55 protein-coding genes, 2 tRNA genes and 1 pseudogene (1 of these 58 cut by a window edge) are annotated in these 56,586 nt (G+C 65.2%); 21 read left to right on the top strand and 37 right to left on the bottom strand.

All coding sequences use genetic code 11. From position 1 onward, the window contains the following. Positions 1–23: 23 nt before the first annotated feature. The 8 genes from prfA to argS all read right to left on the bottom strand — a co-directional run bounded on the left by prfA (position 24) and on the right by argS (position 11,321). Positions 24–1,094, bottom strand: a complete 1,071-nt coding sequence (gene prfA / locus ACIBI6_RS22670; RefSeq protein WP_364355038.1) for a peptide chain release factor 1 — start codon at positions 1,092–1,094, stop codon at positions 24–26. A gap of 84 nt (positions 1,095–1,178) precedes the next feature. Next, entirely contained in the window at positions 1,179–1,409 is a 231-nt protein-coding gene (gene rpmE / locus ACIBI6_RS22665; protein ID WP_364355041.1) for a 50S ribosomal protein L31, read from the bottom strand. A gap of 772 nt (positions 1,410–2,181) precedes the next feature. Continuing rightward, entirely contained in the window at positions 2,182–4,311 is a 2,130-nt protein-coding gene (gene rho, locus ACIBI6_RS22660; protein WP_396957598.1) for a transcription termination factor Rho, read from the bottom strand. 344 nt (positions 4,312–4,655) lie between these two features. Beyond that, positions 4,656–5,600, bottom strand: a complete 945-nt coding sequence (thrB, locus tag ACIBI6_RS22655) for a homoserine kinase (protein ID WP_396957597.1) — start codon at positions 5,598–5,600, stop codon at positions 4,656–4,658. A 25-nt stretch (positions 5,601–5,625) separates the two neighbouring features. Further along, positions 5,626–6,687, bottom strand: a complete 1,062-nt coding sequence (gene thrC / locus ACIBI6_RS22650; RefSeq protein ID WP_364355339.1) for a threonine synthase — start codon at positions 6,685–6,687, stop codon at positions 5,626–5,628. Positions 6,688–6,758: 71 nt separating this feature from the next. Then, positions 6,759–8,168 carry a homoserine dehydrogenase gene (locus ACIBI6_RS22645; protein ID WP_396957595.1) on the bottom strand — a complete coding sequence of 470 codons (1,410 nt, stop codon included), beginning with the start codon at positions 8,166–8,168 and terminating at the stop codon, positions 6,759–6,761. After that, the gene (gene lysA / locus ACIBI6_RS22640) at positions 8,165–9,583 is read right to left on the bottom strand and encodes a diaminopimelate decarboxylase (RefSeq protein ID WP_396957593.1); all 1,419 of its coding nucleotides are present in this window, start codon (positions 9,581–9,583) and stop codon (positions 8,165–8,167) included. Before lysA ends, ACIBI6_RS22645 begins: the two co-directional genes overlap by 4 nt. Positions 9,584–9,662: 79 nt before the next feature. Beyond that, positions 9,663–11,321: an arginine--tRNA ligase gene (gene argS, locus ACIBI6_RS22635; protein ID WP_396957591.1), complete on the bottom strand. Its 1,659-nt coding sequence runs from the start codon at positions 11,319–11,321 to the stop codon at positions 9,663–9,665. A 112-nt stretch (positions 11,322–11,433) separates the two neighbouring features. Between argS and ACIBI6_RS22630 the strand changes: the two genes are divergently transcribed. The 3 genes from ACIBI6_RS22630 (at position 11,434) to ACIBI6_RS22620 (ending at position 13,268) form a co-directional block, all read left to right on the top strand. After that, entirely contained in the window at positions 11,434–12,342 is a 909-nt protein-coding gene (locus tag ACIBI6_RS22630; protein WP_364355059.1) for a DUF3105 domain-containing protein, read from the top strand. Then, positions 12,342–13,067 carry a DUF305 domain-containing protein gene (locus ACIBI6_RS22625; protein WP_364355062.1) on the top strand — a complete coding sequence of 242 codons (726 nt, stop codon included), beginning with the start codon at positions 12,342–12,344 and terminating at the stop codon, positions 13,065–13,067. Before ACIBI6_RS22630 ends, ACIBI6_RS22625 begins: the two co-directional genes overlap by 1 nt. A gap of 128 nt (positions 13,068–13,195) precedes the next feature. After that, positions 13,196–13,268: transfer RNA gene (locus ACIBI6_RS22620), tRNA-Arg, on the top strand. Positions 13,269–13,726: 458 nt separating this feature from the next. Here the strand turns inward: ACIBI6_RS22620 and ACIBI6_RS22615 are convergent. Both ACIBI6_RS22615 and ACIBI6_RS22610 read right to left on the bottom strand, forming a co-directional pair. After that, positions 13,727–14,437: a hypothetical protein gene (locus ACIBI6_RS22615; protein WP_396957589.1), complete on the bottom strand. Its 711-nt coding sequence runs from the start codon at positions 14,435–14,437 to the stop codon at positions 13,727–13,729. A gap of 242 nt (positions 14,438–14,679) precedes the next feature. Next, positions 14,680–14,808: pseudogene (locus ACIBI6_RS22610) on the bottom strand (transposase); the annotation flags it as partial. A gap of 223 nt (positions 14,809–15,031) precedes the next feature. Here ACIBI6_RS22610 and ACIBI6_RS22605 point away from each other — a divergent pair. From ACIBI6_RS22605 to ACIBI6_RS22580, 6 genes are all read left to right on the top strand, one after another. Beyond that, positions 15,032–15,334: an SDR family NAD(P)-dependent oxidoreductase gene (locus ACIBI6_RS22605; protein WP_396957588.1), complete on the top strand. Its 303-nt coding sequence runs from the start codon at positions 15,032–15,034 to the stop codon at positions 15,332–15,334. Next, complete coding sequence (locus ACIBI6_RS22600; protein ID WP_396957587.1) at positions 15,331–16,026, top strand: hypothetical protein; 696 nt, start codon at positions 15,331–15,333, stop codon at positions 16,024–16,026. Before ACIBI6_RS22605 ends, ACIBI6_RS22600 begins: the two co-directional genes overlap by 4 nt. A 14-nt stretch (positions 16,027–16,040) precedes the next feature. After that, positions 16,041–17,441, top strand: coding sequence for a metallophosphoesterase (locus tag ACIBI6_RS22595; protein ID WP_364355074.1), 1,401 nt, complete (start codon positions 16,041–16,043; stop codon positions 17,439–17,441). A 113-nt stretch (positions 17,442–17,554) separates the two neighbouring features. Beyond that, on the top strand, positions 17,555–18,574 hold the full coding sequence (locus tag ACIBI6_RS22590) for an iron ABC transporter substrate-binding protein (RefSeq protein ID WP_396957585.1): 1,020 nt from the start codon (positions 17,555–17,557) through the stop codon (positions 18,572–18,574). 2 nt (positions 18,575–18,576) lie between these two features. Beyond that, positions 18,577–20,130 carry an iron ABC transporter permease gene (locus ACIBI6_RS22585; RefSeq protein ID WP_364355080.1) on the top strand — a complete coding sequence of 518 codons (1,554 nt, stop codon included), beginning with the start codon at positions 18,577–18,579 and terminating at the stop codon, positions 20,128–20,130. Beyond that, positions 20,127–21,176: an ABC transporter ATP-binding protein gene (locus ACIBI6_RS22580; protein ID WP_364355083.1), complete on the top strand. Its 1,050-nt coding sequence runs from the start codon at positions 20,127–20,129 to the stop codon at positions 21,174–21,176. Before ACIBI6_RS22585 ends, ACIBI6_RS22580 begins: the two co-directional genes overlap by 4 nt. 102 nt (positions 21,177–21,278) lie before the next feature. Here ACIBI6_RS22580 and ACIBI6_RS22575 read toward each other — a convergent pair. After that, positions 21,279–21,353: transfer RNA gene (locus ACIBI6_RS22575), tRNA-Cys, on the bottom strand. A gap of 53 nt (positions 21,354–21,406) precedes the next feature. Here ACIBI6_RS22575 and ACIBI6_RS22570 point away from each other — a divergent pair. From ACIBI6_RS22570 to ACIBI6_RS22560, 3 genes are all read left to right on the top strand, one after another. Then, positions 21,407–21,550, top strand: coding sequence for a hypothetical protein (locus tag ACIBI6_RS22570; RefSeq protein WP_396957583.1), 144 nt, complete (start codon positions 21,407–21,409; stop codon positions 21,548–21,550). Then, positions 21,522–22,070: a MarR family transcriptional regulator gene (locus ACIBI6_RS22565; protein WP_364355086.1), complete on the top strand. Its 549-nt coding sequence runs from the start codon at positions 21,522–21,524 to the stop codon at positions 22,068–22,070. Before ACIBI6_RS22570 ends, ACIBI6_RS22565 begins: the two co-directional genes overlap by 29 nt. Before the next feature lie 119 nt (positions 22,071–22,189). After that, positions 22,190–23,257, top strand: coding sequence for an Hsp70 family protein (locus ACIBI6_RS22560; RefSeq protein WP_396957581.1), 1,068 nt, complete (start codon positions 22,190–22,192; stop codon positions 23,255–23,257). A gap of 136 nt (positions 23,258–23,393) precedes the next feature. On the opposite strand, the gene ACIBI6_RS22555 is transcribed toward ACIBI6_RS22560, so the two are convergent. The 5 genes from ACIBI6_RS22555 to ACIBI6_RS22535 are packed head-to-tail and all read right to left on the bottom strand — an operon-like array spanning position 23,394 to position 28,857. After that, positions 23,394–24,221 carry an enoyl-CoA hydratase gene (locus ACIBI6_RS22555; RefSeq protein WP_396957579.1) on the bottom strand — a complete coding sequence of 276 codons (828 nt, stop codon included), beginning with the start codon at positions 24,219–24,221 and terminating at the stop codon, positions 23,394–23,396. Between the two features lie 2 nt (positions 24,222–24,223). Next, positions 24,224–25,120, bottom strand: a complete 897-nt coding sequence (mmsB, locus tag ACIBI6_RS22550) for a 3-hydroxyisobutyrate dehydrogenase (RefSeq protein WP_396957578.1) — start codon at positions 25,118–25,120, stop codon at positions 24,224–24,226. Beyond that, positions 25,117–26,193 carry an enoyl-CoA hydratase/isomerase family protein gene (locus tag ACIBI6_RS22545; RefSeq protein WP_364355098.1) on the bottom strand — a complete coding sequence of 359 codons (1,077 nt, stop codon included), beginning with the start codon at positions 26,191–26,193 and terminating at the stop codon, positions 25,117–25,119. The genes mmsB and ACIBI6_RS22545 overlap by 4 nt, the downstream gene beginning before the upstream one ends. After that, on the bottom strand, positions 26,190–27,329 hold the full coding sequence (locus ACIBI6_RS22540) for an acyl-CoA dehydrogenase family protein (RefSeq protein ID WP_396957576.1): 1,140 nt from the start codon (positions 27,327–27,329) through the stop codon (positions 26,190–26,192). Before ACIBI6_RS22540 ends, ACIBI6_RS22545 begins: the two co-directional genes overlap by 4 nt. Before the next feature lie 28 nt (positions 27,330–27,357). Next, complete coding sequence (locus ACIBI6_RS22535) at positions 27,358–28,857, bottom strand: CoA-acylating methylmalonate-semialdehyde dehydrogenase (protein ID WP_396957574.1); 1,500 nt, start codon at positions 28,855–28,857, stop codon at positions 27,358–27,360. Between the two features lie 246 nt (positions 28,858–29,103). Here ACIBI6_RS22535 and icmF point away from each other — a divergent pair, with 246 nt between their 5' ends. Beyond that, complete coding sequence (gene icmF, locus ACIBI6_RS22530; protein ID WP_396957572.1) at positions 29,104–32,322, top strand: fused isobutyryl-CoA mutase/GTPase IcmF; 3,219 nt, start codon at positions 29,104–29,106, stop codon at positions 32,320–32,322. A gap of 14 nt (positions 32,323–32,336) precedes the next feature. Here icmF and ACIBI6_RS22525 read toward each other — a convergent pair whose 3' ends face one another. Next, positions 32,337–32,738 (bottom strand): Dabb family protein, encoded by a 402-nt coding sequence (locus ACIBI6_RS22525; RefSeq protein WP_364355110.1) that lies wholly within the window; start codon positions 32,736–32,738, stop codon positions 32,337–32,339. A gap of 101 nt (positions 32,739–32,839) precedes the next feature. Here ACIBI6_RS22525 and ACIBI6_RS22520 point away from each other — a divergent pair, with 101 nt between their 5' ends. Further along, positions 32,840–33,469 (top strand): TetR/AcrR family transcriptional regulator, encoded by a 630-nt coding sequence (locus ACIBI6_RS22520; protein ID WP_396957570.1) that lies wholly within the window; start codon positions 32,840–32,842, stop codon positions 33,467–33,469. Positions 33,470–33,541: 72 nt separating this feature from the next. Then, complete coding sequence (locus ACIBI6_RS22515; protein WP_396957569.1) at positions 33,542–34,615, top strand: amidohydrolase family protein; 1,074 nt, start codon at positions 33,542–33,544, stop codon at positions 34,613–34,615. A 122-nt stretch (positions 34,616–34,737) separates the two neighbouring features. Here the strand turns inward: ACIBI6_RS22515 and ACIBI6_RS22510 are convergent, their stop codons facing one another. From ACIBI6_RS22510 to ACIBI6_RS22490, 5 genes are read right to left on the bottom strand one after another with little or no spacing between them, the layout of a single operon-like run. Continuing rightward, entirely contained in the window at positions 34,738–35,499 is a 762-nt protein-coding gene (locus tag ACIBI6_RS22510) for a helical backbone metal receptor (RefSeq protein ID WP_396957568.1), read from the bottom strand. Between the two features lie 42 nt (positions 35,500–35,541). Then, entirely contained in the window at positions 35,542–36,309 is a 768-nt protein-coding gene (locus ACIBI6_RS22505; RefSeq protein WP_396957567.1) for an SWIM zinc finger family protein, read from the bottom strand. Continuing rightward, a complete protein-coding gene (locus tag ACIBI6_RS22500; RefSeq protein WP_396957566.1) occupies positions 36,306–39,113 on the bottom strand; it encodes a DEAD/DEAH box helicase in 2,808 nt (935 codons plus the stop codon). Before ACIBI6_RS22500 ends, ACIBI6_RS22505 begins: the two co-directional genes overlap by 4 nt. A gap of 56 nt (positions 39,114–39,169) precedes the next feature. Then, on the bottom strand, positions 39,170–39,577 hold the full coding sequence (locus tag ACIBI6_RS22495) for a DUF3224 domain-containing protein (RefSeq protein WP_396957565.1): 408 nt from the start codon (positions 39,575–39,577) through the stop codon (positions 39,170–39,172). Positions 39,578–39,611: 34 nt separating this feature from the next. Continuing rightward, positions 39,612–40,829, bottom strand: a complete 1,218-nt coding sequence (locus ACIBI6_RS22490; RefSeq protein WP_396957564.1) for a benzoate/H(+) symporter BenE family transporter — start codon at positions 40,827–40,829, stop codon at positions 39,612–39,614. A gap of 248 nt (positions 40,830–41,077) precedes the next feature. On the opposite strand from ACIBI6_RS22490, the gene ACIBI6_RS22485 reads away from it, so the two are divergent. Beyond that, positions 41,078–41,896: a sulfurtransferase gene (locus tag ACIBI6_RS22485; protein WP_396957563.1), complete on the top strand. Its 819-nt coding sequence runs from the start codon at positions 41,078–41,080 to the stop codon at positions 41,894–41,896. 6 nt (positions 41,897–41,902) lie between these two features. Here ACIBI6_RS22485 and ACIBI6_RS22480 read toward each other — a convergent pair whose 3' ends face one another. Both ACIBI6_RS22480 and ACIBI6_RS22475 read right to left on the bottom strand, forming a co-directional pair. Beyond that, a complete protein-coding gene (locus ACIBI6_RS22480) occupies positions 41,903–42,652 on the bottom strand; it encodes an HNH endonuclease family protein (RefSeq protein ID WP_396957562.1) in 750 nt (249 codons plus the stop codon). Between the two features lie 40 nt (positions 42,653–42,692). After that, the gene (locus tag ACIBI6_RS22475) at positions 42,693–43,055 is read right to left on the bottom strand and encodes a hypothetical protein (RefSeq protein WP_062982690.1); all 363 of its coding nucleotides are present in this window, start codon (positions 43,053–43,055) and stop codon (positions 42,693–42,695) included. Between the two features lie 272 nt (positions 43,056–43,327). Between ACIBI6_RS22475 and ACIBI6_RS22470 the strand changes: the two genes are divergently transcribed. Then, entirely contained in the window at positions 43,328–44,011 is a 684-nt protein-coding gene (locus ACIBI6_RS22470) for a DUF899 domain-containing protein (RefSeq protein ID WP_396957561.1), read from the top strand. Here the strand turns inward: ACIBI6_RS22470 and ACIBI6_RS22465 are convergent, their stop codons facing one another. From ACIBI6_RS22465 to pdhA, 3 genes are read right to left on the bottom strand one after another with little or no spacing between them, the layout of a single operon-like run. Beyond that, entirely contained in the window at positions 44,012–45,349 is a 1,338-nt protein-coding gene (locus tag ACIBI6_RS22465; protein WP_396957560.1) for a dihydrolipoamide acetyltransferase family protein, read from the bottom strand. Between the two features lie 19 nt (positions 45,350–45,368). Next, complete coding sequence (locus ACIBI6_RS22460) at positions 45,369–46,340, bottom strand: alpha-ketoacid dehydrogenase subunit beta (RefSeq protein ID WP_396957559.1); 972 nt, start codon at positions 46,338–46,340, stop codon at positions 45,369–45,371. Further along, positions 46,337–47,449 (bottom strand): pyruvate dehydrogenase (acetyl-transferring) E1 component subunit alpha, encoded by a 1,113-nt coding sequence (gene pdhA, locus ACIBI6_RS22455; RefSeq protein WP_396957558.1) that lies wholly within the window; start codon positions 47,447–47,449, stop codon positions 46,337–46,339. Before pdhA ends, ACIBI6_RS22460 begins: the two co-directional genes overlap by 4 nt. A gap of 146 nt (positions 47,450–47,595) precedes the next feature. Between pdhA and ACIBI6_RS22450 the strand changes: the two genes are divergently transcribed. Next, entirely contained in the window at positions 47,596–48,108 is a 513-nt protein-coding gene (locus ACIBI6_RS22450) for an Lrp/AsnC family transcriptional regulator (protein ID WP_364355151.1), read from the top strand. 42 nt (positions 48,109–48,150) lie between these two features. Here the strand turns inward: ACIBI6_RS22450 and ACIBI6_RS22445 are convergent, their stop codons facing one another. From ACIBI6_RS22445 to ACIBI6_RS22430, 4 genes are all read right to left on the bottom strand, one after another. Continuing rightward, a complete protein-coding gene (locus ACIBI6_RS22445; protein WP_364355154.1) occupies positions 48,151–48,333 on the bottom strand; it encodes a type II toxin-antitoxin system HicA family toxin in 183 nt (60 codons plus the stop codon). Positions 48,334–48,367: 34 nt separating this feature from the next. Beyond that, positions 48,368–48,589: a type II toxin-antitoxin system HicB family antitoxin gene (locus ACIBI6_RS22440; RefSeq protein WP_364355157.1), complete on the bottom strand. Its 222-nt coding sequence runs from the start codon at positions 48,587–48,589 to the stop codon at positions 48,368–48,370. Between the two features lie 100 nt (positions 48,590–48,689). Continuing rightward, complete coding sequence (locus tag ACIBI6_RS22435) at positions 48,690–48,926, bottom strand: ribosomal protein L7/L12 (protein WP_364355160.1); 237 nt, start codon at positions 48,924–48,926, stop codon at positions 48,690–48,692. Positions 48,927–48,944: 18 nt separating this feature from the next. Further along, complete coding sequence (locus ACIBI6_RS22430; RefSeq protein WP_364355163.1) at positions 48,945–49,484, bottom strand: TetR/AcrR family transcriptional regulator; 540 nt, start codon at positions 49,482–49,484, stop codon at positions 48,945–48,947. A gap of 86 nt (positions 49,485–49,570) precedes the next feature. On the opposite strand from ACIBI6_RS22430, the gene ACIBI6_RS22425 reads away from it, so the two are divergent. Next, positions 49,571–50,506, top strand: coding sequence for a TIGR03620 family F420-dependent LLM class oxidoreductase (locus ACIBI6_RS22425; protein ID WP_396957557.1), 936 nt, complete (start codon positions 49,571–49,573; stop codon positions 50,504–50,506). Here ACIBI6_RS22425 and ACIBI6_RS22420 read toward each other — a convergent pair. Together ACIBI6_RS22420 and ACIBI6_RS22415 are read right to left on the bottom strand one after the other, a co-directional pair. Next, positions 50,496–51,779 carry an MFS transporter gene (locus tag ACIBI6_RS22420; protein WP_396957556.1) on the bottom strand — a complete coding sequence of 428 codons (1,284 nt, stop codon included), beginning with the start codon at positions 51,777–51,779 and terminating at the stop codon, positions 50,496–50,498. The two genes, ACIBI6_RS22425 and ACIBI6_RS22420, sit on opposite strands and share 11 nt — an antisense overlap. A gap of 141 nt (positions 51,780–51,920) precedes the next feature. Then, the gene (locus tag ACIBI6_RS22415) at positions 51,921–52,769 is read right to left on the bottom strand and encodes an NAD(P)H-binding protein (RefSeq protein ID WP_364355172.1); all 849 of its coding nucleotides are present in this window, start codon (positions 52,767–52,769) and stop codon (positions 51,921–51,923) included. An 80-nt stretch (positions 52,770–52,849) separates the two neighbouring features. On the opposite strand from ACIBI6_RS22415, the gene ACIBI6_RS22410 reads away from it, so the two are divergent. Further along, positions 52,850–53,809 carry an AraC family transcriptional regulator gene (locus ACIBI6_RS22410; protein ID WP_396957555.1) on the top strand — a complete coding sequence of 320 codons (960 nt, stop codon included), beginning with the start codon at positions 52,850–52,852 and terminating at the stop codon, positions 53,807–53,809. Between the two features lie 26 nt (positions 53,810–53,835). Further along, a complete protein-coding gene (locus ACIBI6_RS22405) occupies positions 53,836–54,228 on the top strand; it encodes a thioesterase family protein (protein WP_364355345.1) in 393 nt (130 codons plus the stop codon). 148 nt (positions 54,229–54,376) lie between these two features. Here the strand turns inward: ACIBI6_RS22405 and ACIBI6_RS22400 are convergent, their stop codons facing one another. From ACIBI6_RS22400 to ACIBI6_RS22385, 4 genes are all read right to left on the bottom strand, one after another. Continuing rightward, entirely contained in the window at positions 54,377–54,550 is a 174-nt protein-coding gene (locus ACIBI6_RS22400) for a DUF397 domain-containing protein (RefSeq protein ID WP_396957554.1), read from the bottom strand. Positions 54,551–54,642: 92 nt separating this feature from the next. Beyond that, positions 54,643–56,073, bottom strand: a complete 1,431-nt coding sequence (locus tag ACIBI6_RS22395; protein WP_364355178.1) for an NAD(P)(+) transhydrogenase (Re/Si-specific) subunit beta — start codon at positions 56,071–56,073, stop codon at positions 54,643–54,645. Continuing rightward, complete coding sequence (locus tag ACIBI6_RS22390; protein ID WP_364355181.1) at positions 56,073–56,411, bottom strand: NAD(P) transhydrogenase subunit alpha; 339 nt, start codon at positions 56,409–56,411, stop codon at positions 56,073–56,075. The genes ACIBI6_RS22395 and ACIBI6_RS22390 overlap by 1 nt, the downstream gene beginning before the upstream one ends. Further along, on the bottom strand, positions 56,411–56,586 hold the 3' portion of the coding sequence (locus tag ACIBI6_RS22385; RefSeq protein ID WP_364355184.1) for a Re/Si-specific NAD(P)(+) transhydrogenase subunit alpha. It continues 976 nt past the right edge of the window; only the last 176 of its 1,152 coding nucleotides appear in the window; its start codon lies off the right edge, out of view; it ends in the stop codon at positions 56,411–56,413. Before ACIBI6_RS22385 ends, ACIBI6_RS22390 begins: the two co-directional genes overlap by 1 nt.

Genomic DNA, 56,586 nt, shown 5'->3' with positions numbered 1-56,586 from the left:
CCGGCATCGCGCCGAGCCGCGATTTACTCCGCGGCCATTCTGGCTTCGCGATCCGCCTTGCCCAGGGCATCCAGGAGTGCGTCCATATCACCGTCGAGCACGGTATCCAGGTTGTGCGCCTTGAAGCCGATACGGTGGTCGGTAATGCGGTTCTCCGGGAAGTTGTAGGTGCGGATGCGCTCGGAGCGGTCCACGGTGCGGATCTGGCTGGCCCGACCGGCCGCGGCTTCCTGATCGGCCTGATCCTCGGCGAGCGCCTGCAGTCGAGCCGCGAGCACCTGCATGGCGCGGGCCTTGTTCTGCAACTGGGAGCGCTCGTTCTGGCAGGTCACCACGATGCCCGAGGGCAGATGGGTGATGCGGACCGCGGAGTCGGTGGTGTTGACGCCCTGGCCGCCCTTGCCGGAGGAGCGGTAGACGTCGATGCGCAGATCCGATTCGTCGATCTGCACCTCTTCGACCTCGTCGGGCTCCGGATAGATCAGCACACCGGCCGCCGAGGTGTGGATTCGGCCCTGCGATTCGGTCACCGGAACTCGCTGGACGCGGTGCACGCCGCCCTCGAATTTGAATCGGGACCAGACACCGTCGCGCGCAGCGTCGCGGCTCTTGATGGAGATGGTCGCGTCCTTGTAGCCGCCCAGGTCGGAGATGTTCACATCGAGAATCTCGACCTTCCAGCCATGCCGCTCGGCATAGCGGACGTACATGCGGGCCAAATCCGAGGCGAACAGCGCCGATTCCTCACCGCCCTCACCGGATTTCACCTCGAGCACCACATCGTCGCCGTCGTGCGGGTCACGCGGAGCGAGCAGATCCGCGAGGGTCTGCTCCAGCTCGACGACCTGTTGTTCCAGGTCCGGCACCTCCGCGGCGAAGGACGCGTCGTCGGCCGCGAGTTCCTGTGCGGCGGCGAGATCATCGCGGGCGGACTTCAGCTTGTTGTAGGTGGCCATGATCGGGGCCAGCTCGGCGAACCGCTTGCCGACCCGGCGCGCGGCGCCCGGATCGTTGTGCAGCGCCGGATCGGCGAGCTGCGTCTCCAGGCCCGCGTGCTCGGCCAGGATGTCATCGATCGCGGACGGTTGCGTCACGGTGCTTCCTCTCTTTTTCCGTACTGGCCACACAAAAGCGCCGACGCCCGGCCTGCAGTGCAGGACCGGGCGTCGGCGGGGAAGCTACTTTGCGTCGGCCGTCTTGCCGGCACGCTTGCCGTAGCGAGCCTCGAAGCGGGCCACGCGACCACCGGTGTCGAGGATCTTCTGCTTGCCGGTGTAGAACGGATGGCACTGCGAGCAGACCTCGACGGTGATGTGTCCCGACTCCTTGGTGCTGCGAGTCTGGAAGGTATTGCCGCAACCACAGACGACCGTGGTCTCGACATACGCCGGATGAATTCCTGCCTTCATGGGTGTCCTCTCGATATTGGCCGCCGGGTCGCCCGCGCAGATCGCGAGGACGTGAACCGGAGCCGACTTAGGCGGGAGGCCTGCTCAGCGGAGCAGACGCAACGACCGTTCAGTATGCCAGAACGGTGGTTACGCTCCCAAAACGCCCCAGCCCCCCGGTTTGTTCCCACCCCTAGGTAGTCCCCAAGCCTTATTGCCAATTGAACTACTGGCACGCGTTGATCGTGTTCTTACGGAACCCTTAATACAGGTAGTCCACTACTCGTGGATACGAACACCGATGTTCATAGAGTTTTAGGCCTGATGCACATCGGCGTGCCGAGACAGAAGGGAGAACACTGTGAACAGCCGCGTTGCACTGGCGGTCTTCGTTTCGCTGATTCTCGCTGTCGCGGTCGGCTGGTTTACCACTCCGGATCGCCCGGACACCTACGCGTACACGAAACCCACTGCCGCACAGTATGATTCGGCCAACAACGCCGTGAGCGCCGCAAGCCCGGCGACCACGGCGATCATTCTCGCGTTCATGATCGTCGGCGCGGCAGGCATCGGACTCGCGTTCTTCAGCCCACCTACGCCGAAAGGGCACTCCCCCGCCGCCCCGCACCTCTTGCCGAACGTCATGCGCGTGAAGACCACCATTGCGGGCCGGCGGCAGGCAGTGGACTCCGGTTCCGGGCGTACCCGACGAGTTACCCATGTGCGCACGAAATCAGTCGTGACGTATGCGCAAAAAGTACGGGGACTCCGCCTGAGCGGAGCCCCCGTTCATTCACTCGTCGAGCGCACCCGGCGCGGTCTTGCTGACCTGCATCAGGAACTCGAGGTTGTTCTTGGACTTCTTCAGGCGGTCGATCAGCAGGTCGATCGCCTGGTGCGAGTCCAGGCCGGACAGTACGCGGCGCAGTTTGTGCAGCACCGCCGCCTCGTCGGGGCTGAGCAGTAGCTCGTCCTTACGAGTGCCGGAGGGGTTGACGTCGACTGCCGGGAACACGCGCCGTTCCGCGATCTTGCGGTCCAGCTTGAGCTCGGCGTTACCGGTGCCCTTGAACTCCTCGAAGATCACCGTGTCACCGGTGGAACCGGTCTCGACCATGGCGGTCGCGATGATGGTGAGCGAGCCGCCGTTCTCGATATTGCGCGCCGCGCCGAGGAAGCGCTTGGGCGGGTACAGCGCGGTCGAGTCGACACCACCGGAGAGGATGCGGCCCGAGGCCGGCGAGGAGTTGTTGTACGCGCGGCCCAATCGGGTGATCGAGTCGAGCAGCACCACAACGTCCTTGCCCATTTCCACCAGACGCTTGGCACGCTCGATGGCCAGTTCGGCGACCGAGGTGTGATCTGACGGCGGACGGTCGAAGGTCGAGGCGATGACCTCGCCCTTCACCGAACGCTGCATATCGGTGACCTCTTCCGGACGCTCGTCGACCAGCACAACCATGAGGTAGACCTCGGGGTTGTTGATGGCGATGGCGTTCGCGATGTCCTGCATGATCGTCGTCTTACCGGCCTTGGGCGGCGAGACGATCAGGGCGCGCTGGCCCTTACCGATCGGCATGATCAGGTCGATGACGCGGGTGGTCAGCTTGTTCGGCTGGGTTTCCAAGCGCAGACGCTGGTTCGGGTACAGCGGGGTGAGCTTGGCGAATTCGGGACGCCGCTTGGCCGCGTCGACCTCACCGCCGTTGACCGTGTCCAGGCGCACCAGCGGATCGAACTTCTGGCGCTGGTTGCTCTGCTCACCATCGCGCGGGGCGCGCACCGCACCGGTGATCGCGTCACCGCGGCGCAGGCCGTTCTTGCGGACCAGGTTCATCGAGACGTAGACGTCGTTCGGTCCGGCCAGGTAGCCGGAGGTGCGCACGAAGGCATAGTTGTCCAGCACGTCGAGGATGCCCGCGACCGGCTGCAGGACATCGTCCTCGCGGATCTCGAGCTCGCGGGCCTCACCGGTACCGGCGCCACCCTCGCGGTCGCGACCACGACGACGTTCCCGGAACCGACGTCCCCGCCGTCCGCGACCGCCCTCGTCCTCGTCACCGCCGCGGCTGGCATCGCTGCGGCCGCCGCCTTCGCCCCCGCGGCCGGCATTGCCGTTGCGCTCGCCCTGATTGCGCTCGCCCTGATTGCGCTCGCCCTGATTGCGCTCGCCCTGATTGCGCTCGCCCTGATTGCGCTCGCCTTGGTTGCGCTCGCGGCGGCGTTCGCCCTGCTCCTGATCCTGCTTGGGCTCCTCGCCACGGGCCTCGCCACCTGCGGTCTCACCACCGGCGCGTGCCTGGTCGCGACCCCGACGCTGCCTGCCGCGACCGCGCTGACCGCCGTCGCGACCGGAATCCTCGGCGCTCTCCGTCGGGGCGGCAGTCTCGGCCTGCGCCGGATCGGACTTCGAATCGGCCGATTTCTCGGCGGCCTTCGGCGCTGCGGAATCGGCGACGGCCCCCTTCGCGACAGCCTGTTTCGCCGGATCGTCCTTGGCCTGGGCGTCCTTGGCCTGGGCGTCCTTGGTCTGGGCGTCCTTCGCGGCGGGAGCCTGCTTCGCCGGGGCGGAAGCGGCGGGCGCCACGTCGAGGGTGCCCTGCTCGGCCTTCGCCGACGCCGCCTTGGCGGCGTCCGCATCGGACTTCACCTCGCCACGCGCGGCCTTTTCCGCCTTCGCCGACTTTCCGGCTTGATTTTCCTTGATGGCGGCGATCAAATCGCCCTTGCGCATTCCAGAGGTGCCTCGGATACCGAGCTCCCCCGCGAGCGCGCGCAATTGCGGCAACAGCATTCCAGTCAGCCCCGATCGTGCGACGTCGGTTTGTTCGCTCATCTTCGAAATCTGTCCGGAGTCACTTTCGCGGTCCCCTGTCGGGTTGGAATCCACCCCGGGTGTCGCGAGCAGGTCCGTATCTGTCACGGAAATCCTTTCCTTCCCTCGATTGCCGTGTGCTGTTTCGAGGGTTTCGTCCCGCAGTCCGGGCGTTCTGCCGGACTCGGATGCGAGGGCCGAACACACAGCTCGGACCGGCGCTTTTGCCGTATCACCTGCCCCGCCGGACCGGCGGCTTCGCCACCAGTTCCCGAAAGGTGGGAGAGATCATTCCAGTTGCGCAGCTACGCAGCACCCCCATGGCCTGGAGGCTCGAGCCTGGAGCCTGCTGGAGCGATTGCCCTGATGAAGCACCGGCGTCTGATGCGCACGATGTACGGACGTGCTCAGGATAGCTGGCAACCCGGAACATCGGCAAGGCAGACGCGCCGTCAGTCGACCTGGACGCCTTGCGCGAGCCCCGGCTCGACCACACGGAGCCCGTCGATGGTCGCGAGTGCACGGAGTTCGGCGGGGAATTCGCTGGTACCCAAGGCCAGTACGGTCGGTCCCGCACCGGATACCGTGGCCGCGATACCGGCCGCGCGCAGCCGGGCGATCCATTCGGTGGTCAGCGGCAGCGCGGGCGCGCGCTGGGTCTGATGCAGCCGATCGGCCGTCGCGGGCAGCAGTAAGTCGGTGCGTTGGGTCAGGGCGACCACCGCGAGCGCGGCGCGGCTGACATTGAACGCGGCATCGCCATGCGCCACGACCTCGGGTAACAGGCCGCGAGTATGCGCGGTCGATGAGCGCTCTTCCGGAATCAGCACCACCGGGCGCAGCGTCGGATGCGGATCCAGACGCACCGCACGGTAGACCCGGCCGTGATCGGGCGCCGCGGCACCGTCGGTGGCGGTTTCGGTCCAGGACACCACAATTCCACCGAGCACACTGGCCGCGGCATTGTCCGGATGACCTTCGAATTCCGATGCGAGCTGGACCAATTGGTCACTGCCGATGGCCAATGCCGGATCCAATTTCGCGGCGAGACCGCAGCCCGCGGCGAGCCCGCCGACCACCGCCGAGGCCGACGAACCGAGGCCGCGCGAATGCGGAATCACGTTGCGGCACACCACATCGAGACCGTCGGCCCAGACGCCCGCCGCCTCCAGGCCACGCTCGATCGCGCGCACCACGAGATGCGAAGGGCCCCATGGCACATCGTCGGCGCCTTCACCCTCGACTCGGATGGTAAGACCGGAATCGGTAGTGCGCACCTCGATCTCGTCGTAGATGCCCAAAGCCATACCGAGCGAATCGAATCCGGGACCGAGATTGGCACTGGACGCGGGCACCCGCGCGGTCACTGACAGACCAGCGGGCAGCGTCCTTGTCATCAGTTGGCTTTCGCGCGAATTCAACTCAGGCCAGCTCGAGTTCGTGGGCGACCGCGATCGGGTCAACCTGAATCGCCTGCACCTGTGGCATTCCCGCGAGCGCGTTATCCGGATCCTTGAGACCGTTGCCGGTCACCGTGCACACCACGGTGAGCCCGGAATCCAGCCAACCCTCCTTGCGCGCGGCGAGCAGGCCGGCGATGCTGGCCGCCGACGCGGGCTCGACGAAAACACCCTCTGTCGCGGCGACCAGTCGGTACGCCTCCAGGATCTCCTCGTCGGTGGCGGCACGGAAGGCGCCACCGGACTGCTCCTTGGCCTCCATCGCGCCGTTCCAGGACGCCGGCGCCCCGATCCGGATGGCGGTGGCGATGGTCTCCGGCTCCTTGACCGGGGCACCGTTGACCAGCGGCGCGGCACCCGCGGCCTGCACACCGAGCATGCGCGGCAGGCCGGTGGTGATGCCGTCGGCGTAGTACTCGCGGTAACCGCGCCAGTAGGCGGTGATATTGCCCGCGTTGCCCACGGGAAGGGCGTGCACGTCGGGTGCCTTGCCGAGCACATCGCAGATCTCGAACGAGGCGGTCTTCTGGCCCTCGATGCGGGCCGGATTCACCGAATTCACCAGACCCACGGTCGGGAATTCCGCGGTGACCTTGCGCGCCAGCTCGAGGCAGTCGTCGAAATTGCCGTCGACCTGAATGATCTTCGCGCCGAGCATGACGGCCTGGGCCAGCTTGCCCATGGCGATCTTGCCCTGCGGAATCAGTACCGCACAGCTCATCCCGGCCCGGGTCGCATAGGCGGCGGCCGATGCCGAGGTGTTGCCGGTGGACGCGCACAACACCGCCTTCTGCCCGCGGTACTTCGCATCGGTGATGGCCATCGTCATGCCGCGATCCTTGAAGGACCCGGTCGGATTCAGACCCTCGACCTTGAGATACACATCACATCCGGTCAGCTCGGACAGATGCGGCGCGGGCACCAGCGGGGTGCCGCCCTCGTACAAGGTGACCGGCTCCCAGTCGGCGGCGCCGGCCAGGCGATCGCGATAGGCGGCGATCAAGCCGGGCCACCGCGAGTGCACTCCTGCCTGTGGCGCAACGGCTGTACTCACCAACCCCGCCGGCTCCGCCGTATGCCGTCCGCTGGTCGTACTCATTCGTTGGTGCCTTCCAATCTCAGAACGCTGGTCACGGATGTGACGGATTCCATTTCCGCCAGGGCGGCGACGGTGTCCGCGAGCGCCGACTCCGAAGCGTGGTGGGTGACCACGACCAAGCGCGCACCCTCGCCGTGCCCTTCTTGGCGGACCGTGGAGATGCTCACCTCATGGTTGGCGAATTCGCCCGCCACCTTGGCCAGCACCCCGGGTCGATCCGCGACCTGCAGGTTCACGTGGTAACGCGTGGGCGTATCGCCCATCGGCGCGATCGGTAGCTCAGCATAAACCGACTCACCCGGAGCGCGGCCACCGAAGAACTTGTTGCGCGCCGCCATCACCAGATCACCGAGTACCGCGGAGGCGGTCGGGGCACCGCCCGCGCCCTGGCCGTAGAACATCAGTCGACCGGCGTTTTCCGCCTCGACGACCACCGCGTTGAACGCGCCGGTGACCGCGGCCAAAGGGTGCTTGCGTGGAATGAGGGCCGGGTAGACGCGCACCGAGACGCGCTCCTTACCCCCCTCCGCCGGGCCCGGTTCGCCCGGACCGGCAGCGACCCGCTCGCAGATGGCGAGCAGTTTGACCGTGCAGTCCACTGCGGAGGCGGTCTCCAGATCCTCGGCGGTGATCTTGGAAATGCCCTCGCGATACACATCGGCCGCCGTCACGCGGGTGTGGAAGGCCAGCGAGGCCAGGATCGCGGCCTTGGCCGCGGCGTCGTAGCCCTCGACGTCGGCGGTCGGATCGGCCTCCGCGTAGCCGAGGCGGGTGGCCTCCTGGAGGGTGATGTCGTAGTCCGCGCCGGTCTCGTCCATCGCCGAGAGGATGAAGTTGGTAGTGCCGTTGACGATGCCGACGACCTTGTTCACCCGGTCACCGGACAGCGACTGGATCAGCGGACGCACCACCGGGATCGCGCCCGCGACGGCGGCCTCGAAATACAGGTCGGCGCGGTTGCGTTCGGCGGCGGCGGCGAGTTCGCCGGTGTAGTCGGCCAGCAGGGCCTTATTGGCGGTCACCACGGATTTGCCCGCGTTGAGCGCGGCCAGGATGAGGCGGCGAGCCGGATCGATGCCACCGATGACCTCGACCACCAGATCGACATCGTCGCGGGCGACCAGCGCATCCGCGTCGGTGGTCAGCAGTTCGGCCGGGATGCCGCGGTCGGCATCCGAGTTGCGCACGGCGACACCGCGCAGCACCACCGGCGCGCCGACACGCGCGCGCAGGTCATCGACGTGGTCGCGCAGAATGCGCACCACTTCGGTGCCGACATTGCCCATCCCGAGGACCGCGACTCCGATCGGATGGTCGGTTCCCCATACGCCGAACTTCGCAGCGTCGGGCTCACCCGTCGCCCGACCGCCGCCCTCGATGGAATCGCTACGCGATACTGAGTTCATTGCACCTCCAGGCTGAGCAGATCCGTCACCGTTTCCCGGCGCAGAATGAGTCGCGGCACGCCGCCGCGCACCGCGACAACCGCCGGACGAGTCAGCTGGTTGTACCGGCTGGACATCGAGTAGCAGTAGGCGCCGGTCGCGGCGACGGCGACCAGATCGCCGGGGCCGACATCGGCGGGCATCCAGGTATCGCGGATGACGATATCCCCACTCTCACAATGCTTTCCGACGACCCGAGCGACCACGGGCGCGGCGTCGGAGGAGCGCGAAACCAAGCGGCAGTCATAGTCGGCCTGGTACAGCGCGGGACGGATGTTGTCGCTCATGCCGCCGTCGACGCTGACATAACGCCTGCGCAGTCCGCCGTCGAGCGAGACATCCTTGATGGTGCCGACCTCATAGAGGGTGACGGTGCCCGGTCCCGCTATGGCGCGGCCGGGTTCGACGGCGATCTTCGGCTCGGGCAGTCCGGCGCGGCTCGCCTCGGTGGCGACCAGCTTGCGCAGGCTGGCCGCGAAGTCGTCCAGCGGCGGCGGATCGTCATTGGGCAGATACGAAATACCAAGTCCACCACCGAGATCCAGCGTGGCGATCTGCGCGGTGCGCTCGATGCCGAACTTGTCGATGGCCTCGCGCAGCAGGCCGAGCATGCGACGTGCGGCGATCTCGAAACCGTCGATTTCGAAAATCTGCGAACCGATATGACTGTGCAGACCGACGAGTCGGAGATTATCGGCCTCGAAGACCCGAGCCAGCGCCTCCATCGCATCACCGCCAGCGATCGAGAAACCGAACTTCTGATCCTCGTGCGCGGTCGAAATGTATTCGTGGGTATGGGCTTCCACACCCACGGTGACGCGGACGAGCACATCCTGAACGACTCCGGCGCGGCCCGCGATGGCCTCCAGGCGCTCGATCTCGATCAGCGAATCGACCACCACATGACCGACGCCTGCCTCGACCGCAGCAGCCAACTCGGCGACCGATTTGTTGTTGCCGTGCAATGCGATTCGGTTCGCCGGGAACCCCGCGTGCAGTGCGACGGCAAGTTCGCCGCCGGAGCAGACATCGAGGGAAAGACCCTCGTCGCGGATCCAACGGGCGATCTCACCGCACAGGAATGCCTTGGAGGCATAGTGAACTCGGGCGTCCGGGCCGAAGGCGGCAACCATATCGCGGCAACGGGAACGGAAGTCGTCCTCGTCGACCACGAACAGCGGGGTGCCGAACTGCTCGGCCAGTTCGTGCACCGGCACACCGGCGAGGTGCACGACGCCTTCCGCATCGCGAGAAGCGTTGCGCGGCCAGACATTCGCGGGCAGATCGATCATCTGCTCGGGACCGCTCGGGCGCTCCGCGAGGCTGGGTGCGTGCGGGATCTCTGCATGCCGAGGACCGGCAGGGTGAGCACTCACGACTCCACCTCGCTGACGCTCGGCTCCGCCGTGACCGCCCGAGGCGCTATGTCCATGGTTCGCTCGCTGCGCTCGCTCATTACATTCGCTCCGGTGCACTCACGCCGAGCAGCCCGAGGCCGTTGCTCAGCACCTGACGGGTGGCATTGGCCAGGGCCAGCCTGGCGGCATTGGTCGGCGTGACGGGTTCGTCGCCGAGGGGCAGTACCCGCAGGCTCTTATTGGTCTGGAACCGGTGGTAGGCACCGGCCAGCTCCTCCAGATACCGTGCGACGCGGTGCGGTTCGCGCAGGCTCGCGGCACTGGCGACGGCGCGCGGGTATTCGCCGATGGTGCGGATGAGTTCACCCTCTTCATCGGCAGTGAGCAGACCGAAATCCGGTGTCACCGTGTCGTATTCGAATTCGGCGGCATTGCGCGCGATGGACGCGGTCCTGGCATGTGCGTATTGCACATAGTAGACCGGGTTTTCATTGCTCTGGCTGGTCCACAGGTTCAGATCGATATCGATGCTCGAGTTCACCGAGCTGCGCACCAGCGAGTAACGGGAGGCATCGACACCGATCGCCTCGACCAGATCGTCGAGGGTCACCACGGTGCCCGCCCGCTTCGACATCCGTACGGCCACACCGTCTTTGACGAGATTCACCATCTGTCCGATGAGTACCTCGACGGTGGCCGGATCGTCGCCGAAGGCGGCCGCGGCGGCCTTCAACCGGCCGATATAGCCGTGATGGTCCGCGCCGAGCATGTAGATGCACAGATCGAAGCCGCGCGAGCGCTTGTTCTGGAAATAGGCGATATCACCGGCGATATAGGCGGCATTGCCGTCGCTCTTGAGAACGACGCGGTCCTGATCGTCGCCGTATTCGGAGCTGGCAATCCACCAGGCCCCGTCCTTTTCGTAGAGGTCACCGGAATCCTTGAGTTTGGTGACCGCCGCTTCGACCGCACCGGATTCGAAGAGCGAACTCTCGTTGAAATACACATCGAAATCGGTGCCGAATTCGTGCAGCGATTCCCTGATATGGGCGAACATCAATTCGACGCCCGCGGCACGGAAAAGTTCGAGTTGCTCGTTTTCCGGCAGGGTCGGTGCCTCGGGGCGCGCGGCCACGATCTTTGCGGCGATCTCGCCGATGTATTCGCCCGCGTAGCCGTTTTCCGGGGTCGGCGCGCCGGTAGCGGCTGCGGCCAGAGATTTGGCGAAGCGGTCGATCTGCGCGCCGTGGTCGTTGAAGTAGTACTCGCGGGTCACGTCGGCGCCCTGCGCGGCCAGAATGCGGCCGAGCGCATCACCGACGGAGGCCCAGCGGGTACCGCCGAGATGTACCGGACCAGTCGGATTGGCCGACACGAACTCCAGATTGATCCGGGTGCCCTTCAGGGTGTCCGAGGTGCCGTAGGCCGCGCCTGCGGTCAATACCTGTTGCAGGATCGCGCCCTGTGCGGAGGCGGCGAGCCGGATATTGAGGAAACCGGGACCGGCGACCTCGGCGGTGTCGATGGCGTCCGTGGTGGCCAGCGCCTCGGCCAACCAGGTCGCCAACGCGCGCGGATTCGTTCCGGCCTTCTTACCTACCTGCATGGCCACATTCGTGGCATAGTCGCCATGTTCCGGATTACGGGGGCGCTCCACGTTGACCTCGTCGGGCAGGACCGTTGGGTCCAGTCCACGTTCGACAAGCACCTTCGCCGCGGTCGCGCGAAGGAGATCTGCAAGGTCAGCTGGAGTCACGAGTCTCTATCCTATGGTCTGGGCAGGTGTACGCCTCGAGTGGGCACCTCGGCGGAGCCCTCCGCAACCACCCAGCACCGTGGATCAATACGTGGAAAGAGCACAGCGAGCTATGCCGAGCAGCACGAGCGCCAAATCGGCCAAGGCCGTCCGGGCCGCAGGGAAGGTCGCACCGTCGCGGAAAAAAGGCGGCGGCAAGGTTCCGATGGGCAAGGGCCCGTTGAAAAAGCGCCAGATCCCCTGGTTGGTCATCGGAGCCGCCGTGGTGATCATCGCGTTGATCGGTGCGCTCGCGTTCAGCCTGGTGCCGAAGTATCGGGACAAGGCCGAACTCGAGAAATTCACGCCGAGTGCGCAGAAGAAGGATCCGTCGGATCAGATCGCCGGGGTGACCAAGAAGGACTACCCGGCGGGACTGCACGTCGCGGGTACGCAGCGCGTCGCGTACGACCAGACCCCGCCGTTCGGCGGTCCGCACGATCAGGTCTGGGCGAACTGCATGGGCGTGGTCTATAGCAAGCCGGTCCGAGTCGAGAACGCGGTGCATTCGCTCGAGCACGGTGCGGTCTGGATCGCCTACAACCCCGACAAGGTCGACGCGGCGGGCATCGACACGCTGAAGCAGAAGGTCGAAGGCAAGCCGTTCACGTTGATGTCGCCGTTCCCCGGACTGGCCTCGGCGATATCGCTGCAGTCCTGGGGACATCAGCTGAAGCTGGACAGCGCCGACGACAAGCGAGTCAACCAGTTCATCACCGCCTTGCGCGCGAACCAATACGCCTACCCCGAGGTGGGCGCGAGCTGCTCGAACCCCGCGTTCGACGCGAACAACCCGACGCCGTACGACCCGACGCCGCCCGGACCGGATGCGGTGCCGATGGACGGTAAGGGCCTATCCCAGGACCAGACCGAACTCGGCGGTGCCGCGGGTGGTCTGCCCGGTATGCCGAGCATTCCGGGAGTACCGAATATCCCCGGCGTGCCCAACGGAATTCCGACCCAGCCGACGGAAGGTCAGTAATGCCCGTGGATACCGAAATCGAGCCGGACGTGGCCGACGATTCCACGGGTTTGGGTGCGCAGGCGCGGCGGCAGCGCACTCCGCTACTGGTACTCGGTGCGATCGGCATCCTGCTGATCGGCTTCGCGGTCGGCGTACTGGCCCGGCTACCGCTGGACAGTAATAGCGAACCCGATCCCGGCGCGGTCGATATCGGATTCAGCCAGGACATGTCGGCACACCACGCGCAGGCCGTCGAAATGGCGGGTATCGCGCTCATCGCTTCTACCGACAACGATGTGCGCAGGCTGGCCTACGACATTCTGACCACCCAGCAGGAACAGATCGGCCGAATGCAGGGCTGGCTGCAGATGTGGGGTAAACCGAACCAGAATGTGGACGGCTATATGGGCTGGATGACCGAACAGTCGGGCCATTCGCATTCCGGCGCTACCGCCGACCACGCAATGTCCGGCCCATCGGCTTCCATGCCGGGCATGGCGACTACCGCGGAGGTAACCGCACTGCGCCAGGCCACCGGTACCACGCTGGACACGATGTTCCTGCAACTGATGCTGCGCCACCATCAGGGCGGACTCTCGATGACCCAATACGCCGCCCAGCACGCCGAAACCACCGCGGTGCGCACACTCGCGTCCGCCATGGCGACCACCCAGCAGGGCGAAGCACAACTCATCACCACCATGCTGACCGCCCGCAACGCGAAACCACTGCCGCAGAACTGATCCATCGCGTCGGGCCGCGGAACCGAAACTCCCCGGTCCGACATACTTTTTGGCGGACGCCCCGCAATGCGATACGCTTGGCCCCGCCCGAACGGCCGCCTCCACCGGCACTGTTCGAAACCTATCCCGCCCTCGTAGCTCAGGGGATAGAGCGTCTGCCTCCGGAGCAGAAGGCCGCAGGTTCGAATCCTGCCGAGGGCACCGACATTCGACTGCGTTTCCGCAGGTCAGGATGGTTTTAAGCGTCGCAGGTTCGATTCCTCGAGGGCACCATTTCACCGTTCAGCTGCGATTTCGCCCATGCGCGCACGTCAAACGGATATCCGGTATCCGCGACAACGGGATTCGGGAACACCAGGAACCAAGACCACGAATCGTAGTCACGGGGGTCGAGTTCCAGCGGTGCGGGCCAGCCTCGCCATGATATCGGCGATTCGCTCGCCGCCGCAGGTCGTTCCCGATCCCATGTTCGACACGCCCGCCGAGGGCCCGTAGAACATGGAACGCCAGCAGCGATCCCACGTTCACGGCGTTGCTGTTGTGTGCGAATGATCGCAGCACGGGCGGTGCGCTGCGCGGCGGCCAGAGTCAGCAGCCAGTGGTGTGCGTATTGTGCAGCGAAACGCCAGGCTCCCAACGGTATTCAAATGCGATAGATTTCATGCTGTATCGGTGTCACGGCGCCATTGCGCGACGGCCGCGACGGCTGAAACGACCGAGATTGCCCCGGCGAGAAGCTCCTGTGTTGTGAAGTTCGCTGTGCTGTAAGAAACTGCGCGGAGCCCGGGAACTGGGTACGCGCCGTTACCCGCGGCCGCGCGGATGATCAAGCCGATCTGGGTGCCAGGATCGCGCGGCGGCCCCGCACCGGCCATGGAGCGCAGCGCTGGCCCTTGCCCGTGGAGATAGATCAGGCAGACCAGGACGAATGCTGCGGTCGCGACCGATGCGGCGACCGCGAGATATCCCAGCGCGCGGTTGCGGCGGCGGAAGTTGATTGCGATGGCAGACACGGTCACGACGGCTGCGGCGCTAGCCAGCAGGCCCCACAATCCACTGACCGACACGATGGAAGGGGGCGTCGACGACCAGAGCCCCGCCATCGAGCTAGTTGCCGAAATCCGACCGAAAGCATTGGTGCGGGTCGTACCGTCTGGGCCGTTTGCCACCAGCCACGGATCGAACAAAAGCGCCAGTGTGGCCGTACTGCCTATCGCAGCGCACAAATAGCCCGCGTTGTCGCGGCCCGAAGCTACCGAGACGCGAATACCGCGGCGGATTCGCTTGCCTGCCGCTTCCCCCCGACCGGACACGCGACCAGGCAACCGGTCCGGTATCTTCCGCGCGCTCCACGGGGTCGTCTGCACCATGCCACGGACATTAGAGCGCCTGGACCAATTCACCGCGCGGCGACAGGTTGGTTAACAACACCTCTTCGTCGTCACACCAGGCATATGCCGCGAAGTGTGGGATTTCGATCTAGCCAGAGCAAATGCCCCAGTGAAGAGGTCGACCCCTTCGTCGGACATTGACGCTGTCGAGCAACGTCGAGTTCCTCAACTTCTACCCCTTCAACGACATCGAGACCATCTCCCCATGCCCGATGCTGCGCCTCGATCGCCCGTTGATCGTTGGCGAGTTTGCCCGACCAGCACACCTTGCCGGACTCATCCATCACGCACACCTGATGAGTGGCCTTGCCGACATCGATACCCACCCAAATCCGTTGGCGCAGCGCCACTCCCACACTCCCGTTCCCGCGACCGTAGCCCGTGGACAACCCCGCCATCAGGTCCCTGACCAGCGACGAACCGCATCAGATCTCAATCAGTGGCCGGAGCGTCCAGCACGGTGGGGCGGCCATTCCTTCGGAGCCACAACAGCTGCAAGCAAACATCAGCCACACCCCACCGCCCTGGGCATCCAGGGCACCAACCCCAGACACCTACAAACTTAGGACCACGATGACAACGATCGCGATCGTCGGCGCAGGCTCGGGACTCGGCATGGCCACCGGCCGCCGATTCGGACGCGAAGGATTCTCCGTCGCGTTGATCGCCCGCTCCCAGGACAAGCTCGACCGCCTCGCCGCCGAACTGGCCGACGACCGCATCCCGGCAGTTGGTTACGCGGCAGATGTCCAGAACCGGACCGCTCCCGCCACCTCCGTCGATCGGTGTTGGGCTGTCGCGATCGGTGTCCGGTCGGGTGGGGCGAGTTGCCGTAATCTCACACACAGATGGGGTGAGTGGGAGGACGGGACATGACATATCCGCCGGGTGGGCAACCGCCGTTCGGGGAGCAGCGGGGGCAGCCGCAGCAGCCGTATGGCTATCCGCAGCAGGGTGGGCCGGGGTATCCGCAGCAAGGGGGTTATCCGCCGGGTGCTCAGGGGTATGGACCGCAGCACGGGGGTTATCCGCAGCCGGGTGGTCAAGGGTATGGACCGCAGCAGGGGTATCCGCCGCCTGGTGGTTATCAACAGCCGGGGTATCCGCCGCCGAAGAAGCGCAGGACCGGGCTGATCATCGGCCTGTTGGTGCTGGTACTCGTCATTGCGGGTGCGGTCGCCGCGGGCGTGGTGCTGACCGTGCAGGGTAAGACGCCGCTGGCTTCGGACGATAAGAAGATCCAGGTGGCCATCCACGACTTTTACGACACGCTCGAGTCGCACGGTTTCGCCGCCGCGGCGGACAAGGCATGCGCGGCCGACCGTGCCGAATTCGATACGCTGACCGATGAGCAGAAGAAGGAATTCGATACTGCCAAAATCGAGGTCAACATCGACAAGATCGATGACATCGTCGTCACCGGTGACCGTGCGACGGCCCGGATCACCGGCAAACTCACGCTGACCGTCCCGGGAGAGACCCCGGATACCGATACGGGCACCACCGAGCACCTGCGCAAGGAAGACGGAAAGTGGAAGGTCTGCTCGGCGGAGTCGGGTAAGAACTGACGTAACCTCGTCGGATGAGCTGCTGCGGACCGTCGCGTCGGACCTTCCTCAGCGCCATCGGGTTGGCCGCGCTCGCGAGTCTCGCGGATCCGGGTTCGGTTCGCGCCCAAGCGGATCCGCTCTTCGCGACCGATCTGGAGGTCGTCACGGTCACCGATCGTTCGGTGATTCTCACCTGGACGACGGTGACCCCGGATCCGAGCGGTCGATTGCTGCCGGTCGACACGGACGCCGAAGTGCGGCTCGGTCCGGCCGATTCAGCGCTGGCCATTGTCCATGCCGATGACGAGCGCACCCCGTTCCACTATGCGGAGATCGATGGTCTCGAACCGGGCTGTGCCTACCGATTCGAGGCATGGTCGAACGGTGCCCGAGCCGTGCCCGCACTATCACTGACCACCCGATCCCCCGGAAGTCCGGAATCCACCGGCGAATTCACCACCCTGACACCGCCGCCCGGCCGCCCGCTGCGCACCCTCGCCCTCGCGAATGACGTGCACTACGGCGAAGAGGTCAGCGGCCTCGTCGTCGCCGACATGCCGCCGGGTTTCCGGCAGGAGCCGGGTCTGCCGTCCTATCCGGAGGTGATGCTGGCGGCCCTGCTCGATGATCTGCGCCGCCCCGACCGCGAGGCCGACATCCTGCTCATCGCGGGTGATCTGACCGCCGAGGCGAAGCCGGAGCAGACGCGCTCGGTTCGCAGACGCCTGGACTCCTGGGGCGCGCAGGGCAGCGACTACCTCGCTGTGCGCGGCAACCACGACCGTCCGCATGTCGGCTCGGAATACCAGGGCTGCATTCCGGCACCCGCGGATCATTACGATTGCTGGGCCGAGGAATTCGATCCGCGCCAGCAGTTGATCGAGCACGAGTTGGGCGGCCTGCGGCTGCTCGGCCTGGATACCAGTGAACTCGACGGTTCGGGCGGCAGCATCGAACGCCCGCAATTCGACCGGCTCGGTGAACTGCTTCGCGAAGATCCGGATCGTCCGACGCTGGTCTTCGGACATCACCCGGTGACGGTCGAAGCCGGACTGACCAATACCGCTGGACCAGGTTTCGTCCTCAATCGCCCCGACAGCATCGAACTCCAGACGCTCTACGAGCGCGCACCCGGGGTATTCCTGCAGCACAGCGGCCATACCCACCGCAACCGCCGCACCCGTCCCGACACCGGTGCCGCGGTGGAATTCCTGGAAGTCGCGGCGGTCAAGGAGTATCCGGGCGGCTACAGCCTGCTGCGCCTATACGAGGGTGGGTACATGATCAACTTCTACAAGACCCGCACCGCGGCCGCGCGTCGCTGGAGTGCGACCACCCGAGGCGAATACTTCGGCCTGCTGCCGGATTACACGCTCGGCACCTGCACCGACCGCAATCACGTTGTGCTGCGGGACTTCTCGGGCCTGTCCTGACCGGCCCGCCGTCGCAGCCGTACCGATACCATCGCCGCAGTTCGGACGCGGTATCTTGCTTAGGTAAGCCTCATCATATGAAGTGGAACCTTGCACGTCGGAAGGACTCGAACATGTCGATCAGATGGAAAGCGATTTCCGCAGCGCTGGCCGTCGCTGTCGCGGCGCTCGGCGTGACCGCCTGTTCGAATTCCTCGGACGACAAGAACGAGATCACCGTCTACAACGCCCAGCACGAATCCCTGACCAAGGAATGGGTGGACGCGTTCACCAAAGAGACCGGCATCAAGGTCACCCTGCGCCAGGGCGGTGACACCGCTCTGGGCAATCAGCTGGTCGCCGAGGGCGCGGCCTCCCCCGCGGATGTCTTCCTCACCGAGAACTCCCCCGCCATGGCGCTTGTCGAGAACGCCGGACTCTTCGCCGATGTCGATAAGGCGACGCTGGACCAGGTACCCGCGCCATTCCGTCCCTCCACCGGCAAGTGGACCGGAATCGCCGCCCGCTCAACGGTTTTCGTCTACAACAAGGACAAGATCGCGGGCGATCAGCTGCCCGCATCACTGCTCGATCTGGCGCAGCCGCAGTGGAAGGGACGCTGGGGCGCGGGCGTTTCCGGGGCGGACTTCCAGGCCATCGTGGCGGCCCTGCTGACGCTCGAGGGCGAGGACGCCACGAAGGCGTGGCTCAAGGGCATGAAGGACAACGCCACCGCATTCCCGAACAATGTCGCCACCATGAAGGCGGTCGACTCCGGTCAGCCCGACGGCGGGGTGATCTACCACTACTACTGGTACCGCGATCAGGCCAATACCAAGGAGAGCAGCAGCCACACCGGGCTGCACTACTTCAAGAAGCAGGATCCGGGCGCTTTCGTCTCGGTGTCCGGTGGCGGTGTGCTGAAGTCGAGCAAGAAGCAGGAGTCGGCGCAGAAGTTCCTGGCGTTCATCACCTCCAAGGCCGGGCAGGAGATCCTGCGCGACGGCACCTCGTTGGAGTACCCGGTCGCCAGTGATGTCGCGGCCAATCCGGCGCTGCCGTCGCTGGCCTCACTGCAGGCGCCGGCCGTCGACCCGAGCAAGCTCGATGCCAAGAAGGTGACGGCGCTGATGACCGAGGCGGGTCTGCTCTAGTCATGGCCCTCCGGACCGCTGTCGCCGCACCCCGGGTTGGAAGACCCGGGCTACTCGTCACGACCGTCGCGCTGCTATTGGTGGCTGCGACGTTCGTGCCGCTCGGCTACATCGTGTCCACGGTCTTCTCCACCGGCCTGCACGAGGCTGCCGAACTGGTGTTCCGGCCGAGAGTCGGTGACCTGCTGCGCAATACGGTCGGCCTGGTGATCGTCACCGTCCCGATCTGCGTGGTGCTCGGGGTCGGACTGGCCTGGGTGGTGGAGCGTACGAATGTGCCGGGCGCGGCGTGGTGGGGGCCGGTATTCGCGGCGCCACTCGCGGTGCCGGCGTTCGTGAACAGCTACGGCTGGGTCAGCGTTTTCCCGACCATGCACGGGCTGTGGGCGGGAGTGGTGATCTCCACAATGTCGTATTTCCCGCTGGTGTATCTGCCGGCGTCGGCCACACTGCGCCGCCTCGATCCGGCAGTGGAGGAATCGGCGCGGGCGCTGGGTTCCGGTCCGGTCGCGGTATTCACCCGAATCGTCTTGCCGCAGTTGCGATTGGCGATTCTCGGCGGCGGACTGCTCATTTCGCTGCATCTGCTCGCCGAATACGGCGCGTTCGTGATGATCCGGTTCGATACGTTCACGACCGCGATCTTCGAGCAGTACCAATCCAGCTTCGCCGGTCCGGCGGGCAGCATGTTGGCCGGTGTGCTGGTGCTGTGCTGTCTGGTGTTGCTCGCGGCCGAGGCGGGGGCGCGCGGTAAGGGGCGTTACGCCAGGATCGGCAGCGGTGCACCTCGGGCCGCTGCCCGGGTTGCGTTGGGGCCCAGCACGGTTCCGGTTCTGCTCGCATTGACCGCGGTGGTCGTGGGCTCGATCGGAGTGCCGCTGTGGACCATCGTGCGCTGGCTGCGCATCGGCGGTGCGCAGGTCTGGGATTTCACCGAAATCGGTACGGCCCTCGGGCAGACCATCGCGCTTGCGGCGATGGCCGCACTGCTCACCACGCTGTGCGCGTTCCCGGTGGCTTGGATCGCGGTGCGCTCGACCTCGGCATTCGCCCGAATGGTGGAGGGCGCCAACTACATTACGAGTTCCCTGCCCGGCATTGTGATCGCGCTGGCCATGGTGACGGTCACGATTCGGTGGGCGCCACCGCTGTATCAGACGGTGACCATGGTCGTGGCCGCATATGTGTTGATGTTTCTGCCGCGGGCGCTGGTCAGCGTGCGGGCCGGGCTGGCGCAGGTGCCGGTCGGACTGGAGGAGGTATCGCGCTCGCTCGGTCAGTCGGGGCCGGTCACCTTTCTGCGCGTCACGCTGCGGTTGACCGCCCCCGCCGCGGCCTCCGCCGGTGCACTGGTATTCGTTGCGGTCGCGACCGAATTGACCGCGACATTGCTGTTGGCGCCCAGCGGAACTCGCACACTAGCAATGCGATTCTGGTCGCTGTCGGGCGAACTGGACTATGCGGCGGCGGCACCCTATGCACTCATCATGATCGTCGCGGCGGTGCCGGTGACGTATCTGCTGTTCACCCAATCCAGGAAGGCGGCCGGGTTATGAGTCGGCTTGTCGTGGCGGATGTTTCGAAGACGTTCGGCTACCACCGGGTACTCGGCGGGATCAATCTCGAAGTGCCGAACGGCAGTTCGACCGCAGTGGTCGGCTCATCCGGATGCGGAAAGACCACACTATTGCGGGTGATCGCCGGCTTCGAGGCTCCGGACACGGGTTCGGTCGCCATCGGCACGGAAACCGTGACCCGCGACCGGTTTTCGGTGCCGCCGCAGCGGCGCAATGTCGGTTACGTCGCACAGGACGGTGCGCTGTTCCCACATTTGACCGTCGGCCAGAACATCGCCTACGGCCTGCGCAGCGGATTCTGCGGGCTACGACGCGGTCGGAATCGGGTGAACGAACTGCTGGAGATGGTCTCGCTCGATCCATCCTACGCCGACCGCCGCCCCCATCAGCTCTCCGGCGGCCAGCAGCAGCGCGTCGCGCTCGCACGCGCGCTCGCCCGCAAACCCAATGTGATGCTGCTGGACGAGCCGTTCAGCGCACTCGATGCCGGGTTGCGGGCCACCACCAGGCAGGCCGTTGCCGAGACGCTGCGTGCGGCGGGCATGACGAGCATCTTGGTCACCCACGACCAGGAGGAGGCGCTCTGCTTCGCCGAACAGGTCGCGGTCATGCGCGAGGGGGTATTCACCCAGGTCGGCGCGCCGGAAGAGGTCTACGCCGCGCCCACTGATCTGTTCACCGCCAAATTCCTCGGTGATTGTGTGCTACTCGATGCGGTGGTCGACGGCAATGTGGCCAAATGTGCGCTCGGCCGGGTACCGGTGCAGAAGTCCGCGCCGACCGGGTCGGCGACCATTATGTTCCGTCCGGAACAGCTTGTGGCGCAGGTGGTTTCGGGCAACGAACCGAGTAGCGGAATGGTGCGGGATGTCGAGTTCCGCGGGGCCGATGTGATGCTGACGATCGCGCTGGACGGCGATATCGATCCGGTGCGGGTGCGCCGTGCCAGCGTTGCGGCGCCGACCGCGGGCGAGCGTGTCCGCCTTGAAGTGCTCGGAAACGCCGTGGCCTTCGAAGCGGCCTGAACCACGGACACCCGGCCCGGCGGTGGCGTGTCACCGGGCCGGGCACCCATGGCTGGCCATTCGAGCGACCTGCGAGCAGTCGCCGGCGAAGGCACCCTCATTTGGAGCGAGCGGCGGGAATTGAACCCGCGTAAACGGCTTTGCAGACCGTTGCCTCAACCACTCAGCCACGCCCGCCTCGCCATGAATATTGCCGGGGCCGCATCGAAATGCCCACGGTTGCACTCAGTGTGATCCGAACCGATGATGCCCGAATCTCGACCACCCGTCCGGATGCGACCAATGCCGCGCTCACCGGCCGGGAGAAGATCCGCAGCGGCGGCCGAACGTGGAATGATCAAGACCATGTCGCGGCCACGTCCACTTCCGATTGATCCGATCGAGGAGGCCCATCGTCAATGGGTCGGCCACGGCTGGGGCGATTTCGCCGACGGAATGGCGACGGTGACCTCGCTGGTTCGCGCCCAGCAAATCATGATGGCTCGGGTGGACGAGGCTTTGAAACCGACCGGTCTGACGTTCTCTCGATATGAACTTCTCATGCTGCTTGCTTTCAGTAAGACGGGTGCACTGCCCATGGCGAAGGCCAGTGCGCGACTCCAGGTGCACCCGACCAGCGTGACGAATACCGTCGATCGACTCGAGGCCGCCGAGCTGGTCGAGCGGGTTCCGCACCCCAGCGATCGGCGGGCTACCCTGATCGAAATCACCCCTGCCGGAAGGGAATTGGTTGCTGAGGCAACCGAGGAACTCAACGCGAAAGTCTTCGCGATTCCCGGTCTTCCGCCGGATCGGCTGCATACTCTGCTGCAGTTGCTCGCGGAATTTCGCCATGCCGCAGGCGACTTCGCCACCGGCGAAGAACCGGCCCGATGGTCGGCACACGAGCAGTAACCAAACACCCGAACCGGTCGGTCTTTACACGGCCCGCACCACCGCGCGGTAACGGTCTGGCATCCAACTAGCGAATTCTCCGCCCCGTTGTCTTGGCAGCGGAGGCGAAAGGGTCCACCATGGATTCCATGGTGCTGGTCTTGGGGGTATCGGCGGGCGCTGGTGGCGCCCGCGCGATGCTGACGCATTCCGATCAGCCGCATCTCCCCCCGATTGATCGATGCCAGATACCGCGTCGGGCGGGTGGTGGGGTCGAGGAACCGGTCTTCGAGGCGATCTGCCAGATGCGCGCGGCCGCCGACCGGCGCGACGAGCTGATCACCGGAACCGCCGTGACCTGCCGCTGCCCGCTGCACGCCGACGCCATCCGCACAACCGCGGGCCGCACCCCGCTCGCCATCGTCGACGAACCGCTGGCTCAGCTGCGCTACCTGCGCTTCACCGGCCGTCTGCCCACCACCGGCTCGGTCATCCTCTACGACCTCGGCAGCTCGGGCCTGACCATCACCCACGCCGACTGCCGCACCGACACCATCCTGTCCAGCAAACGCAGCACCGTCCTCGGCGGCGACGGCTACGACGCACTGCTGCGCTGGCAATTGACCCGCGGCGGCGTACTCACCGACAAACTGACCAGCCGCAGGCACCGCGAAGAACTCAGCAGCGCCCGGGTAATCACCGCCATGGACGCCAACTCCGGCGGGCGTGCCGTGGTCACCCGCAGCGACCTCGCCGAACTGTGCGCCGCGGGCATCCACCACTCCGCCTCGTTCGTCCGCCAACTCATCGAGGAAACCGGCGTCCAACCGGAGGCCCTGGTCCTGCTCGGCGGCTGCACCCGCAATCCCGATATCCGCGAAGAATTGTCCGAAATGATCGAACTCCCGGTCATCTACGACGAGGAGCCCGAATACGTTTCGGCCCGCGGAGCGGTATTGCTCGCCGCGGAACGTCCCACCGGCGATGTACGCATGGCGCGATTACGCAGCGGAGCGCTCACCGCTTCATTGGTGCCGACCACCACCGGTCGCCGCAAACTCATTGCCGCCGTTGCGGTTACGCTCGCATTGGGTGCGACCATCGCAGGACTGCTCGCCATAGACCACAGTGCCGCTCAACCACCCGGTGGTGTCAACGCGCCGACCCCCATCGAAGTCGCGGGAATCCCGGCGACGTCCTTCAACTGAACCTGGTTGCGAGCGCGCTGGAGAACCGCCTCTGTCGCAATCGTTCCGGTGACGTGGCTGCCGCTGATCGAATACACCTGTGCCCGCCCGAGGTTCACTCGGCCGGGCACAGTGCTGTACGTCAGCGCTGGCAGCGCTAGCTGTTGGTGAACTTCGCCGGACGCTTCTCGACGAAGGCGCTCATACCTTCCTTCTGATCGTCGATTGCGAAGAGCGAGTGGAAGACTCGGCGTTCGAAGCGCAGGCCCTCGGCGAGGGTGGTTTCGAAGGAGCGGTCCACGGCTTCCTTGGCGATCATGGTGACCGGCAGCGACATCGAGGCGATGGTCTCGGCGACCTCGAGTGCGGTGTCGAGCAGTTCGGCGGCGGGCACGATGCGGGACACGAGACCGGCGCGCTCGGCCTCCTCGGCATCCATATTGCGGCCGGTGAGCACCAGATCCATGGCCTTGGCCTTGCCGACGGCGCGGGTCAGGCGCTGCGAGCCGCCGATGCCCGGAATGACGCCGAGCTTGATCTCCGGCTGACCGAATTTCGCGTTATCGGCGGCGAGCAGGATGTCGCAGATCATCGCCAGCTCACAACCACCACCCAGGGCGTAACCGGCGACGGCGGCAATGGTGGGCTTGCGGAACTGCGCCAGCCGGTCCCAGCGGGCGAAGTAGTCGTTCATGAACATGTCCATGTACGACTTGGGCTGCATCTCCTTGATATCGGCGCCGGCCGCGAAGGCCCGCTCCGAACCGGTGATGACAATGGCGCCGATCGCGTCATCGTGCTCGAGTTCGTCGAGCGCGGCAATAACATCGTCGAGGACCTGCGCGTTCAGCGCGTTCAGCGCCTTCGGACGGTTCAGCGTGATCCATCCGACCCGGCCCTTGCGCTCCAGCAGAATCGTCTCGAAGTCGGGCCCTCCCGTAGCCCGACCACCACCCCCCACGGAATCGCTGCGCGATGCATCCATCCTTAGGCACCTTCTCGATCGGAACGGTTACGGATATCGGTGACGATAGCGGAGAAGTCCTTCCCCGCCTGCGACTGGTTGAACCGGGTGTAGATCTCGGCGGCGAGCAGGCCGAGTTTGCCGTCGACGTCGTTATCGCGCAGGGCGTTCGCGGCCAGGCCGAGGTCCTTGGTCATCAATGCCGTGGCGAAACCGGGCTGGTAGTCGTTGTTGGCCGGACTGGTCGGGACCGGACCGGGGACCGGACAGTAGCTGGTCAGCGCCCAACTCTGGCCGGATGCGGTGGACACCACATCGAAGAACGATTGGTGGCTCAAACCCAGTTTCTCGCCGAGCACCAGCGCCTCGGACAGGCCGATCATCGAAATGCCGAGCAGCATGTTGTTGCAGATCTTCGCGGCCTGGCCGACGCCGGAGCCGCCGCAGTGCACAACCTTGCCGCCCATTACCTGGAGCACGTCGAGCGCATCGGCGAAGTCGGCCTCGGTGCCGCCGACCATGAAGGTCAGCGTGCCCGCGGCGGCACCCGCGACACCACCGGAGACCGGAGCGTCCAATGCTCGATGGCCCGCGTCGACGGCACGAACCGCGGCCGCCTTGGCGTCGGCGACATCGATGGTGGAGCAGTCGATGAACAGGGTGCCCGGATTCGCGGCGGGAAGCAGGTCGGCGTAGACGTCGAGGACGAGCTTGCCATTGGGCAGCATGGTGATCACGACATCGCGATTCGCTGCGGCCGCAGCAGCCGAATCCACAACGGTGGCACCGTCTTTGCGTGCCTGCTCCTGTGCGGCGGGGACCGGATCGAAGGCGAGCACGTCATATCCGGCCGCGACCAGATTCGCGGCCATCGGCCCGCCCATATGGCCGAGGCCGAGGAAACCGATCTTCTTCGTCACTTGCCTACCTCCAAACCCAGTTCCTTATCGCCCAATTCGACGAAGTACGCCTCGACCTGTTCGGCGGTGACATCGGCGAGCGTCGCCGGTGACCATCGCGGGTTACGGTCCTTATCGATCACCTGCGCACGGATGCCTTCGACCAGATCGTGCGAGGCCAACGCGGCGATGGACACCCGGTACTCCTCGTCCAGCACCGCCTCTAGGCTCTTCGCGGCACGGGCGGCGCGCAGCGAACGCAACGTCACCTTCAGTGCTACAGGTGATTTCGCGAGCAGTTCGGTCGCGGCCTTGGCGGCCTCCGGCGAGCCGTGCGTCCGCAGTCGATCGACGACCTCCTCGACGGTGTCGGCGCTGTAGCAGGCATCGATCCAGTCCTGCTGGGCCGCCAGGTCGGATTCCGGTGCGTCCGTCGCGAATTTGGCGATGGCGATCTCGGCGGTCTCGGTCCGCAGCGTTTCCAGCAGCGCCGGAATATGTTCCGAGGCCACGTAGTAATCGGCGAAACCCGCGGCGATGGCGTCACCGGCGCTCATCCGCGCGGTGGTCAGTGCGACGTGCGTGCCGATTTCACCCGGCGTGCGGGCGAGCAGGTAGGTGCCACCGACATCCGGAATGAAGCCGATGCCGACCTCCGGCATACCGATCTTGGAGCGCTCGGTGACGATCCGGTGGCTGCCGTGGCCGGAAAGACCGACGCCGCCGCCCATCACGATGCCGTCCATGACCACCACATACGGCTTCGGGTAGCGGCCGATCAGGGCGTTGAGGATGTACTCGTCGCGCCAGAAGAGGCCGGTGGCCGAATCCGCGTTGGCGGCACCGGCAGAGTGCTCATCCAATGCGGCTGCGTCACGGTGGATGGCGACAATATCGCCGCCCGCGCAGAGCCCGCGCTCCCCCGCGCCGGTGACGACGACGGTGCGCACCTCGTCGTCATCGGCCCACACCTGCAGGGCGGCGGAAATGGCGAGGGCCATCGGATGATTCAGGGCATTGATGGCCTTGGGCCGGTTCAGCGTGATCAGACCGAGTCCGTCGCGCTTATCGATGAGAACTTCGGATTCGGTCATGCTGCTCCTACCACCGAGCGGGCGACGACCACCCGCATGATTTCGTTGGTGCCCTCCAGGATCTGGTGCACCCGCAGGTCGCGGACGATCTTTTCCACGCCGTATTCGGCCAGGTATCCGTACCCGCCATGCATCTGCAGCGCCGTATTCGCGACCTCGAATCCGGCGTCGGTCGTGAAGCGCTTTGCCATGGCGCACAATTCGACCTTGTCATCGGCATCCGCATCCAGTGCCGCCGCAGCCCGCCACAGCAGGGTCCGCGCCGCCTCCAGTGCGGTACGCATATCCGCGAGCTGAAATTGCAATGCCGGGTTGTCCAGCAGTCGGGTGTTGAATGCCTTGCGCTGGGCCAGGTACGCGACGGATTTTTCGAGCGCCGCCTGGCCGCCGCCCAGTGAGCAGGCGGCGATATTGAGTCGACCGCCGTTGAGTCCGTTCATGGCAATGCGGAAGCCGTTGCCCTCGACGCCGAGCATATTGGCGGCGGGAACCCTGGCGTTGTCGAGAATCACCTGACGAGTGGGCTGGGCATTCCAACCCATCTTCTTCTCGTTGGCGCCGAAGGAAATTCCCGGGGTATCGGCCGGAACGATGAACGCCGAAATCCCACGAGCACCCGCATCGCCGGTGCGCGCCATGATGACGTACACATCGGCGCTACCCGCACCCGAGATGAATTGCTTCACACCGGTGAGCAAGTAGTCGTCACCGTCGCGAACGGCCTTGGTGCTCAAGGCCGCAGCATCCGATCCGACACCCGGTTCGGTGAGCGCGTAGCTGCCGAGCCATTCCATCGAGGTCAGCCGGGGCAGCCAGCGGTTGCGCTGCTCGGCATTGCCGTAGTTGTCGATCATCCACGAAACCATGTTGTGGATGGAGATATACGCCGCGATGGCCGGGCACCCGGTGGCCAGTTGTTCGAAGATGCGCACGGCATCGAGCCTGCGCAGTCCGGAGCCCCCGACATCCTCGCCTATATAGATGCCACCCATGCCGAGCGAACCCGCCTTGCGCAGCACATCCACTGGAAAGTGCTTCTGCTCATCCCATTCCAGGGCGTTCGGAGCGAGGTATTCGTCGGCGAAGTCGCGCGCCATTTCGGTAATGGCGCGCTCGTCGTCATTCAGTGCGAACACGATCGTCGACCTCCCGTCCGTGGGCTGTTCAGTCCATCGTCGGAATGACGAAGTGGTTGCTGTCCTTCAGCCCGGATGGCCAGCGCTGGGTAACGGTCTTGGTCTTGGTGTAGAAGCGAATCGAATCCGGACCGTGCTGGTTCAGATCGCCGAATCCGGAGCGCTTCCAACCGCCGAAGGTGTGGTAGGCGATCGGCACCGGAATCGGCACATTGATGCCGACCATGCCGACCTGTACGCGGGCGGCGAAATCCCGTGCGGTATCGCCGTCGCGGGTGAAGATCGCGACACCGTTGCCGTACTCGTGCTCGTTGGGCAGGGCCAGCGCTTCGTCGTAATCCTTGGCCCGCACGATCGCAAGCACCGGGCCGAAGATCTCTTCCTTGTAGATCCGCATTTCCGGCGTGACATTGTCGAAAAGCGTTGCACCGGTGAAGTACCCGCCTTCGCCGCCATCGACCGCGAGCCCACGGCCGTCGATAACCAGCTCGGCCCCCTCATCGTGGCCGATCTGGACGTAATTCTCGACCCGACCGAGTGCGTCCTTGGTCACCAGCGGGCCGAAATCGGCACCGGCATCGTCGGAGCGTCCGACATTCAGCTTGGCAATCCGCTCGATCAGCTTCTCGCGCAGGCGATCCGCGGTTTCCTGACCGACCGGCACGGCGACCGAGATGGCCATACAGCGTTCACCCGCCGAGCCGTAGCCCGCGCCGATGAGCTGGTCGGCGACATCGTCGAGGTCGGCGTCCGGCATCACGATCGCGTGGTTCTTGGCGCCGCCGAAGCACTGTGCACGTTTGCCATTCGCGGTCGCGGTCTCGTAGATGTACTGCGCGATAGGGGTGGAACCGACGAAACCGACAGCCTTGACGGTCGGCGAATGCAGGATCGCGTCGACCGCTTCCTTATCACCATTGACCACATTGAATACGCCCGCGGGCAGACCCGCCTCCAGGAACAACTCCGCCAGGCGCAGCGGCACCGAAGGATCGCGTTCGGATGGCTTGAGTACGAAGGCATTTCCGCACGCCAGCGCCGGTCCGGCCTTCCACAGCGGGATCATGGCCGGGAAGTTGAAGGGGGTAATGCCTGCGACCACACCGAGCGGCTGACGCATGGAGTAGACGTCGATGCCGGTGCCCGCACTCTCGGTGTACTCGCCCTTGAGCAGATGGGGAATGCCCGCCGCGAATTCGATGACCTCGATACCGCGCTGGATATCACCCTTGGCATCGGGGATCGTTTTGCCGTGTTCGGCAGACAGCAGCGCCGCAAGGGAATCCATCTCGTCCTGCACGAGCGTCAGGAACTTCATCAGCACCCGCGCGCGCTTCTGCGGGTTGAACGCGGCCCACACCTGCTGCGCCTCTACCGCATTCGCGACAACGGCATCGACCTCGGCCTTACTCGCGAGCGGCACCCGCGCCTGCACCTGGCCGGTATTCGGATCGAAGACATCGGCGAAGTTGCCCGAGGTCCCGGCGACATGCTGTCCGCCGATGTAATGAGTGAGTTCGCGAACCATGCCAGTCCTGTTCTCGTGGGTGGACGCCGCGCATCGCGCGATTTACGGTCATCCTATAGTTGGATGTCCAACTAAATATAGACCTGCAAGCAGACTGTGACCCATCCCACTGGCAACTGCCGAGCAACCCGGACCCGCGCTGGCCACCGAAACCGGTTTCACCTAGCGCTGTGACTGTCGCCACCGTAGGATTAGTTTGACGTCCTAGTATCGGGCGCCAAAATAGGATCTCCCTCGGAGGACCCCGTGGCCGACAGCACCGCGCTCCACACGCCCACCCATCCCGTCCGATTCGTGACTTCGGCCGCGCTATTCGACGGGCACGATGCGGCGATCAACATCATGCGGCGGATCCTGCAGGCGCAGGGCGCCGAGGTCATTCACCTCGGGCACAATCGCGCGGTCAGCGAGGTCGTGGACGCGGTGCTCACCGAGGATGCCCAGGGCGTCGCGGTGAGTTCGTATCAGGGTGGACATGTCGAGTACTTCGAATATCTCGCCGACGCGCTGAAGAAGGCCGGTGCCGACCATGTTCGGATCTTCGGCGGTGGCGGCGGGGTGATCGTCGACGAGGAGATCGCGCGGCTGGCCGAATCCGGGGTGACCATCTTCTCCCCCGAGGACGGTCAGCGGCTGGGCCTGCCCGGCATGATCAATCAGCTGATCCGCACCTGCGATTTCGATCTCGCCGCCGAGCCGCCGGTGCTGGACGCGGTACTCGCCGGTGAGCGGGCCGCGCTCGCCCGCGCGATCACCTGCCTGCAGCAGGACACGCTCTCGGAGTCCGATCGGCAGACCTTGGCGTCGGCCGCCGCCGCGCGCACGGTGCCGGTGCTCGGCATCACCGGCACCGGCGGTTCCGGAAAGTCCTCGCTCACCGATGAATTGGTGCGGCGCCTGCGTTCGGATCAGCAGGACAAGTTACGCGTCGCGATTCTCGCGGTGGATCCAACCCGACGACGCGGGGGTGGTGCGCTGCTCGGCGACCGTATCCGGATGAACGCCCTCGACAGCGATCACACCTTCTTCCGCTCCCTTGCCACCCGCGGCGGCCACGAACTGCCGCAGAATATCGACGCCATCGTGGCCGCCTGCAAGGCAGCGGGATACGACCTGGTGATTCTGGAAACCCCGGGCATCGGCCAGGGGGATGCCGCGATCACCGACCACGTCGACGTGTCGATGTATGTGATGACACCGGAATTCGGCGCCGCCTCCCAGCTGGAGAAGATCGATATGCTGGATTTCGCGGATGTGGTGGCCATCAATAAGTTCGAGCGCCGCGGCGCCGAGGATGCGCTGCGTGATGTCTCGCGCCAGTTGATTCGCAATCGCGAGGAGTTCAGCAAGACTCCCGAGGAGATGCCGGTATTCGGAACCAGCGCAGCCACTTTCAACGATGATGGCGTGACCGCGCTCTACCAGCACCTCACCGCGTTGCTCGCCGAGCGCGGTCTGCAAATGCAGCCCGGCGTACTTCCGAAGGTGAATACCCGGTCCTCCACCAGGTTCGCGCAGATCATTTCGCCCGCCCGGGTGCGCTACCTCGCTGAGATCGCCGATACCGTCCGCGACTACCACGCCGATACCGCCACGCAAATCGTTGCGGCACAACGCCTGCAGCGGCTCGAGCAGGTGGCGGCCGAGCTGCCCGACGACATCGCGGTGGCCGAGCTCGCCGAAAAAGCGCGTGACGCGCTGCATGCCGACAATGCCGAACTGCTCGCGGGTTGGCCCGCACTGGCCGAATCCTATCGAGGCGATGAGCAAGTGGTGCGGGTTCGTGATCGCGAGATCCACACCCCGCTGCGCCGGGAAACACTGTCCGGCAATTCCATTCCGCGCGTAGCACTGCCGCGCTTCACCGATCACGGTGAGTTGCTTCGGTTCCTGCGCTCGGAGAATCTGCCCGGACGGTTCCCGTTCACCGCGGGCGTCTTTCCGTTCAAGCGCGATAACGAGGATCCGGCGCGAATGTTCGCCGGTGAGGGCGATCCGTTTCGGACCAACCGGCGCTTCAAGGTGCTCAGCGAACATGCCGAGGCGACAAGGCTTTCCACGGCCTTCGATTCGGTGACGCTCTACGGTCACGATCCCGCCGAACGCCCGGATATCTACGGCAAGGTCGGCACCTCCGGCGTCTCGATCGCCTCACTCGACGATATGAAGGCGCTCTACGACGGTTTCGACCTGACCGCGCCGACCACCTCGGTATCAATGACCATCAACGGCCCGGCCCCCACCATCCTGGCCTACTTCCTCAATACCGCCATCGACCAAGCGTTGGAACGTTTCTCGGCCGCCGAGGGCCGCGAACCCACCGCCGAGGAGACCGCGGATATCAAGGCGCGCACCCTGGCGACGGTGCGTGGCACCGTGCAGGCCGACATCCTCAAGGAGGATCAGGGCCAGAACACCTGTATCTTCTCCACCGAGTTCAGCCTGCGCATGATGGCCGATATCCAGGAATGGTTCGTGCGCAACGGTGTTCGCAACTTCTACTCGGTCTCCATTTCCGGCTATCACATTGCCGAGGCCGGTGCGAATCCGATCAGTCAGCTGGCCTTCACCCTCGCCAACGGATTCACCTATGTCGAGGCATATCTCGCACGCGGCATGCAGATCGACGACTTCGCGCCGAATCTGTCGTTCTTCTTCTCCAACGGCATGGATCCGGAATATTCGGTGATCGGCCGGGTGGCACGGCGTATCTGGGCCATCGCGATGCGAGATCGCTACGGCGCCAATGAGCGTTCACAGAAGTTGAAGTACCACGTGCAGACCTCGGGCCGGTCGCTGCACGCACAGGAGATGAGCTTCAACGACATTCGGACCACCCTGCAGGCACTCATCGCGATCTACGACAACTGCAATAGCCTGCACACCAACGCCTATGACGAGGCGGTGACCACACCCACCGAGGAATCGGTGCGCCGCGCACTGGCCATTCAGCTCATCATCAACCGCGAGTGGGGAGTCGCGATGAATGAAAACCCGCTCCAGGGCAGCTTTCTCATCGATGAGCTCACCGATCTCGTCGAGGAGGCCGTGCTCGCCGAATTCGATCGCATCAGCGAGCGCGGCGGAGTCCTCGGAGCCATGGAGACCGGCTATCAGCGGGGCAAGATCCAAGACGAATCCATGCGCTACGAGCACCGCAAACACGATGGTTCGCTGCCGATCATCGGTGTCAATACCTTCCGCAATCCACACGGCGAACCGCACCGGGTCATCGAATTGGCTCGCGGCACCGAAGCGGAGAAGCAGTCACAGCTGCAGCGCGTGCGTCAATTCCAGCACGACCACCGCGATGCCGCACATGCCGCCCTCGCCCGCCTGGACGCTGTTGCCCGCACCGACGACAACATCTTCGAGGCCCTGATGGACGCCGCCCGGGTCTGCACCCTGCAACAGATCACCGACACCTTCTTCACCGTCGGCGGACAGTACCGCCGCAACGTGTGAAATAGGTTGGGCCGTCAGAAGATTCGCACCTCCGGAATCGCATCCATCTGACGTGCCCACTCCGGGTACTTCGCCAGCTTGGCGTTGTGCAGCGCCATGATTTTGTCGCGCAGCTCGGGGTCCGGCTCATCCGATACGTCGGGTCCGATGGCGATCCTCTGGAAGTGCGGGATGATCTGCGGGTCACCGGCCAGATGGACCGGATCGTGCATATACCGCTCCAGCGCGTCCAGATCCTCGATGCCGACGCAATAGGCGTGCGTCAGACCTTCGCTCGCGTCGCCGAGATTCTGACCGACGGTTGCGAAGGACACCGATTCGACCGATGCGGTGCGCTTCATCAGCGCGAGTACCTCGACCTTCTGCGCCTCGGTGGTCTCTTCGCGGAAGCCGAAGCGCAACAGATGAACGATCATGGGTTACCTCCTCGTTTTGAACCAACGAGTTCAATCTAGACAACTGACTGGTAGGAACACAAGAGTGAACCCCTGAGTTCATTTGACGCTAATATGCAGGGGTGACGGGTACTACAACGGCGCGGGGGCGCATCGATAAGCGGCAGGCGATCCTGGACGTCGCATTCACCGTCTTCGCGCGACGCGGCTACGACAAGGCGTGCGTGCAGGAGATCGCGGACGAGGCGGGTGTCGCCAAGCCGACGGTCTACAACCATCTCAATGACAAGCAGAGCCTGTTCCGACACGCCGTGCTGGCCGCCGCCGACGCCGTTGCCACCGAAACCCTCGCGATCGTCGACAGCCTGCGCGAGCCGGGCGAGGATCTGTCGGCCGCCCTCACCGCGACGGCACGCGCATTGCTCGCCGAATGCTCCAGCGAGCGCGCCCGTTCGCTACGCGCGCTGACCTACGCGCAGCTCGCCGCCTTTCCGGACCTGGCCGACACCGTGCTGGAGCGCACCTCGCAGCGCATTGCCGAGGCGCTGGCCGATCGACTCACGCGACTCGCTCTTTCGGGTCGGCTGCAGACCAAAGACCCGGCGCAGGCGGCCGAACAACTACTCGCGCTGCTCACCGCGCCACTGGAGGCGCGGTCCCGGCTCGGCACCCGCGAGGTGAGCGAGGCCGAGCAGCGCGATATCGCCGATGCGGCGGTGCGGACGTTCCTGTCCGCTTACGGTTCCCGCTGATCCCGAACGCGCCCGACTACGCGCGTGTGACAATCGCGAGGTCAGGGTCTTCAGCTTATTGGGACGGCGGACATGGATCTCTCGGATATCCGCGTTATTGATAGCCATATTCATCAATGGGACCCGTTCCGCACGCCGCGCGAATTCAGCCGGACGGCGAAGTTGCTCCGGATGCTGCCCATTCCGATCGATTGGGCCAAGCAGGTGGCGCCGCGCCGGGATCGGGAGTTCGTCGGAGATCCGACCGCCTATGCGAATCCGTATCTGCCCGCGAATTACCGCGCGGATGCCGACGGCGTGCCCGTCGAATCGATCGTGCATATCGAGGTCGGGTGGACCGGAAAAGGGACGCTGGCCAGGGCTGATGAGACGAAGTGGGTAGCCGGGCTGCCATTCGGCGGCGACAATCCTGCCCTCGGCGCAATCGTCGGTAGCGCCGACCCGGCGGCACCGGATTTCGCGCTGCTGCTCGATGCCCATATGGCCGCATCGACATTGCTGCGCGGCATTCGCGCGCACGTCGCACACCATCCGGATTCGAATGTCCGGCCCTATGCCGAGCACGAGGGCGCGCTCGCCACCAAAGAATTCCTCGACGGCTTCGCGGCACTGGCCGAGCGTGGGCTGTCTTTCGAGGCCTGGGTGTATTCACACGCGCTCCCCGATGTGACGGCGCTTGCCGAACGCTATCCTGAAGTCCCGATAGTGCTCGACCATCTCGCCACACCCGCAGGGATTTTCGGTCCGGTCGGCAAACGCACCGGAACGAATCCGAGTCTGCGCCGGGAACTATTCATCCGATGGCGCGACGATCTCACCGCTCTCGCCGAAAAGCCCAATGTGGTTGCGAAGGTCAGCGGCTTGATGATGCCAATCCTCGGCCACCGGGTACCACCGCGTGGAATGCCGACACCCGTTCCGGTGCTGTTGGACCGGATCAGCCCGCTCATCACCCACGCCTACGATGTCTTCGGCGCGGACCGGCTGCTGTGGGGCTCCAATTTCCCAGTGGATAAACCGATTACGACTATCGCCGACAGCGCCGAGGTAATCGCCGCCGCGATCACCCACCACGGCGGCGGCCACGACGAGCTCGAAAAGATCTTCCGAACCAACGCCCAGCGGACCTACCGAATCGAATCCTGATGCGATGCGGATCGAGCGGACGGCAAACGATCGAATAGATATCAAAGCACGCAGAGGCGCTCGACGGCGTCGAGGCCGGGCATTTCGACCTCCCTGACTACCGGATTCGCTGCATAGCGAGATCAGGCGATGAATGAATCCGCGATTTGGCGGGTCAGGACAGCGCGGGCGGTGGCCAGCGATGGACCGTACCAGGTGAGGCTGCGGCCTTCGACCAAGGCGACAGCCAGGCCCGGAAAGGCTTCGGGTCCATCGGATCTGGTGAATACGTATGGCTCGTCGGGAAGCAGGACCAGTTCGACATCGCGGGTCAGCTCGTCCTCGGAGACGCGCGGATAGCGCTCCGCGCGCTCGGCGTGCACGAGTCGCAGGCCGAGGTGCGCTGCCAGGTCGCCGGTGAAGGTGTTGTGGCCGACCACCATCCAGGGATTGCGCCAGATGGGGATGACCGTGTTGCGCGGCGGCCCGGGCTGGGGCGCGGCCCAGGAAGTTTCGGCCTCGATGAGCCAGTCCGGCACCGACCCGTCCAGTGCTTCGGTGAAAAGTCGACGCAGCGAGGCGAAACTCGCGTCCAGCGTTTCGATTCTGGTGACCCACACCGGGATGCCCGCATCCCGCAGTCGCTCCACATCGATGCGGCGATTCTCTTCCTGATTGCAGAGCACCAGATCCGGTGCGAGCTCGATGATTCGGCGCACATTCGGATTCTTGGTGCCCCGAACCCGCTCGACGTCCAGGTCAGCGGGATGCGTACACCAATCCGTCGCCGCGACAAGGACTTCGGGGCGACTGACCGCGATGGCCTCGGTCAGCGACGGAACCAGCGACACCACTCGGCGCACCGGACGGTCAATGCGTACGACCGCACCCAGATCGTCGATCATGACAGCACCCGACGGCACAGGACACGCGGCTGTTCGGACATGTCAGCGATCCAAGGCTTCGTAGAGTGCGCGGAGATCGCGCAGACCGGCCGCGGCCGTCGGTTCGTCCTCGGCGATCATGCGCAGTGCCCGACGTAGCAGGGTCGGATCCAGATCATCGATGGCGGGGCGGAATTCGAGCTTCGGCAGGTCGGGCAGTTGGGCACGGTCGCCGTATACGTCATCGGAAACCGTTGGCGTCGTGTCACGTTCGATGCCGACGATGAGGGTGTCCAGGTCGAGGCCGCGCAGGGTGAGGATTTCGCGAGGACGCTCATCCAGACGTTCGGCGAGCAGATAGCAGACCGCGGCCACATGTTTGCACGGCCAGCCGGGATCCGGGCAGGTGCAGGAGAAGTCGAGGTCAGCGGCCGTTGTCGGAAGCAGATGCTCGCCGAGGCTCGTCGGCAGCGCGCCGGAGGCGATTTCGGCCAGCACACCCGGCGTGGTCCGGATGGTCTCGATGAGCAGTTCCAGTTCCTCGTCGCGCAGCTGCCGGATGGCGAAAACCGAGGTGAACGGGCGCGGCTGACTGCCTTGCACTTCCGCGGTGACCGCACCGGGTTCGATCCGATAGCTCACGACCTGTCCGGCCCTGGCGTAGGTGCGGCCGCGGGCGAGCCGACCGGGTTCGGCCATCTGCTCGACCGCCTCGATCAGCGCCTTGCCCCACCAGGTGCGTCCGAATCCGCCACGGCGGCTGCGTGCTTCGACGCCGCCACGCACCGGTCGGCGCTTGCCGTACTTGCTGTAGTCCTCGAAGGGACTCAATCGCCCACCGCCTCCGCGCCGAGGGCGAAAAGCCGATGCAGTTCGTCCGTGCTCAATTCGGTGATCCAGTTCTCGCCCGCACCGATGGCCAGATCGGCGAGTTGACGCTTACCGCTGATCATTTCGTCGATCTTCTCCTCGATGGTGTCGACGCAGATCAGTTTGCGTACCTGCACATTGCGCTGCTGACCGATTCGGAAGGCGCGGTCGGTGGCCTGGTTCTCGACCGCCGGATTCCACCAACGATCCAGGTGCACAACATGGTTGGCCGCCGTGAGGTTCAAGCCGGTGCCACCGGCCTTGAGCGACAACAACATCAGCGGCGGTCCAGCCGGTTCCTGGAAACGCTCGACCATGGTGTCGCGCTGCTTCTTCGGCACGCCACCATGCAGAAACGGGATCGCCGTACCGAAGCGCTCGGTCAGATAGGGCGCGATGAGATCGCCGAATTCGCGGAACTGGGTGAACAGCAAGGCCTTCTCGTCATCTGCCAGCACCGCATCGAGAACGTCTTCCACCAGGGCGAGCTTGCCGGAGCGGTGGCTGCCGCGGTGCAGCACGCCGGAGGCGTCGCCGAGGAAATGCGCGGGGTGGTTGCAGACCTGTTTGAGCCGGGTCAGCGCACCGAGTACCGCGCCCTTGCGCGCCATACCCTTCGCATCCTTCAGCTTGGCCATCATGTCGTCGACGACCGCCTGATACAGCGCCGCCTGCTCGACGGTCAGGTTGGCGCGCACCGTCATCTCGAGCTTCTCCGGAAGATCGCTGATGACGGCGGGATCGGTTTTCACCCGGCGCAGCACGAACGGCTGGGTGACGGTGCGCAGTCGACTGATGGCATTCTCGTCTCGATCGCGTTCGATCGGCACGGCGAACCGGGCACGGAAGGTTTGTGCGCTGCCGAGCACTTTCGGCATCGTGAAGTCCAGAATCGAGCGTAATTCTTCAAGACGATTCTCCACGGGAGTTCCGGTGAGTGCCAACCGATGTCGGGCAGGCAGCGCCCGCGCCGCCTTCGCCTGCCTGGTTCCCGCGTTCTTGATGTGCTGCGCCTCGTCGAGCACCACCCGATGCCACTGCTGCCGCGCCAATTCGGCTGCATCCCTTGCCAAAAGCGAATAGGTGGTGATCACCAGATCCGCGTCCGCGATGGCTTCGTCCAGTTCCGTGCCCGACTTGCGGCCGACACCGTGATGCACCAAAATCCGCAGATCAGGGGCGAATCGCTGCGCCTCACGCTGCCAGTTGCCGACGACCGACATCGGGCTCACAAGCAGCGTCGGTCCAGTGCCGTCGGTGCCCTCTCGCTCGTGCACGAGCAGGGCCAAGACCTGCACGGTCTTACCCAGACCCATGTCATCGGCCAGTATTCCGCCGATACCGTAGCGGCTCATGGTCGCCAGCCAGGCCAAGCCACGCTCCTGATAGGGCCGCAACTGCGCCTTCAAACCGACCGGCGCGGTGACCGGTACCGGTTCGCGGGTCTGGTCCAAAAGGTCTGCGGCCCAACCGGTTGCGCTGACCTCGGTGATCGGAACCTTCTCGACATGGCCGGTGACGAGTTCACCGACCAGATCGGCGAAGGTGATTTCGGTGTCGTCGAGATGGGCGGCGACATAGCGCGCGGCGGCGGCCAACATCTTGTGGTCGGCCTGCACCCATTCGCCGCGCAGCTGCACCAGATCCGATTTCGAGCGGACCAGCCGTTCCATCTCGGCCTTGGTGAGCACGGCATCGCCGAGCGCGAGTTCCCAACGGTAGGAGACGAGTCCGCGCATGCCCACCGTGCTCTCGGCGGCGGGGACGGCGCTTTCCACGCGTAGCCGCATGGTCGGGGCGCTGATATTCCATGCACGCGGCAGCAACAACCGCACACCTGTCGCCTGCAGCGCATGCGCGCCGTGTTCGACCAGATCCGCGACCACCTCGGTCGGCAACAGCAGGTCCATCGACTGCGGATCGCTCGGTAGGTCGCGCAGCCGCGGATAGGCCCGCGCCGCCTCTCCCAGCTTCTCGATCGCCGTGCGGACCAGCACCGGATCACCCAGCAGCGGAACCGGATTCGGCGCTTCACCATCGGTGCGCAGACAGACCTGCAGTCGCCACAGCGCCACCACCTCATCGGCATCGGTATCGGCCTCGCCGAGCGCGATATCGCCCTCGGGCTCCAGCAGCCGCAGCACCAACTCGGGCTCATCCCCGGTCAGACTCGCCCGCCAGCGTTCCAGCACCTCGGCCAGCTGATGGCTGCCGCCATCCAGGGCGACGTCATCGATGAGTGCGGCCACCAGCGGATGCGTCGACGGCGGCGGATCCAGCAGTTCCCGGACGATCGGATCGGCGAGTTCGGCGACCATATCCTCGAGCAGCATCGCCGGCTTCCCCGCGACGCGCAATGCGGGCGGCATCGCCACCGCCAACTCCGCCAGCCAGGCGCGCTGGCGCTCGCCGCCGACCAACCGCCAGCGCACCCACCACTGTCCGTCGTCGCGGCGCAGCTCGGCGGCCACCCGCCCGGCCCGCACCCATCGCTCGACACCGTGCGCCACATGCGCGAGAAACCGCAGATCCCCCGAAACCGCATCGGCCGGCAGCCGCTGTCGCAGCGCGACCGCGGCCGCCGCGGGCACCATGGCATGCGCCTTGACCTGCTCGGTCGCTCCCTGCGACCCGCTGATCAGCACCTGCGCCCGGTGCCGGAACTTCGACGCCGCCAGCACCGCACCCAACGGTTCGGGTAGCGCGACCGCGGCCTCCTGCCAGAGCAGCAAGCCCGATCCCGGCGACCACAGACCGTGCAGCATCACCCCATCCAATCAGGCGGGTCCGACAGGCCCTGCGGCCATCCTCGTCCCGCTGCTCAGTCGAGTTCGTAATCGAACCAGATGTGGTGCACACCGTCGGTGTCGACGGTGAGACCACCGGTGCCGGTGATACCTGCCAGCGCACCGGTGCCGCTGGTCGGCACAATGGCGAAGAACTCGGCCGTGCGGTCGGTGCCGAGTGTGGTCGCCGAATGCGCGAAGTTGAAGCTACCCGTGCGACCGTTCAGCGCACCATCGAAGGACTCCATCGCCACGTACGTGCCCGCACCCGTCGCCTGGTCGAAGGCGGCGGTGAACAGGGTCGCGGACCGACCGGTGATCTCGCCCGCGAACTCCTTCTCGATCCGTGCGAGGCCGACCGGCAACGCGGTGGTGATGGCCGGATCCGGCACGACATCGGTCGGGGTGAAGGAGGCGACGGAGAACGTGCCGATTGCTTTCATGCGGCGCAGCGTAACGACGAGTACCGACAACTTCTCACGCGTCTTGGCGGTGTGCGAGGACCTTGCGGACGACAAGACCCACGACCAGTGCCCAGAAGGCCGCACCGATGCCGAGGAACCCGACACCGGATGCGGCGATCAGGAAGGTGACGATGCCCGCCTCGCGGTGCTGTTCGGATTTCAAAGCGCCGGCGAGGGCGGCCGCGAGAGTCGCCAGCAGGGCAAGGCCCGCAACGGTTTCCAGCGTGCCCTTGGGCGCGGTCGCGATCAGCGTGACCAGCGCCGCCGAGCCCAAGGCCAGAACTAGATAGGAGGCACCCGTGGTGAAGGCCGCGATCCAGCGGCGCTTCGGATCCGGATGCGCGGCGGGGGCGGCCGAGAGCGCGGCACTGATCGCGGCCAGATTGATGGCATGCCCACCTGCCGGTGCGCCCAGCACGGTACCGATACCGGTGACGGACATCGAAGCACGCCAAGGGATTTGGTAATCGAAGGACTTCATCACGGCCGTGCCCGGAATGTTCTGCGATGCCATGGTGACGATGTAGAGCGGAATGGCGATTCCGATCATGGCCTGCCAACTCCAATGCGGCACTGTCAGTTCGAGCGACGGTCGCATCGCCGCGAAGTCGAGTTGCTTGTGCTGCACGGCGATACTGATCCCCGCCCCGACCGCCGCGGTCACGAAGGCCGCGATCACCGCCCAGCGTTTGGCGAATCGCTGCAGCACCAGCCACACCACGATCACCGGCACGACCACCGCCGGACTGGCCTGCACGGCCTTCACCGGCGCCAGACACAGCGGCAGCAGCACACCGGCGAGCATGGCCTGCGCGATCTCCACCGGAATCGTGGCAACGAGATTGCCGAGCCGCCGCCACAGTCCGGTAATCACGATCAGCCCACCGGTAATCGCGAACGCCCCGACTGCCGCCGCCCAGCCACCGACGACCGCACCGGTGCTGGCGAGCAGTGCCGCACCGGGTGTCGACCAGGCCAGTGTGATCGGCAATCGATACCGATAACTCAGCAGCATCATCCCGATGGCCTGGGTGAGGCACAGCGCGAGCAGTCCCGACGCCGCCTGTGCCGAGGTGGCCCCGACTGCCGTCAAACCGCTCAGCACCACCGCGAATGAGCTGGTGAAGCCGACCAGCGCGGTGACAACCCCGGCCCCGACCGGCTGCGCGAGCCGCGCCTGAGGGGGAACCGGTGTCGGGATATCGGCGAGCGACGAGGAAAGCCTGGACATTTCTGGAATCTTCCCCGGTCATCAGTCCAGTTGTCACAGCCAGTCGCTGGAAACTGGACTGAATTGCGCGGAATCCGGCTAGGGTGAAACGCCGAACCCGCGTCCACTTCGAACGCGGACGCGCCATAAGTACACGGGTAACCGGGTACGCCCAAAATTGATGTGGCACATGACGTAGGACCTATACCCAGGCATAGTGGCTCTTACCAGTGCGGCCTGGATATTCGGAGAGGCGGAACAGAGCTTTGTTGAGCGCGGTACTGATCTCGGCGGAGGAACTTCGGGAAGTATTGGCGGACAAGCCAGTTCGTTTACTGGATGTGCGGTGGGCACTCGGTGATCCGGACGGCCCGCAGCACTACCTGGACGGACATATTCCGGGCGCGGTCTTCGTGGATCTGGAAACCGAACTGGCCGCACCACCATCCCCCGCGCGCGGGCGGCACCCACTGCCCGATCCCGCACAGCTCGAAAAATGCGCGCGCAGCTGGGGTCTGCGGACCGGCGAACCGGTGGTCGTCTATGACGCGACGGGCGGGATGGCGGCGGCACGGGCCTGGTGGCTGCTGCGCTGGGCCGGGATCGCGGACGTGCGGATTCTCGACGGCGGCTTGCCCGCATGGACCAGTTCGGGCGGTGCGATCGCCTGCGGGGCGGAGGCCGATCCCGAATTCGGCGATGTCGAACTGAATCCCGGTCAGCTGCCGGTGATCGATGCCGATGCAGTGGCGAAATGGTCCGGCGTCCTGCTCGACGCACGCGCGGGTGAGCGCTACCGCGGCGAGGTGGAGCCGGTCGATCCGCAGGCGGGCCACATTCCGGGCGCGATCAGCGCACCGACCGCGGAGAACCTCGACGCCGACGGCCGGTTCCGCAGTGTGGACGCTTTGCGAGACCGTTTCGCCGCATTCGCGTCCGGGCCGGTCGCGGTTTATTGCGGATCGGGTGTGACCGCGGCTCACCAGGTCGCCGCACTCGCCGCCGCGGGCATCGAAGCGGCCCTGTATCCCGGCTCGTGGTCGCAATGGTCGAACGACCCGAAACGCCCGGTCGCCACCGGGGCATAGGCGACGCTACGGGCAGGAACGGGCGATGTCGTTCAGCACGGCATTGTCAGCGGCGGTCACCGGTAGGTCGTACCGGACCGCGACTGTCAGGTATTTGCCCGCATAGGAGCAATGGTTCGTGCGCGCGGGCGGCAGCCATTCGGACGGTGTGCTGTCGCCTTTGGCCTGGTTGGCGCTCGTTTCGGTGGCCAGCAGATTCACATCGATATCGTTGGCGAACCGCACCCGCCGCTCGGCCGGCCAAGACGCCGCACCCATATCCCAGGCCGCGGCCAACGGATAGACATGGTCGATCTGGATATCGCCCGCATCGGCCTTGCTGAAGGTGATCCGTCCGCCGGTGTACGGGTCGTCGAGCGTACCCGCGGTGACCACGCAGTTGTGGGTGCCCGGCCGGAAGCTCACCTCGGTCAGCTGTGCGCTCAGCACATTGTTGCGGGTATCGCAGCCGTCGTGCCCGCCGGGGCCGTCGTAGTTGTCGGACCACAATGGTCCGAATACGCACCGCTGCCCCTCCTTACAACCGCGCTCATAGCCGCCGGGATGACCCCGCGCCGCAACGACCCGCACCGAGGCGAGCAAACGTTCGAGCTGAACCCGAGTAGGGCTGAGCTCCCCCACCCCGCCGGGTGCGACCGGTTCACCGCCCACCTCGGCGCACCCGGGCAGCGCGAACAGCGCCGCCGCGATCAGAGCAGGCAGCCATAGTCGGATGTCGGCACGCACGGTGCCAGATGTACCCGTATGCACCGACATTCGTAGAACCCAGCCGGAGCGCCTCAGAGCCGATCAGGACTCAGAGCCAGGCGCGAGCCAGCAGATCATCATTGGCGACTTCACTGGCCCGGGGTGGGAACCTGGTGGCCACGATGGACTCGGTGTGCGCGCCGTCGTGTCCGATCAGCCACGACCCACCGCGCTCCTCGCACTCGGCGATTTTCGCGAAGGTGGTGAGCAGGAACGTGACGGCGTCACGTGGGTCCAGGGTTCGGGCCAGGCGCTGTGATTCACCTGGACGCGACAGGTCCAGCCAGACGCCGGACTGCCCGTCCAGTCGCATGCCGACGATCTTGTCGGCATTGACAAACGTGAATTTGCGCCGTTCCCACGGCGTGGTCGGCGTGAAGCTCTGCTCGAGTACCTGGAGCAGAATCGTCATGCTTTGCCCTCCGCTTCCGTTGACGCCCAACTACGGTGCTCATGCGATGACCAGCGGATATACCAGTATGTTCCGAAAATGGCGCCAAGGGGTAGTAACGGCTCCATCTCGGCGAGTTCAGGGATTTTTCTGGCGACCCGATGAGTTCGGTGACCGGGCCGCGTCTATATCTGCAAACCCGAAACGATCAGGGAGGACCACATGAGCGAGCGCAGAATCAATACAGCGCCTCGGGCGATCATGACTGAACCGAACAACAGCGAGGCGCAGTCATGAACGCCCTCCCGCCCGTCGTCGATGCCGACACCTGGCAGCACCAACTCGATGAGCTGCGCGTCCGGGAGAAGGCAGCGACCCGAGAACTCGATGCCATCGCCGCCCAGCGGCGCCGCCTACCGATGGTCGAAATGCCTGAATACACCCTAGTGGGCGAGCAGGGACCGGTCCGGCTGGCGGAGATCTTCGACGGTAAGTCACAGCTGATCGTCTACAACCACATGTGGTTCCCGGGCGAGAAGTGGCAGTGCGGTGGTTGCACCGGGTTCACCTCGCAGTTCACTCGGTTGGAGTTCCTGGACAATTACGATGCCCGGTTCGTCATCGTCACCCAGGGCCCGATCGACGAGGCGCTCGAATACAAGCGGCGGGTCGGGAACAAAATGGCCTGGTATTCCACGGCGAATAGCTCGTTCGGCAGCGACGTCGGCGCACCGCCCGGCGGCGGATTCGCGATCAATGTATTCCTGCGCGACGGCGACAAGGTCTATCGCACCTGGCACACCAATGGCCGTGGCACCGAGCAGCTCAGTCACAGCTTCGCGCTGATCGACGTGTTGCCCTATGGACGGCAGGAGCAGTGGCAGGACTCGCCCCAGGGGTGGCCACAGTCGCCGACCTACAGCCGATGGAGCAGCTCCGAAGACATCGCCGCCCACTACGGCGACCCGGGGGCGTGATTACATCCGGCTCAATAGCGTGAGCGGATCCTCGAGCAATCCGGCGACAGTCGCCAGGAAGCGCGATGCCAATTCACCGTCGATCATCCGGTGATCGAAGCTGATGCCGATGGTGGTGACCCAGCGGATGGCGAGTTCGTCGCGAAATACCCATGGGCGCTTGCGAATCGAGCCCAGGCACAGGATCGCGGCCTCGCCCGGATTGACCAGCGGAACACCGGCATCGACACCGAAGACGCCGACATTGGTGATGGTGAAGGTGCCACCGCGCAGGTCGGTCGGGGTGGCACCGCCCGAACGCGCCGTTTCGGCGAGCCAGCTGATTTCCCGGCACAGGTCGCGCAGGCTCAATGCCTGAGCTTCCTTGAGATTGGGCACCAGCAGGCCGCGCTCGGTGGCGACCGCGATGCCGAGATTCACATAGTGCTTCGTGACGATCTCCTGATTCGCCTCGTCCCACAATGCGTTGATGCCGGGATACTCCGCGAGCGCGGCTAGTGCGGATTTGGCGACCAGGGCCAGCGGTGTCAGCGTCAGCCCCTCGAAGGATTTGGTGGTGCGCAGGTGATCGAGCAGTTCCATCGATGCGGTGAAGTCGATGGTGACGAAGGTGCTGGCCTGCGGGATGGTGCGCGCGCTCGCGACCATGGCGGCCGCAGTGCGTTTGCGGATACCGCTGATCGGCGTGCGTTCTTCGCGGGATGCGGGGCGGGGGACGCCCGCATTCGGATCGGTGACCGATGGCGTCAGTGATGTGGTCGGGCCATCGGTGTGGGTCGGCACGGAGCGCGGTTGCGATACCGGGACCGCACCGCGCACATCCTCGACCGTCACCGCACCGTCGGGGCCCGAACCCGCGACGTACCAGAGGTCGATGCCGAGTTCCTTGGCCAGTTTGCGCGCCCCAGGGGTCGCCGCGGCGCGGCTCATTCCCGACTCGACAGTCGTCGAACTCTGCGCGGTCGGTTCCGTTGGCCTGCTACGCCGCCGGGAAACCGTCTCGCCTTCGGGCCCGTATCCGACCAGCACCGCAGTCCGACCGTTCGCACCCTCCGGTGCGACCGCCAGATCATTGCGCACCCGGATCAGCGGCGTCCCCACCGCGACCGTCTCGCCGGGCTGAGCGAGCAATTCGATCACCGTGCCCGAGAACGGCGACGGCAGCGATACCACTGCCTTGGCCGTCTCCACATCGGCGATCGTCTGATTCAGCTGCACGGTGTCGCCAACACCCACCGACCACGACACCAACTCCGCATCGGCCAGTCCCTCGCCGAGATCGGGTAGCCGGAATTCCAGGATATTGCCCTGATCTTCCTCGGGGGCACGATCTTCCACTAGGGCACCTCTCAGTGAGTCAGGCGGCGAGTGAGCGATCGACCGCCGCGAGGATGCGGTCCGGATCGGGCAGGTGGTGCTTTTCGAGCTTAGCCGGGGGGTATGGGATGTCGAAGCCACCGACGCGCAGCACCGGCGCCTCCAGGTAGTAGAAGCAGCGTTCGGTGATCCGCGCGGCGATCTCGGCGCCGAGGCCGCCGAAAACCGGCGCTTCGTGCGTCACGATCAGCCTGCCGGTCTTGGCCACCGAGGCCTCGATGGTGTCGAAATCGATCGGCGACAAACTGCGCAGATCGATCACCTCGAGCGAATGCCCTTCCTCGGCGGAAATTTTCGCGGCGGTGATGGCCGACGCCACGGTGCCGCCGTAGGCGACAACGGTGGCATCGGTACCGCTGACGCAGACGCGGGCACGGTCCAGGGGCATCGCCTCGGCGTCGAAATCGACCTCGGCCTTATCCCAGTAGCGCCGCTTGGGTTCGAAGAAGATCACCGGATCATCGAGCGCGATCGCCTGACGGATCATGAAATACGCGTCAGCGGGATTGCTCGGCGTCACGACGCGCAGTCCCGCGGTATGGGCGAAATACGCCTCCGGTGATTCCGAGTGGTGCTCCACCGAACCGATTCCGCCGCCGAACGGAATGCGAATCGTAATGGGCACGATCACCTTTCCCTGCGTCCGGTAGTGGATCTTGGCAACATGCGAGACGATCTGGTCGAAGGCCGGATAGACGAAGCCGTCGAATTGAATCTCGCAGACCGGCCGATAACCGCGCAGCGCCATGCCGAATGCCGTTCCGACAATGCCGGATTCGGCCAACGGAGTATCGATGACGCGGTTGTTTCCGAAATCCTTTTGCAGGGTATCGGTTACCCGGAATACGCCGCCCAGGCGACCGATATCCTCGCCCATCAGTACGACTTTCGGATCGTCGTCCATGGCCCGCCGCAGCCCGGCATTGAGCGCTGCGGCGAAGGTCGTGATCATCTGGGGACTCCTTCCGGTCGCGCGGTGGTCTCGCCGGGGTCGCCGGCCAGATACTCCGCGTATTCGCTCCGCTCCTGGGTGATCAGCGGATGCGGGGTGGCATAGACGTGATCGAACAGTTGTGTCGGTGCCGGATCCGGCATGTCGATGGTCGCGCTGCGCACCTGTTGCGCGACTTCGGCGGCGCGCGCATCGACGTGACGCTCGAATGCGGTGTCCCACAGCGACTCTCGTTCCAGCAGTTTGCGTAGCCGTGCGATCGGATCGCGGCGCGCCCACTCCTCGGTCTCGGCGGCGGAGCGGTAGCGCGTCGGATCGTCGGCGGTGGTATGTGGGCCCATCCGATAGGTGAGCGCCTCGATGAACGACGGTCCGCCGCCGGTGCGGGCGCGGGCGGCGGCCTGCCTGGTGACCGCGAGGACGGCGAGCACATCGTTGCCGTCGACCTGAAGTCCGGGAATTCCGTATCCGTAGCCGCGCCGCGCGATCGGGGTCGCACTCTGGATCCGGACGGGGGAACTGATCGCCCAGTGGTTGTTCTGGCAGAAGAATACGACCGGCGCGCCCCAGGTCGCGGCAAAGCCCAATGCCTCGGCGAGATCGCCCTGACTCGAGGCGCCGTCACCGAAGTAGGCGATGGTCGCGATCTCCGCGCCGTCGAGGTGGGCGGCGTAGGCGTAACCGGTCGCGTGCAGACCTTGCGAGCCGACGATGATATTCGGGTTGGTCATATTGACCGCGTCGGGATCCCAGCAGGAGTGCGCGACACCGCGCCACATCCGAGTGAGTTCGGTGGGATGGACGCCTCGGCAGTAGGCGACGGCGTGCTCGCGGTAGCTGCAGAAGACGTAGTCGTCGGGGCGCAGTGCGTAGGCCGAGCCGACTTGGGCGGCCTCCTGCCCGATCATCGGCGCCCACAGTCCGAGCTGGCCCTGGCGTTGCAGAGCGGTTGCCTCGGTGTCGATCCGGCGGGTCACGACCAGGTCGGTGTACATCGCGCGCAGCTGCGTGGGCCCGATGTCGGCGACCAGAGCGGCGTGTTCTCGGTCGAATACACGGCGGCCGTCGGGTTGCACCAACTGAACCGGATATTCGGTTCTATTCGTCATTCGGGATCGCCTCCTGACCACGAGCGCAGGGCTTGTGTGCCCTATATCACATAGCATCCACTAGTATGCGAAGTGCGCAAGTGATCGACACGCGAGTAAGCAGAATGCCCAAATATGACCGGCGAACTGATGTCATACTGCGTTGCATGACCAGCAGAGAACCCGCCGACGCGACCCTGGACGCCACCGACGCGCGGCTATTGCTCGAGCTGGTCGCCAACCCACGCGCGACCGGCGTCGAGCTGGCGACCCGGCTCGGGTTGTCCCGCAACACTGTGCAGGCGCGGTTGTCGCGCTGGGAGGCAAGCGGTGTGCTCGCCGGCTTCGAACGTCGGGTACAACCGCAGGCGCTGGGCTACCCGCTGGCGGCTTTTGTCGCCGTCGTCGTCGATCAGCATCGATTGGATTCGGTGGTCGCCGAACTCGCCCGGGTGCCGGAGGTGACCGAAGTGTGCGGCATGACCGGGCTGACCGATCTCACCGTGCGGGTGGTGGCGCAAGACGCGGACGATCTGTACCGGATCGCCGGGCAGATATTGAAGATTCCCGGTGTGGAACGCACCAATATGGCATTGGTGATGCAGCAATTCGTCGGGCCGCGCACGGCTCCGCTGCTGGATCGACTGGCCAGGTCCGCCGACCGCTCGTCACGGCCGTGAACTGGCGGAGTGGTCGGCGAGTTCCCCACCACGGTGAAGGACTTACAGCAGGTTGAGGAATTCGGTGGCTGTCATTCCGGCCTGCCGGAGGATCGCGGCGAGCGTGCCGCGCTTGACCGTGCCATGCAGCGGCACGACCGCGGTCCTGCCATCTTCGCGCCGATAGACAGCATGACTACCTGCCGTACGGACGTGTTCGAACCCGACCGATTCCGAGACGCGCAATCCTTCCGCACCGGAAGGTCCGACAGCGCCGGGCTCACGCCGCCGTGCCGGAAATCCGGAACGAAGTCACTAATGGAGTCGCAGTTAGTTGGGGCTCGGGCGCCTCGGCCAGATAGAGGGCGACCGCTTCGCGGAGATTGGTCAGAGCCTCCTCGATCGTCTGTCCCTGACTGGCTACATCGACCTCGAGGCACTGCGCGACGTACCAGTCTTCTTCCTGGTGCACCGCAGCCGTCAATACTCGCTGATCAGCCATGGAGACAGGGTCCCACAATGTCTTCGGCCCGCGGCCGGTTCGATCGGCGACCAGCGTGGGGCCGTTCGGAGCCGTTGCCGACGAGACTAATATGCTTTCGTCAGCGCAAGTGTCGCTCGCGTTCCTCGATCGCGTCTTTGGCCTCCCGCAGGCCGCGGCCCGTCAGCGTGCGATAGAGCTTGATGGCGTGGATTTTCTTGCCCTGCCGTATGAGTTCGTCGATTTCGTCATAGGGCATCGCCGGGTCCTGGCTGGGGAGACCGAGGTGCTTGATGATCATGTCGAGCTTTCGTTCGAGCTGATCGATCCGGCGCTCGAGCCTGTTGTTGTCGAACATCTTTCGAACTTACCGACGCTATCCGGTTGGACTACGCAGGGCATCCGTGACAAGCCGCAGCAGGCGGTCCGGTTGCTCCGGATCGGTGCCGTGCCGTGCCGCAAGGGCTATGCCCGCGACCAGTTGGATCACATCGTCGATGCCCACCTCCGCGCGGATGCCGCCATCCTGTTGCGCCCTGGTGAGCAGAGTGGCACCCGCCTGGCGAATGGCCAGCTGACAATCGAAACCCAGGTCGATCGGTCCAGCCAGGACGGCGCCGCCCAAGCCGTGGTCGGTACGGGCGTGCACGAGTAGGGCGCACAGCCACTCGATGAGTGCCGTGCTCGGCTCCCCCGCCCGCAGCTCTTCGGCTCGAGCGCAGAGCGTTTCGATCCGCTCGCTCAGCACGGCGGCCTGCAGTGCTTGTCGGTTGGGGAAGTGCCGGTAGAGGGTGCCCGCGCCGACGCCCGCGCGGCGGGCGATCTCATTGAGTGAGGCCTCCGGCCCCTCCTCGGCGAAGGCAGCTGTCGCCGCCTCGAGTACGCGTTCATAGTTCCGCTGAGCATCGACCCGCATGCACATCCCTTGTTAACCGGAGAAGTTCTCCGCTATCGTACCGCCAAGGAATCGGAGAACCTCTCCGGTTCAGTGTTGGGAGCGCGATGATGGTGAAGCACGAACTCGGCGGCGTCGGCATCTGGACCTTCGCATTCGACGGACAACCGGTCGAGCGGGTGCGCGAGGCCGCCGCCGAGCTCGAGGAATTGGGTTACGGCGCATTATGGTTCGGCGAAGGATTCGGTCGCGACACGGTCGGGCAGGCGTGGCTACTGCTCGAGGCGACCGAGCGGCTGGTGGTCGCCGCGGGCATTGCCAATGCGGCACTGCGTGATCCGATGGCGATGGCCACCGCCGAGCGCGCGCTCGGCGAGGCGTTCCCGGGTCGCTATCTGCTCGGACTCGGCGGTCATCGGGTCGGGGGTCGGCCCGTCGAGGCCGGGGGCTACACGATTCCGTCCGGCGGCAAGCCGCTGGCGCTGATGCGCGGCTATCTCGATGCGATGGATGCTGTTCCGCAGTACGGGCCGCAGCCGGACCCGGCGCCACGTCGGGTACTCGCCGCACTCGGACCCAAAATGTTGGCATTGGCCGCCGAGCGGACCTGGGGTGCGCATCCCTATCACACGCCGGTCGAGCACACCGCCGAGGCACGGCGGATCATGGGGCCGGAGGCATTTCTCGGTGTCGAGCAGGTCGTCGTCCTCGATGCCGATCAGGCGCGCGCCCGCGAGGTGGCCATGGCGCATATCGGGGGCTATCTCGAATCCGCACCGCATCAGGTGGCCAATGTGCGTCGCTTCGGTTTCAATGACGAAGATATCGCGGGTGGTCCGAGTTCACGGCTGGTGGATTCGGTGGTGGCATACGGGGATATCGAGATGATCGGCGAGCGCGTTCGACAGCATTTGGATGCCGGGGCCGATCACGTGTGTCTTCAGGTACTCACCGCTGATCCGACTGCGCTGCCGCTGCCGCAATGGCGTGAGCTTGCCGCGCTCGCCCGGGATTCGTCATTCGCGCCTGCCGCTATCCGGTGACTTTTTGTAGGGCAACCGCACCCGCGTATCGACAGCAGAGCAGGACGGCGATGAGGGGGACGAACAGTGCGGTGGTGAGTGGGACCAGCGCGGTCAGCCAGCCGATGATCGAGGGACCGGCGAGCAGGCCGAGGTAACCGAGGCTGAACACCCGCGACATATCGGTAGCCGCCGTAGCCGAGCCGAGATTGCCTGCGGCGGTGAAGATTTGCGGTATGCCGCCGGAGAGGCCGAGACCGCACATCGCCCAGCCGAGCAGCGTCAGTGGCACCCAACCCGAAGCCATGATCAGGACCAATCCGAATGCGGCGATCAAGGTGCCGTAGCGGACGACGGCGACGCGGCCGAAGGCGCCCGCAACACGGTCGGCCGCGAGTCGGCCCGCGGTCATGGTGCAGGAGAATGCGCCGAATGCCAGTGCGGCGGTGGCATCGTCGACATCGAGATGGTCGCGAACCTGCAGGGCACTCCAGTCCGCGGCGACACCCTCGGTGAGCAGCAGTGCGAAGGCGATTGCGGCCAGCGCCAAGACTTTTCGGGAGCGATTCGGTGTGGTCGCCGACCGCGCTGTCGCGGCATCGTACGATGCGATTGCGTCAACGCGCGGGTTCCGTGGAAGGTTGTCCGCGCTTTCCGGAATGCGGTCGTGCGGTCCGTTCTCGCGGGATACGTCCGAATTCGCTTCTCGCGCCGAAGCTCCGGTGTCCGGCAGCAGACGAGGCACCAGCACGGCGGTAATCGCCAACCCTGCCACAGCGGCAAGCGACAAGCTGAGGCGCACATCCCATCCAGCGCCCTGAGCGGCCGCACCCAGTAGCGAGCCGAGGAATCCGCCACCGGAGAACAATGCGTGGAACGCCGACATGATCGGTCGCTCATAAGCCCGCTCGACATGCACCGCTTGGGTATTCATCGAAACATCGAGCGCGCCATTGCCGAAACCGAAGCAGGCCAATGCGATCGCCAAGCTGACCGGGCCGGTCGCGAGTCCGGGGCCGAGCACAGATATCGATGTGATCGCCGCGGCTGCCGCGACCACCGTCCGGCTGCCGAGTCGGTCGGCGAGCGGGCCCGCGATGCGCATGCCGACAATGCCAGCACCGGCCAGCACGAGGATGAACATGCCGAGCGTGGAATGCGCGATACCGGTGCGGTCGGTAATGGCCGGGATGTGCACCACCCACATGGCCAGCAGGAAACCGTTCAACGCGAACACCACGAATACCGCGGCGCGTGCTATCCGGGTCTGCGGATCGGTCGTCGTGGTCGCCACCAATTCGACGGTACCGCGTCGAGGACGACCGCGTGGCCGCGCGGGGAGCCGGTCCTGGACATCATCGGCCGATGGTCCGGCTCCGCGGATCTCGCCGTTGAGATCGGCGTCCGCGCGGTGGTCCTACGTCTTAACAACGACCTACTCGGTCGAGATGTTCCAAATTCCGGTGGCGGCCGTCTCGTCGGCGTAATCGCGGAAATCTTTCGGTTCCCGGCCCAGAGCACGCTGGACCCCGTCCGCGGTCTTGGCGTTCCTGCCGTCCAGAACGGTGCCGAACAAGTAGTCGAGCAGGCTGACGACGTCCGCGGGAACCTGGTACTCGGTCAGTGCCGCAACGAAATCCGTGCGGGAGATCGGAATGAACGCGACGTCGCGTCCGGTCGCCGAGGCGATTTCCGCGACGGCCTCGGCGAAGGTCAACGGCCTCGGCCCGGTCAGTTCGTAGAGTTCGCCACTGTGCCCGTCCTCGGTCAACGCGGCGACCGCGACATCGGCGATATCGTCGGCGTGCACGAACGGTTCCGGCACATCGCCGTTGGGCAGCGCCACCTCGCCCGCGAGCACATACTCCAGGAATGCGCCTTCGCTGAAGTTCTGGGCGAAGAAGCTGCAGCGCACGATGGTCCAATCCAGACCCGAGCCCTGCACGATCTGCTCACACGCCACGGCCTCCGGTTCGCCGCGACCGGACAGCAGCACAAGTTTGCGCACACCGTTGGCCTTGGCCGCATTGGTAAACGCTCGGATGGTCTCGGGGGCACCCGGCACCGCCAGATCCGGCTGGAAAGCGATGTACACCGCGTCAACGCCGAACAGCGCCGGTGTCCAGGTGCTGCGGTCGGCCCAATCGAAGGGAATCTCGGCCGCGCGGGAACCGATCCGGACCGGATGACCGGCCTGCCGGAGCCGAGTCGCGACACGGCTGCCGGTCTTGCCCGTACCGCCGGTGACGAGGACGAGGCGCTGGTGCGAGGTGCTGTTTGTCATGCTTCCAGTACATCGGCGCGGCCCACGACGAAACATAGTTCAGCGACTCGCGATCATGCGTCAGCGTCTACTGTTGTGAGGTGGATGCGCTCGCCAGTCTGCTCGAAGGTCCACGCGCCCGAGGTGCGTTCGTCATGTGCTCTCTGCTCGATCCGCCGTGGTCGCTGCGCATTCAGGACCGGGCGCCGTTGACGGTGGTATCGATGATCCGCGGCACGGCCTGGATCATGACCGATGCGGCGGGCAGTAAGCCGCGGCAAGTGAACGCGGGCGATATCGCGATCTTCCGCGGACCCGATCCGTATACGATCGCCGACGATCCGGCCACCGCACCGCAGATCTTCATCGATCCGGGCAATGTCACCAAGACTGCCGACGGTGAAATACTTTGCGAGACATTGAGTCTCGGCGTGCGTCAGTGGGGAACCGATGCGAACGGCGCCACTCTGATGGTGACCGGTACCTACGAGTCCGCGGGCGCGGCGAGTCAGCGGCTGTTGCGTGCCCTGCCGCCGGTGATCGTGTTGCAACGCGGCGATTTCGACACCCGACTGCTCGACATCCTGGTCGACGAGGCTACCAAGGACGAGCCCGCACAGGGTGTGGTCCTGGACCGGCTGCTCGATATGGTGCTGATCGCTGCCCTGCGCGCCTGGTTCGCCCGCAATGACGCGCCCGCCTGGTACCACGCCTACAGCGATCCGCTGGTCGGCAAGGCGCTGCGGCTGTTGCAGCACAATCCGGCGCACGGCTGGACGGTCGCCAGTCTGGCGGAGGCGGTCGGGGTTTCGCGGGCCGCGCTGGCCCGCCGGTTCACCGATCTGGTCGGTGAGCCGCCGATGGCGTTCCTCACCGAATGGCGTCTCGCCCTGGCCGCCGATCTGCTGCAGGAATCCGATGCCACCATTGAATCCATTGCCCGCCAGGTCGGCTACGGCAGCGCGTTCGCACTGAGCACGGCGTTCAAACGCCACTTCGGTGTGAGTCCGCGCGACCACCGGCAGGGCAGCGCCCCGGCTGAGCTATCGTCGGCCGGGTGACGCAGCAGTATCCAGTCCTCTGGCCGATGCCGACCCGGTGGGCCGATAACGACCACTACGGCCACGTGAACAACGTGACGTACTACTCGTACTTCGACACCGCGGTCAATGCCTGGCTCATGCACGCCACCGGCACGGATATCCGCGACCTGCCCGCCCTCGGCGTGGTCGCCCAAACCTCCTGCCAGTACCACGGCTCCCTGAGCTTCCCCGACCAACTCCAGGTAGGCCTGCGCATCTCCCGCCTCGGCCGCTCCAGCATCACCTACGATCTGGCCATCTTCCGCGAATCCGGCGACGCCCTGGAACTGGCCGCCACCGGCACCTTCGTCCACGTGTACGTGGACAATGAAACCCGCAAACCGGTAGAGATCCCGGAAGTAATCCGCACCGCTGCCAGTGCTTTGGTCACTGACTGAACGCGACGGATGTTCTCAACGCAGAAGATATTGTGGGACAACTGTTTCCACTGCAAATCAGCTCGAATAGGGAAGCCCGCCTACGCTTCGCAGCTAGACGGGCTTTCCTGGTGGGGCGTAGCAGCTCGAGCACACCCCCCTAACTGGTCTACGAGCGATCGAACTCGCCATCGTTCACACCAGCGGTAAAGGCTGCCCACTCGCCTGGCGTAAACACCAGCGCCAGCCCCTGGGCGTCCTTGGAGTCACGAACACCGACGATAGCTGCCCGCGCAAGAATCCACTCGGAACGGGAACCGTCGAACATCAAGGGCGCGAGCACGAACGCTCATAATGCGAACTACAAGGCCGACACTCGAGCCAGGAGACACAAAAAGCCCTCGGCAGGTGCCGAGGGCTTTCGTGCTTACGTACTTACAGTGCCTTGAGTTCTTCGGTGACCGCACCGACCGACTTCTTGGCATCGCCGAAGAGCATGCTGGTGTGGTCGGCGTAGAACAGCGGGTTATCGATTCCGGCGAAACCACTGTTCATGGATCGCTTGAGCACGATCACGCTCTTGGCCTGGTCCACGTTCAAGACGGGCATGCCATAGATCGGGGACGAGGAGTCCTCGCGGGCGGCGGGGTTGGTGACGTCGTTGGCGCCGATCACCAAAGCCACATCGGTGCGGGAGAATTCACCGTTGATGTCGTCCATTTCCTTGAGTGCGTCATAGGAGACTTCGGCTTCGGCCAACAGCACGTTCATGTGGCCGGGCATGCGACCGGCGACGGGGTGGATGGCGTATTTGACCTCGACACCCTTGGCTTCCAGCAAGGAGGCCATTTCCTTGACCGCGTGCTGGGCCTGGGCCACGGCCATACCGTAGCCGGGGACCACGATGACCTGGTTGGCGTACGCCATCTGGATCGCGGCATCCGCGGCCGAGGTGGCCTTGGCCTGCTTCTGCTCACCACCCGAGGCACCGGGAGCGGTTCCGCCGCCACCGAAGCCACCGGCGACGATGGCGGGGATGGAGCGGTTCATGGCCTTGGCCATCAGGTTGGTCAGGATGGTTCCGGACGCGCCGACGATCATGCCCGCCACGATCATCGCGGTGTTGTTCAGCGCCAAACCCGCCGCGGCGGCCGAGAGACCGGTGAGCGCGTTCAACAACGAGATGACGACCGGCATATCCGCGCCGCCGATGGGCAGCACCACCGCCAGCCCGAGGACACCGGCGAGCACGAGCACCGCGATCATCCAGTACTGCGGCACACCATCATTCGTTGCGCCGATACCGATCACCACGGCGGCGGCGATCGCACCCAACAGCAGCAACAGATTCAACGGCTGCTGCAACTTCCCCAGACCGATCGGACGTCCGGGCAGGATTTCCTGCAGTTTGCCGAACGCGATCAGCGATCCCCAGAACGACACCGAACCGATGATCGCCGCGAACAGCGAGCCGATCACGATGTGCACGGTGGGTTCTTCGTCGAAATGCGAAAAACCCTGGGAATTGATGAATTCCGACCACGCGATCAACGCCACCGTGCCACCACCGACACCATTGAACGCGGCCACCAACTGCGGCATCGCGGTCATCTTCGTGAACTTGGCAGGCGGCACACCCAGCGCCACACCGACCACGAGCCCGGCGACGATCAGGATCCAGTTCGAGGTGTGGCGAATCGAAATCATTGTCGCCACAACGGCGATCACCATGCCCGCCGCGGCGATCAGGTTGCCGCGCACCGCGGTCTTCGGGCCGGTCAACCCCATCAGACCGTAGATGAACATGCCGAAGGCGATGATGTAGAGCCCGTTGACCAGATAGGTCACATTGTCGAAGGTATGCATCACGCTGCTCCCTCTGAACGCTCCGCTGCGGCAGCCTTCACCGCTGCGGGCTTCTTACCCTTGAACATCCCCAGCATCCGGTCGGTGACCACGAAACCACCGATCACGTTCAAGGTTCCGAACACGACCGCGACGAAAAGAATGATCTGGGTCAGGATCGAGGGATCCTGAACGTTGCCGAGGGTTACCAGCGCACCCAGCACGACGATGCCGTGAATGGCGTTGGTACCCGACATGAGTGGCGTGTGCAGGGTATTGGGGACCTTGGAGATGACGGCGAACCCGACGAACCCCGACAGCACCAGGATGGCGATATTGGCTAGTAGTTCGGTGTACATCAGGCATCCACGCTTCCGCTTGTCGGTTCGCTCGGCAAGCCTCGCTCACGAGTAACACAGGAATCGGCGAGCACCTGATCACCGAAATCGGGCGACAGTTTTCCGTCGACCAACATCAGCTCCAACAGTGCCGCAATGTTCTTCGAGTACAACTCCGAGGCATGCTCGGGCATCG

This window comes from Nocardia sp. NPDC050412 (assembly GCF_044458825.1).
Taxonomy (GTDB): Bacteria; Actinomycetota; Actinomycetes; order Mycobacteriales; family Mycobacteriaceae; genus Nocardia.
The sequence above is the reverse complement of the archived record's forward strand: the minus strand, read 5'-3'. Positions and strand labels throughout refer to the sequence as shown.

Bases quoted from the DNA above. Each gene is read 5' to 3' on its own strand.
- rpmE (WP_364355041.1), bottom strand. From the start codon at position 1,409: ATGAAGGCAGGAATTCATCCGGCGTATGTCGAGACCACGGTCGTCTGT.
- thrB (WP_396957597.1), bottom strand. From the start codon at position 5,600: ATGACAAGGACGCTGCCCGCTGGTCTGTCAGTGACCGCGCGGGTGCCC.
- ACIBI6_RS22645 (WP_396957595.1), bottom strand. From the start codon at position 8,168: ATGAACTCAGTATCGCGTAGCGATTCCATCGAGGGCGGCGGTCGGGCG.
- ACIBI6_RS22630 (WP_364355059.1), top strand. From the start codon at position 11,434: ATGCCGAGCAGCACGAGCGCCAAATCGGCCAAGGCCGTCCGGGCCGCA.
- ACIBI6_RS22625 (WP_364355062.1), top strand. From the start codon at position 12,342: ATGCCCGTGGATACCGAAATCGAGCCGGACGTGGCCGACGATTCCACG.
- ACIBI6_RS22615 (WP_396957589.1), bottom strand. From the start codon at position 14,437: ATGGTGCAGACGACCCCGTGGAGCGCGCGGAAGATACCGGACCGGTTG.
- ACIBI6_RS22605 (WP_396957588.1), top strand. From the start codon at position 15,032: ATGACAACGATCGCGATCGTCGGCGCAGGCTCGGGACTCGGCATGGCC.
- ACIBI6_RS22600 (WP_396957587.1), top strand. From the start codon at position 15,331: ATGACATATCCGCCGGGTGGGCAACCGCCGTTCGGGGAGCAGCGGGGG.
- ACIBI6_RS22595 (WP_364355074.1), top strand. From the start codon at position 16,041: ATGAGCTGCTGCGGACCGTCGCGTCGGACCTTCCTCAGCGCCATCGGG.
- ACIBI6_RS22590 (WP_396957585.1), top strand. From the start codon at position 17,555: ATGTCGATCAGATGGAAAGCGATTTCCGCAGCGCTGGCCGTCGCTGTC.
- ACIBI6_RS22585 (WP_364355080.1), top strand. From the start codon at position 18,577: ATGGCCCTCCGGACCGCTGTCGCCGCACCCCGGGTTGGAAGACCCGGG.
- ACIBI6_RS22580 (WP_364355083.1), top strand. From the start codon at position 20,127: ATGAGTCGGCTTGTCGTGGCGGATGTTTCGAAGACGTTCGGCTACCAC.
- ACIBI6_RS22565 (WP_364355086.1), top strand. From the start codon at position 21,522: ATGTCGCGGCCACGTCCACTTCCGATTGATCCGATCGAGGAGGCCCAT.
- ACIBI6_RS22560 (WP_396957581.1), top strand. From the start codon at position 22,190: ATGGATTCCATGGTGCTGGTCTTGGGGGTATCGGCGGGCGCTGGTGGC.
- ACIBI6_RS22555 (WP_396957579.1), bottom strand. From the start codon at position 24,221: ATGGATGCATCGCGCAGCGATTCCGTGGGGGGTGGTGGTCGGGCTACG.
- ACIBI6_RS22545 (WP_364355098.1), bottom strand. From the start codon at position 26,193: ATGACCGAATCCGAAGTTCTCATCGATAAGCGCGACGGACTCGGTCTG.
- ACIBI6_RS22535 (WP_396957574.1), bottom strand. From the start codon at position 28,857: ATGGTTCGCGAACTCACTCATTACATCGGCGGACAGCATGTCGCCGGG.
- ACIBI6_RS22525 (WP_364355110.1), bottom strand. From the start codon at position 32,738: ATGATCGTTCATCTGTTGCGCTTCGGCTTCCGCGAAGAGACCACCGAG.
- ACIBI6_RS22515 (WP_396957569.1), top strand. From the start codon at position 33,542: ATGGATCTCTCGGATATCCGCGTTATTGATAGCCATATTCATCAATGG.
- ACIBI6_RS22510 (WP_396957568.1), bottom strand. From the start codon at position 35,499: ATGATCGACGATCTGGGTGCGGTCGTACGCATTGACCGTCCGGTGCGC.
- ACIBI6_RS22500 (WP_396957566.1), bottom strand. From the start codon at position 39,113: ATGCTGCACGGTCTGTGGTCGCCGGGATCGGGCTTGCTGCTCTGGCAG.
- ACIBI6_RS22495 (WP_396957565.1), bottom strand. From the start codon at position 39,577: ATGAAAGCAATCGGCACGTTCTCCGTCGCCTCCTTCACCCCGACCGAT.
- ACIBI6_RS22490 (WP_396957564.1), bottom strand. From the start codon at position 40,829: ATGTCCAGGCTTTCCTCGTCGCTCGCCGATATCCCGACACCGGTTCCC.
- ACIBI6_RS22480 (WP_396957562.1), bottom strand. From the start codon at position 42,652: ATGTCGGTGCATACGGGTACATCTGGCACCGTGCGTGCCGACATCCGA.
- ACIBI6_RS22475 (WP_062982690.1), bottom strand. From the start codon at position 43,055: ATGACGATTCTGCTCCAGGTACTCGAGCAGAGCTTCACGCCGACCACG.
- ACIBI6_RS22470 (WP_396957561.1), top strand. From the start codon at position 43,328: ATGAACGCCCTCCCGCCCGTCGTCGATGCCGACACCTGGCAGCACCAA.
- ACIBI6_RS22460 (WP_396957559.1), bottom strand. From the start codon at position 46,340: ATGATCACGACCTTCGCCGCAGCGCTCAATGCCGGGCTGCGGCGGGCC.
- pdhA (WP_396957558.1), bottom strand. From the start codon at position 47,449: ATGACGAATAGAACCGAATATCCGGTTCAGTTGGTGCAACCCGACGGC.
- ACIBI6_RS22450 (WP_364355151.1), top strand. From the start codon at position 47,596: ATGACCAGCAGAGAACCCGCCGACGCGACCCTGGACGCCACCGACGCG.
- ACIBI6_RS22440 (WP_364355157.1), bottom strand. From the start codon at position 48,589: ATGGCTGATCAGCGAGTATTGACGGCTGCGGTGCACCAGGAAGAAGAC.
- ACIBI6_RS22435 (WP_364355160.1), bottom strand. From the start codon at position 48,926: ATGTTCGACAACAACAGGCTCGAGCGCCGGATCGATCAGCTCGAACGA.
- ACIBI6_RS22430 (WP_364355163.1), bottom strand. From the start codon at position 49,484: ATGCGGGTCGATGCTCAGCGGAACTATGAACGCGTACTCGAGGCGGCG.
- ACIBI6_RS22425 (WP_396957557.1), top strand. From the start codon at position 49,571: ATGATGGTGAAGCACGAACTCGGCGGCGTCGGCATCTGGACCTTCGCA.
- ACIBI6_RS22415 (WP_364355172.1), bottom strand. From the start codon at position 52,769: ATGACAAACAGCACCTCGCACCAGCGCCTCGTCCTCGTCACCGGCGGT.
- ACIBI6_RS22405 (WP_364355345.1), top strand. From the start codon at position 53,836: ATGCCGACCCGGTGGGCCGATAACGACCACTACGGCCACGTGAACAAC.
- ACIBI6_RS22395 (WP_364355178.1), bottom strand. From the start codon at position 56,073: ATGCATACCTTCGACAATGTGACCTATCTGGTCAACGGGCTCTACATC.
- ACIBI6_RS22390 (WP_364355181.1), bottom strand. From the start codon at position 56,411: ATGTACACCGAACTACTAGCCAATATCGCCATCCTGGTGCTGTCGGGG.